We start from the raw sequence: 56,465 nt of genomic DNA, 5'->3' as shown, positions 1-56,465 counted from the left end.
GAAACGGAGGCTGAGCGAAACTTCATAAAGCACTGTGGGGCAGATCGGAAGGCGCGCAACTTTACTCTCTTTTTCTTACAGGTAAAGCTGAAAATATCCCGGCACGCCCGTCCTAGAGCAAGCGCTCGGGACAATCCACAGAAGCTGTGGATAACTCAGTGGACAACCGCCCTTCAACTCGCTCAAAGCCCTGTGGAATGGGGCTCGCAGTCAAACTGACGATTTTTTCACCAGTAAAAAAAAGCGATGTTTTTCATTGACTTAAATTTTGGTTGCAGGCAGCCATTGCGCTTGAACATGAGATGACAGCGGGGTGACAGACCGCGCAACTAATGTGCACAAGTCCCTTTGCGACGGTTATATCGACGCACTTTTTCGGCGCATTTTTTTGTCGTGCCTGGGGATAAGCCCTGGCAAACCCGCTGTTTAGGCGGCTGCGTTGCTACAAACTTCGATGACCGGTGGTCGGATTCTGTTCGAATACAGGGCGTATCAATCGGAGGCCGCGCAGCTTTATGCGCATCTCTAAATGGCAAAACAGCCCGATCAGGCACCTGCCGGGAAATTCTTTTCGCTAACACACTTCCCTTGGCCAGTTCAATCCGTTAGTATCCGCGGCGTTAGTACCAAGCTGAAAGTCAATTCTGGTCGAACAAATCCCCCCGGTCAGCCTTCCCGACGGAAGCCTCCACCGAACAAGCGGGATCGACCACCTCGATGGTTTCCAGGTAAATCCTGCGCCAACACAACCTTTGAATCGAAAGCAAAGGGTGTTGCTCCGCCTGCTTACTCTGCTCGAACCAACCTGCAAATTGATCAGGATCTTCACCCCGGGCCCAGAACCTTTGCCCTCGATGTGTTGCCTGCCCTCCTAAGTACCTACCTGCCAGCCCAAGCGCGCCAATTTGTCAGCGCTTCAAACTGGCTGCTTTGTTCCAGTCGGGTTCTTCGTTCGATCAATGGTGATCGACGTTACTGGAACGTTTTAACGTTGCACGGTTCTTATCCGTGTCATTTGTAGGAACACCCAATAATGTCTACTCAAATCCACACTCAGGATGCCATTCGCACCCTAACCAACGCTTTTGCACCAATGAACTGCCTGATCATGGCCGCTCGCAAAGGCTGCTTCAGCTTCACCCTGGTCAACGAACACGGTATCGCTCGTCACAGCGAACGCCTGTACCCCGATCAATACTCCAGCGCCGAGCCGCTGCAGGCCGTGATCGAGCGTACCCGTCAGGCACTGGTTGCCTGAAACGCCAGAAAGGCTGAAAAACCGAAAGCCCTGCCCAAAAAGCGGGGCTTTTTATTGCCCGATATTTCCCTTTCCTCGAATCACGACTAAGCACGATCCGATATAACGGTTATAACTGATCGCTGGAAATATTTTAAAAACAGGCCTTTACAGCGCGAATATGACACTACACTTCAACTCAAGCGGCTTGACCCGCTTGCGGCGAGCCTGAGTCGATTCACTGCTGCCAAGCCCCCCCCTTCAGGTATCGCCGTCCAACTCAGGCTTCGAGGGTTTTATGGGTATCGCTGCCAGCGAACTGTGCCGCTACGTGATTCGTCCGACCTTGATCTACCTCGGACGCCATAGCGCTACTGCCGAATCCCTGCTACTGGGCATTGCCGCCAGCCAGTCCGCCCTTGGTTCCGCCCTGCATGACCGCCGTGGGCACGGCCTGTACCGCATCGCCGAGCCCCGCCACCAGGCCCTTTGGGACCATTACCTGGCCCTTGATCCGGACCGTGCAAGCCTGGTCCGCGGCTTGGCCAGCCAGCATGCGTTTCTCAGTAGCCCGCACCTCGAATTGACCGTCAACCTGCGTTACGCCACAGCCATCGCCTGGCTGCTGGTGGAAGAACAGAATACCCCCCTCCCCGCCCCTGATGATTTGCTGGGTATGGCCAGAATCTGGCGCCAGACCTTTCAACCCCAAGGGCGTCTGCGTGATTTCACCTGCGCCTGGCAAACCTGTGTTTCACCGCTGAATCAGGTAGCCTGCTGACCCCTCTGGATCCAAAGATCGCGTAACACGTCGCGATTCTGGTCGGATTGTCCTACAAAACCGCTCTAAATCAAGCCATACAGCCTATGGCGCTGGGACGAAAATGTTGGTAATTTTCGCCCCGGTGATCACCAGGAGTTCTAATAATGAAAAAAGTAATGCTCAAAACCACCATCAGTCTCGCCGTTGCCATGGCATCCACCCAGATTTTCGCAAGTGGCTTTGCCGTTAACGAACAAAGCATCAGCGGGATGGGTACGGGTTTTGCCGGGCGATCTTCCTCTGCCGATGACGCAAGTACAATTTTTGGCAACCCTGCCGGCATGTCGCGCATCAAGCGCGAACAAGTCACCGGCGGTGTTGCGATGATCGACGCACACACTGATATCAGCCACGCAAGCTCCCGCCCGAACAGCGGCAGCAACGACGGCGACATGGTTCCGCTCATCGCCGTCCCTATGGGCTACTACGTCAAGCCAATCGACGACAAGTGGGCCTTCGGTGTGGGCGTATACGCACCATTCGGTCTGGTAACCGACTATGAAAACGGCTTTGCCGGTCGCTACTTCGGCAGCAAGAGCGAAGTTAAAATCATCACCCTGCAACCGACTGTCAGCTACGCCTTCAACGACAAGGTTTCCATCGGTTTCGGCCCGACCATCAACCGTATTGACGGCACCCTGGAATCGAACCTGTCGATCACCCAGGCCGCGCCGGACGGCAAGGTCAAGATCACAGGTGACGACACCGCGCTGGGCTACAACATCGGCGTGCTGGTTCAAGCCACCGACAGCACCCGCGTCGGCCTGACCTACCACTCGAAAGTGAAGTACACGCTCGACGGTAACACCAAGGTCAACTACAACGTGCTGGGCCTGATCGGCCAGAACCCAAACCAGAAGTACGACGCTTCGCTGGACCTGACCACACCTGAATCGGTGGACTTCTCAGTCACTCACCAGCTCGACGACAAGTGGACTCTTTACGCAGGCAGCACCTGGACCCGCTGGAGCCGCCTGCAAGACATCACCGTTGAAAACAAAGGCGTTCCAGCCGTTCTGAACGGCCAGTTCGGCACCATCACCGAAGAACAGAACTGGCACGACACCTGGGCTCACGCCATCGGCGCGTCCTACCAGCTGAACAAGCAATGGGTACTGCGTACCGGTCTGTCCGTTGACCAGGCACCGACCAACAACGTCAATCGTTCCCCACGTATCCCGACTGGCGATCGCAAGATTTTCAGCGTAGGCGCCGGCTGGAGCCCGACCGACGACCTGACCATCGACCTGGCGTATTCGTACCTGCGCGAAGAATCGGTCAAGGTCAACAACAGCAACAACCGTGGCCAGAGCTACAACGCCGAGTATGAAAACTACGCGAACGGTTTCGGTCTCGGTGCGACCTACCGCTTCTGATGATTCCCGGCGAGCCTGAACCGCTCGCCCGCTGAAAAAAAAAGCCCCGCTCTCTTGTACAGAGGCGGGGCTTTTTAGTGGGTGCGGATCAAGGTTGTGAAGCCAGGGCTTGCTCCACCGCTGCAATGAACTCGGGATCATCGGGCTTGGTCAGGCTGGAAAAGTTGGCGATCACCTTACCCTTGCGATCGACCACATATTTGTAGAAATTCCATTTTGGCGCACTACTCTGTTCGGCCAGCACCTTGAACAGATGGGTTGCGTCGGCGCCACGTACCGACTGCGGCTCGGTCATAGTGAAGGTCACGCCATAGTTGACGTAACAAACCTTGGCGGTTTCGGCACCGTCCTTGGACTCCTGCTTGAAGTCATTGGACGGAACACCCAGCACTTCCAGCCCCTGCCCTTTGTAACGCTGATTCAGCGCCTCAAGGCTTTTGAACTGCGGGGCGAAACCGCAGAAGCTCGCAGTATTGACCACCACCAGCGGCTTACCTTCATACCGCTGGCACAGGTCGATGGATTCCTTGGCGCGCAGCTTTTGCAGTGATCCTTGCAACAGCTCCGGGCACTCGGCCGCGTAGGCCAGCCCGGTAAACGTCACCAGCAACGCGGGGACTGCAATCCAGCGCATCAGCATGTCGGTGCATCCTTGATAATTCGTCAAAAGCGACGTTACTCGCCCTCGCCGCTCGCTAGCAAGCACCCATGCCCAACTGCATCAGCGCCAATCCGCCCTGATGCCAGCCCCACCACGACAACGCCAGCAATAAGGCGCAGACGGCGGCTAAAGCGATCCGCGACCAAAGACTGTTCATATCGCACTCATTTGTGATTGCAGACGCTCTACCGGCCGCTCACGCACCGGCCAGTTGAGGGCAGCGGCCAACAGGCTCAAGAGAATCGCGACCTGCCAGATCAAGTCATAGCTGCCGGTACGGTCGTACACCACGCCACCCAGCCAGCCGCCCAGGAACGAACCGAGCTGGTGAAACAGGAAAACAATCCCGCCGAGCATGGACAGGTTTCGCACACCAAACAAGGTCGCTACCGTGCCATTGGTCAACGGCACCGTCGACAGCCACAGGAAGCCCATGGCCATGCCGAACAGGTAAGCCGTGGTGGTCGTCACCGGCGCCCACAGGAACAACGCAATGACCACCGCCCGCAGCAAGTACAAACCGGTGAGCAGACGCGGCTTGGACATGCGCCCGCCGAGCCATCCAGCGGTATAGGTGCCGAAGATGTTGAACAGGCCGATCAGCGCCAGCACCGTGGTGCCGACCGTCGCCGGAAGATGTTGATCCACCAGATAGGCCGGCAAGTGCACGCCGATGAACACCACCTGGAATCCGCACACAAAAAAGCCGAACGCCAGCAGCCAGAATCCGGAGTGGGAGCAGGCTTCGCGCAGCGCTTCGCCAAGGGTCTGTTCGTGGCCCAGGACGGGCAGCGGTTTGTCCTTGAGCATGCTCACCAGCGGCACGATCAATGCCACCAGCAAGCCCAGCGCCAGCAGCGCCGCGGACCAGCCAAGCCATCCGATCAAACCGAGTGTGCCGGGCAGCATCGCGAACTGGCCGAACGAACCGGCAGCACTGGCGATCCCCATGCCCATACTGCGTTTTTCCGGCGGCACCGCGCGGCCGACCACCCCCAGAATCACCGAGAACGACGTGCCGGACAGTCCGATGCCGATCAGCAGGCCGGCGCTCAGGGACAAGGTCAGCGCCGAGTCGGAGAGCCCCATGCAGATCAGCCCGGCCGCGTACAGGACACCACCGATCAGCACCACTTTCGCCGCACCGAAGCGGTCGGCCAGGGCGCCGGTGAACGGCTGAGCGAGGCCCCAGATCAGGTTCTGCAGGGCGATGGCGAAGGCAAAGACTTCACGGCCCCAGCCGAACTCGGCGCTCATCGGCGCCAGAAACAACCCGAAGCCGTGGCGAACGCCCAGCGACAACGCAAGGATCAGCGCACTCCCCAACAGGACCCAGCCGCATGTACGCCACATCGATGTCATTGTTGTTCTCCGGTAGCGGGTATATACCCGCTTAAGATCGAAAAAACCGGCATCATGCCAGTTCATCCAGCAGCTTCAGTAAGATTTCGCGCTTCTCGGCCCCCAGGCGATCGATCAAGCGTTGCTGCGCGGCTTCCCAGGCCGGCAAGGCAGCCTTGAGGCGCTCTGCCCCGGCCTCGGTCAGCAGGACGATGCGGTTACGCATGTCCTCGCCCTCGACCAGCGTCACCAGGCCATCACCCTCCAGCACCCGCAAATTGCGCCCCAGGGTGCTGCGATCCAGGCCCATGGCCTCGGCCAGGGCCGAGATGCTCGGCTGATCCAGACGCTGCAGATTGCACAGCAAAGAATACTGCGCAACGTTGATCCCGAAGCCGTCGAGAGCGCCGTCGTAATGCCTGCTGACGCCACGGGCGGCGCGACGCAGGTTGATGCATAAACATTGGGAATCGAGCATGGTGCGTGTATATACCCGCGAGTCGGTTAAATCAAGTGGCATGGGGTTTGTTCAGTGATCAGGTGGTGCACCGAAGATCGCTTTCGCGAGCAGGTCGGATCGCCGCACCGTCGCTCCCACATTGGAATGCGATCAACCGTGGGAGTGAGCCTGCTCGCGATGAGGCCGGAACATTCAACACAACCCGATCAGGCCAGCGCCAAGCCTACCAGCACTGCAACTTCCAGCAACTCCAGCATAGCTCCCGCCGTGTCCCCCGTCGTACCGCCCAGGCGCCGCAACATCACCTGGCGCAGCCAGACAAACCCCAGCGCCGCCAACACCACCGCCAGCGCACCGCTGACGCCTGCGATCAACACACAAGCCAGCGCACTGACCGCCAACACCTGCTTGCCCGCCAAACGCGGGAGATGATCGGCCAATGCCTGGCCCAAACCACCTGCACGCACATAGGGCGTGGTCAGGAACAAACCGAGCAACGCGCTGCGACCGATCAACGGCACGATGATCAATGCCAGCGAATGCGGCTGCTCGATCAGCGCCAGCAGCGCGGTGAACTTAAGCAACAACACCAGCACCAGCGTCACCACGGCGATCGGCCCGCTGCGCGGGTCTTTCATGATGGTCAGCGTGCGCTCGCGGTCGCCAAAACCACCCAGCCAGGCATCGGCGCTGTCCGCCAGGCCATCCAGATGCAAGCCGCCGCTGAGCAGCACCCAAACGCTCAGCAACAGCGCCGCGTGCAACAACGTCGGCGTGCCCAGCAACAGCCAGTTGACTGCCCACAGAATCGCGCCAAACAGCAATCCCACCAGCGGATAAAACAGCAGCGACCGCCCCAGCTCCCGGGGCTCAGGCATACCGGGCAGGCGAATCGGCAGGCTGCTGAGAAATTGCAGGGCGATCCAGAATGGCAGCATGATCAGAGCACTTCCTTCAACAAGCCCGCAGGCCCCACCGTCAGCGAAAACAGCGCGCCATGCCCGACCTCAACGTTGAGCAGTTGCTCACGTGGCAGCCCGCGCGCTTGTGCCAGCAACAGACGCATCACACCGCCATGGCTGATCAGCAGAGTGCGCTCACCGGCACAGGTCGCGTGCAAACGCTCCAGCGCTGCCAGCACCCGTGCCGAAAACTCCGCAACCGGCTCACCCTGAGGCGGCGTGAATGAATAAGGATCGGCCCAGAACAAGCCCAGGGCCTGCGCGTCGGTTTCCATCAACGCTGCCGCGCTCTGCCCTTCCCAGGCGCCGAAATGCAGCTCTTGCAGGTCTTTATCCAGTTGCACCGGCACGCCCAATTGCGCACCGAGCTCCTCGGCAAAGCGTGCACAACGCTGCAACGGCGAACTGACCAGCCGATCCCACGGCCCTTGCCCGACCACGGCGGCGCGCATCTGCGCCCAGCCAAAATCGGTCAACGCGTCATCGATACTGCCGCGCAAGCCGCCGCCAAGTTCGGTTTCACCGTGACGCAACAGATCCAGGTGCAAGGTCATGCCGGACGATCTGCCACGGCGGCTTCGGCGAAGGTCGCCATCTGCCCGTGCAGGTCGCAAGCCAGACGCAGCAGCGGCACTGCCAACGCCGCGCCACTGCCTTCGCCCAGTCGCAGGCCGAGGTCGAGCAAGGGTTGCGCGTCCAGGGTTTCCAGCACATGACGATGCCCCGGCTCGGCGCCGCGATGACCGAACAACAGCCACTGACGACATTCTGGATTCAAGCGCACTGCGACCAGCGCGGCGACGCTGCAAATGAAGCCGTCCACCAGCACCGCGACACCCTCTTGGGCACACGCGAGGTAGGCACCGACCAGCGCGGCGATCTCGAAACCACCGAGGTTGAACAGGGTCTGCAAGGCATCGTCACGCTGTGCGTCATGCAATGCCAGGGCGCGCTCGATCACCTGGGCCTTGTGGCTGACACCTTCGGCATTGAGCCCGGTACCAGGCCCGGTCAAATGCACCACCGGGCAATCGAGCAACGCGCACGCCAGGGCGCTGGCGGCGGTGGTGTTACCGATGCCCATTTCGCCACCGATAAACAACTGCGCACCGCTGGCAATTGCCCGCTGCACGCTGTCACGGCCGGCCTGCAAGGCGAGTTGCCCCTGGGCTTCGGTCATGGCCGGTCCTTGTACAAAATTTGCCGTGCCCGGGCCGACGTTAAGGTGGCGCACGCCCGGCAGGTTCAGCGACGGCGTTACCGTGCCAAGGTCAACCACCTCAAGGGAAGCGCCCAGTTGCCGCGCCAATACGCTGATCGCGGCACCACCGCTGACGAAGTTGAGCAGCATCTGCCCGGTCACTTCCTGGGGAAACGCCGACACGCCCTCGGCGACGACGCCATGGTCGCCGGCAAAAATCGCAATCCACACCTGCTCCAGGCTCGGCTTGACCCGTCCCTGCAATCCCGCCAGTTGCACCGCCACCGCTTCCAGCTGGCCGAGGGAGCCGGCTGGCTTGGTCAGTTGCTGTTGCCGCACCTGCGCCTGTTCGAACACTTGGGTATCGACCGGCTTGCACGGGTTCAGCCACCAGGATTGAGTCATAACGCAGTTCCTTTCAAAGTCAGGGGCAGGCCGGCGACGGTCAGGACGACACGCTGACAACGCTCAGCCAGAGCTTGATGCAGCCAACCGGCTTCATCGACATAGCGGCGAGTCAATTCGCCCAGCGGCACGACACCCATTCCGGTCTCGTTGCTGACAAAAATGATTTCACCCGGCAGCGACGCCAGGCAGTCCAGCAAGGCATCACGCTCGGCTTGCAAGCGCTCGGCATCGTCGAGCATCAGCAGATTGGTCAGCCACAGGGTCAGGCAATCCACCAGCAGGCAGCGCTCGGCACGGGCGGACTCACGCAGCGCCCGGGCCAGTTCCACCGGCTCTTCGATCAATGCCCATTCGGCAGGACGACGGGCGCGGTGATGGGCCACCCGCTCGCTCATTTCGCCATCCAGTGGCTGGCTGGTGGCGATGTAGGTCACGGCCAGGGCGCTGTCGATGGCTAGCTTTTCAGCCAGGCGACTCTTGCCGGAGCGGGCGCCGCCGAGGATCAGTTGGAGCATGGTTACATCCTTTCAAATGGGCGGTGTGGCCACCTCAGATTCCACAGAGTTCCCGCAACAGCCCGGTATCCAGATGCTTCTCCACCAGATCCGCCAGCCGCTCGATATCTCGCTCGCGCAAGGCGTGGTAATCCACGTCCTGCACATCCTGCAACCCAGCCCAGCGCAGCAGCGCACTGCACGCCGCCGGCGATTCGAACAGCCCGTGCAGGTAGGTGCCGAAAATCTGCCCGTCAGCACTTTGCGCACCATCACAGCGGCCGTCATCCAGTTGCACGGCGGCGTTTTCCAGCGCCGGCCCGGTGGTCACGCCGGCATGAATTTCATAACCCGCAACAGGCGCATCTTCCAGCGCCAACCGACCACGCACATTGCGCAACTGCTTCTCTTGTTCGAGTTGAGTCTGGAAGGCCAATAGCCCCAAACCGGCGCTGGAACCCGGCGCACCTTCGAGACCCAGCGGATCATGTACGTGCTCACCGAGCATCTGCAGGCCGCCACAGATCCCCAGCAGTTTCCCGCCGTAACGCAGATGCCGGGCGATGGCAGCCTCCCAGCCGCTGGCTCGCAGGTACGCGAGGTCGCTGCGCACACTTTTCGAGCCAGGAAGAATGATCAGGTCGGCGGGCGGAATCGCCTGGCCGGGGCCGATGAATTGCAGGTCCACTTGCGGATGCAGGCGCAACGGATCGAAATCGGTGTGATTGCTGATGCGCGGCAGCACCGGTACCACCACCTTCAGCACCTGCTCGGCTTTATCGGCCTGGCGTTGATCGATGCCGTCCTCGGCCTCCAGGTGCAGGTCCATCACGTACGGCAGCACGCCGATCACCGGTTTGCCGGTGCGCTTTTCGAGCCAGTCGAGACCGGGTTGCAGCAACGCGATGTCGCCCCGGAAACGATTGATGACGAAGCCTTTGACCCGCGCCTGTTCGCTCGGCGACAGCAGTTCAAGGGTGCCTACCAGGTGGGCGAAAACCCCGCCGCGGTTGATATCGGCGATCAGCAGCACCGGGCAATCCACCGCTTCGGCGAAGCCCATGTTGGCGATGTCGCCGGCCCGCAGATTGATTTCCGCCGGCGAGCCTGCGCCCTCGACCATCACCAGCGGATACGCCGCGCTCAAGCGCTCGTGGGAGGCCAGCACCGCTTGCATGGCGATGGTTTTGTAGTCGTGATAGGCAACGGCATTCATGGTCGTGACAGCACGGCCATGGATGATCACCTGGGCACCGGTGTCACTGTTGGGTTTGAGCAACACCGGGTTCATGTCGGTGTGCGGTTCAAGGTGCGCGGCCTGGGCCTGTACCGCCTGGGCGCGACCGATCTCGCCACCGTCGGCGGTCACCGCACTGTTGAGGGCCATGTTCTGCGGCTTGAACGGCACCACCCTGACGCCTTGGCGGGTGGCCCAACGGCACAGCGCAGTCACCAGCGTGCTTTTACCGGCATCCGATGTGGTGCCCTGCACCATCAGCGTGGTCATTGGTTTTCCTTGGCGAAATCGTCGAACGCCTGCGCCAGTCGTACCCAGGCGATTTCGTCACCGGGCAAGCCGAATCGCAGGCTGCTGTTGTGCGTGAACAACCGCAGGAGAATGCCGCGCCGGGCCATGAACTCATGCAGTGCTTCGGCGCGCTCGGTGATCAGCCACTGGAACAGCGCACAACCGCCCTGAGGCTTGAAGCCGTATTGCTCCAGCAACGACGCCAGGCGCTCGCTGGCTTCTTCGGCGCGCACCCGTTGCGCCGTATGCGCCTCGGTATCGCGCAGGCAGGCCTGGCCCACGACCCGGGTTGCCCCGCTCACGGCCCAGGGCCCCACTTGTTCAGCGAGCAACTTGAGCAACTTGCGCTCGGCCAGCACAAACCCCAGGCGCACACCGGCCAGGCCGAAAAACTTGCCGAAGGAGCGCAAGACGATCAGCCCGACTTGATGGGCAAACGGCGCCAGGCTCAGTTGCGGCGTGTTATCCATGAACGCTTCGTCCACCACCAGCCAGCCACCGCGCTGGGCCAGTCGCGTGTGCCAGTCGAGCAGGCGACTGGGCGTCAGGCTCAGGCCCGTGGGGTTATTCGGGTTGACCACCACCAGCACGTCGAAACTGTCGATAAAGAAGTCGACTTCCTGCTCCAGCACTTCACGCACGATGTAGCCGTTGCGACGCCACGCCTCGGCGTGCTCGGCGTAACACGGCGACAGCACGCCGACCTTACCCGCCCGACGCAATCGCGGCAGCAGTTGAATCGCCATTTGCGAGCCGGCCACCGGCAATGCCTGCAGGGCGCCGTAGTAATCACAGGCAGCCTGCTCCAGATCATCGTCCGCCTCCGGCAAACGGGCCCAGGCCCGTAGCGGAATATCCGGCACCGGAAACGGCCAGGGCGCAAGCCCCGTGGACAGGTCCAGCCAGTCGGCTTCATCTATGCCGTATTCGAGCGCCGCCTTGCGCAGTCGCCCACCGTGTTCAAGCATAAAATTCGGCCCCCAGGCAGAGAATCAGCAGCCATAACCATACCCCGCGCTGGACCAATTGCCAGCCCCGGTCAATGGAGTCGGCATCCGCCGGCACGCCTTCGCCCAACTGCGGACGCTGATGCAGTTCGCCGTGATAAATCGCCGCCCCACCCAATTCGACACCAAGGGCACCCGCCCCTGCCGCCATCACCGGGCCGGCGTTCGGGCTGTCCCAGGTCGGGCCCTGGTTGCGCCAGCACTTCAACGCCAGGCGGGTTTTGCCCAGCAACGCGTAAGTCAGTGCCACCAGGCGCGCAGGAATGTAATTGAGCACATCGTCGACCTTCGCCGCCGCCCAGCCGAACCGTTCGAAGCGCTCATTGCGATAACCCCACATCGCATCCAGCGTATTGCTCAGGCGGTAGAGCACCACGCCCGGCGCACCCGCCACGGCAAACCAGAACAACGCCGCGAATACCGCATCGCTGCCGTTTTCCAGTACCGACTCGGTAGCGGCGCGGGCGACCTCGGTTTCATCCAGTTCGCTGGTCTGGCGACTGACCAGATAGCTCACGCGCGTACGCGCCGCTTCCAGGTCATTACTGCGCAGGGCCTTGGCCACAGGCGTGACGTGCTCACCGAGGCTGCGCATGCCGAGGGCGCAATAGAGCGCGAGAATCTCGACGATCCAGCCGACATAAGGCGCCCAGGAAAATGCCGTGACCAACAGCGTCAGCGGCAACACGGCGATCACCCACGCGGTGACGCCATGGCTGCGCCAGCCGCGACCGCCGCCGTTGAAACGTTGCTCGATGCGCTCGGCAAAACGGCCGAACGCCACCAGCGGATGCCAGCGTTTGGGTTCACCCAGCAGCGCATCCAGCGCGACCGCGGCGACACTCAACAACGCCACACTCATTGACTCACTCCCCAATAATTTTCATACAGCAATTCATGTAGCGGACGCGCCTGCGCCCAGCCTTCGAGCACCAGCATCGGCGCCGGGTAGAACTCCTTCACCGGCCCAAGGCACAGCACCGCCAGCGGCTTGGCTCCCGGTGGCAACCTCAACAAATCGGCCAGGGCTTGCGGTTCGAACAGCGACACCCAGCCCATGCCCAGCCCTTCGGCGCGGGACGCCAGCCACAGGTTCTGGATCGCGCAGGACAACGAAGCCATGTCCATTTCCGGTAAGGTGCGGCGGCCGAAGATATGCTGCTCGCGGTCGTCCATCAGCGCGGCGACCAGTACCTCGGCACAATCGTTGATGCCTTCGACCTTGAGCTTCATGAACTCATCGCTGCGCTCGCCGAGGGCTTCGGCGGTGCGGATGCGTTCTTCTTCCACCAGGGCCTGGATTTGCCCGCGCAAGGTGCGATCAGTGATGCGAATGAAGCGCCAAGGCTGCATCAGGCCGACACTGGGAGCCTGGTGTGCGGCTTCGAGCACGCGCCGCAGCAATTCGGGCTCGACGGTGCCGCCGCTGAAGTGACGCATGTCGCGGCGCTCGGCGATGGCACGATAGACCGCTGCGCGTTCGGCCTCAGAGAATTCGTTGTCGCTCATGACCGCTTCGCGAGCAAGCCCGCTCCCACATTTGAAAGTGAGCTGCCTGAAGAAACGCAATCCCCTGTGGGAGCGGGCTTGCTCGCGAAGGCGGCTTCAAGGTCCGGCGCAAACAGCGCGGCAATCGCCGAAGGGTTCGACGGAAAATAAAAGTGCACATAGGAGGCAGTCATCCGCCCCTCACGGTAAACCGCCTCCGCTCCGCGCCCGCCGTTAGGGCTCAAGCCACGGGCAATCGGCGCCAGTTCAGTGGTGGTCAGCGAATGGTGATAGGTGTGTCCGCGCAGCGAACCTTCCGGCAATTCCACCGCTTGCAACGCCAGTGCTGCCAGACGCTTTTGCATGACCGCATCACCGGCCAGCAAGCCAACCAGCTCGGCGCGAGTGCCCTCGACATCGGTCAGGGAATCGAGCAGATACAGCATGCCACCACACTCGGCAAGCAACGGTTTGCCTGCCCGGTGGTGGGCGCGGATCGCATCGAGCATCGCGGTGTTTTGCGCCAGCGCAACATGGTGCAGTTCCGGGTAACCGCCCGGCAGATACAGGCTGTCCGCCTCCGGCAACCCACTGTCGCGGATCGGCGAGAAGAACGACAACTCGGCGCCCATCGCCCGCAGCAGATCCAGGCTCGCGCCGTAGGTGAACGCAAAGGCTTCATCACGGGCCACGGCAATGCGCACACCGGCCAGCAGCGGTTCGGCCGCGATGACATCGGGGGCGGCGAACTCGACTGCCGGCGGCAATGCGACCTCGCAACTGCTGGCCAGGGCATCGGCGGCCGCATCGAGGCGCATGTCGAGATCGTTCAACTCACTGGCCTGCACCAGCCCCAGGTGCCGGCTCGGCAATTCGATCCCGGTTTCCCGGGACAGCGCGCCGTACCAGCGCAAACCTTCAGTCAGGCTGCCTTCGAGCAGTTGCGCGTGGCGCAGCGTACCGACACGATTGGCCAGTACGCCGGCGAACGGCAAGTCCGGCTGATAACGCGCCAGCCCCAGGGCCAATGCGCCAAAGGTCTGGGCCATGGCGGTGCCATCGATCACCCCCAGCACCGGCACACCGAAATGCCGCGCCAGATCGGCGCTCGACGGCGTACCGTCGAACAGCCCCATGACGCCTTCGATCAGGATCAGGTCCGCTTCAGCGGCGGCTTCCCACAGCAACCGGCGACTCTCCTGCTCGCCGACCATCCACATGTCCAGCTGATACACCGGCGCACCGCTGGCGCGTTCGAGGATCATCGGATCGAGAAAGTCGGGGCCGCACTTGAACACACGGACCTTGCGCCCCTGATTGCGATGCAATCGGGCCAGCGCCGCGGTGACGGTGGTCTTGCCCTGGCCGGAAGCCGGCGCGGCAATCAGTACCGCCGGACAGTGCCGAGGCTGACTCACAATTCGACGCCTTTCTGCGCTTTGATCCCGGCCTGAAAGGCGTGTTTGATCACACCCATTTCGGTGACGGTGTCAGCCATCTCGATCATTTCCGGCTTGGCGGCACGACCGGTGACCACCACGTGTTGCATCGGTGGTCGGGCCTGCAAGTCGCTGAGCACCTGATCGAGATCGAGGTAGCCGTGCTTGAGGGCGATGTTCAGCTCATCCAGCACCACCAGGCCGATGGCCGGATCGCGCAGCAGTTGCTGCGACACCGCCCAGGCGGCTTCGGCGGCGGCGATGTCGCGCTGGCGGTCCTGGGTTTCCCAGGTAAAACCTTCGCCCATCACATGAAAACGCACCTGCTCGGGAAAGCGCCGGAAGAACAACTCCTCCCCCGTGCTGTTGCGGCCCTTGATGAACTGCACCACGCCGCATTGCATGCCGTGCCCCATGGCGCGGGCGAGCATGCCGAAAGCCGAACTGCTCTTGCCCTTGCCATTGCCGGTCAGTACGAGCAGCAGGCCACACTCGTTCGGGGAATTGGCGATGCGCTCGTCGATCACGGCTTTTTTGCGCTGCATGCGCGCCAGATGGCGTTCGTCACGATCGGGGGTATCAGTCATGGGGGAGCTCTCCGTTGAGGCAGGAATAACGGCGGGCAGGCACAAGAATAGAAGGCAAAAAGCCTGGCATCGCCCACCGTGATGCCGCTGGATGAATCAGGCCGGTCTCCGGGCTCATGAGTGGCGCGGGGCCAGACTGTGCGCCTTCCCGCATCAAATCGACACAGTGGCATCACACACAGTTTTCACTCATATACCGTTGCGGGGGCAGCGCCGGAATTGCGGGCCTTCGACCAACAGAAGGACTCACTCACCGGTTTCCCTGTTTCACTCTATCGACCCAAGCCACAGAGCACCTGAAACAAGCCGCGAAGGTTAGAGGGTTGGGGGTGGAGCGTCAATTAAAGCCGGGCGGCCATCGACCGAATAACTGCCATCAATCAATAAACTGACGTCAATCTTGTGCCACGCTCTCAGCAGTGATATCAAAGAGCCACAAACTCACAACACAACAACAAGGGTGAGCCCATGCAAGGCATGATCATCAGCAATCCAAAGATGGAATTCCTGCGCCCGGTGCTCGAGCACTGGTTCGAATGCATCGACCGTTACAACGCTGTCCGCGGTGATGGCGACACACCGTACTGGCACGACGAAAAGGCCAATCTCGGACTGCTGTCTGCCGCCGCCTGGATGGCCGAGATGGTCACGCTGCAACAGACGCCCACCCGCAAGCAGACCGAAGAAGGCGAACGCAACAGCCGCGCCGACCTGCTCCTGGCCTCGCCCGAAACCCGCGCCTACATCCAGACCAGCCAGCGCTGGCCACGGGTCAACAACCTCAATCTGACCCAGGCCTTGCTCGACATCGCCAGCGATGCGAAGCGCCTGAGCCACGCCAGCGACCTGAAACTCGGCTGCCTGTTCGTCGCCCCGCAAAAAGCCCAGCAGGGCGCCACACCGGAAGAACTTCAGGACATGGTCGATGACCTGCAAAAGGAACACAGCTGCGCTGTCGCCTGGTATTTCCCTTATGCCTACCGCAAGTTGCGCAACGAAGCCGGCAACTATCACCCCGGCATTGCGGTGCTGTTCAAGGAAGCACGTGGCTGAGGGTTGAACCATCGGACGACAACGCTTCTCTATGATTAGAACAAGGCATTCATAGGGAAGACCAGCATGCGCACGCCCCCGCTCGTTCTCGTTATCGCGCTCTGCGGAGGGCTCGCCGCTTGTGACGAGACCTCCCGCCTGCAAGTCTCCGACGGTACCGGCCCGTCACCCCAACTACCAGAACCCAACAAGACACTGGTTCCGACCGTGAACATCGCCCCGGCCATCGGCTGGCCACAAGGTGCGAAACCCGTCGCCGCCACGGGCACTCAAGTGACCGCTTTTGCCGAAGACCTGGATCACCCCCGCTGGCTTTATGTGCTGCCCAATGGCGACGTGCTGGTGGCGGAAACCGCCGCGCCACCCAAACCCGAAGACGGCAATGGCATTCGCGGCTGGGTCATGAAGAAAGTCATGGGGCGTGCCGGCTCTACCGTGCCCAGCCCGAACCGCATCACGTTACTGCGGGACAAGGATCACGATGGCTTCGCGGAAACCCGCACAGTGTTTCTGCAAAACCTCAATTCCCCCTTCGGCATGACGCTGGTCGGCAACGACCTGTACGTGGCCGACACTGACAGCCTGCTGCGATTCCATTATGAAAACGGCGATACGCAGATCAAGTCACCAGCCATCAAGGTGATTGACCTGCCGGGCGGCCCTCTGAACCACCACTGGACCAAAAACGTCATTGCCAGCAAGGACGGCAGCAAGCTGTACGTCTCCGTGGGTTCCAACAGCAACGTCGCCGAAAACGGCATGGACAAGGAAGAAGGTCGCGCAGCGATCTGGGAAGTGGACCGTGCCACGGGCCGGCACCGGATCTTCGCCTCCGGTCTGCGCAACCCCAACGGCATGGCCTGGGAACCGCACAGTGGCGCGCTGTGGACCGCGGTCAACGAACGGGATGAAATCGGCGGCGATCTGGTACCTGACTACATCACCTCGGTGAAGGACGGCGCGTTCTATGGCTGGCCGTTCAGTTACTACGGCCAACATGTCGATATTCGCGTTGAACCGCAAAACCCGGACCTGGTGGCCAAGGCTATCGCTCCGGACTACGCCGTCGGCCCGCACACGGCGTCACTGGGCCTGACCTTCGCCGAAAACAGCAAGTTGCCGCCGCCGTTCACCCAAGGGGCATTCATCGGGCAGCACGGCTCATGGAACCGCAACCCCCGCAGTGGCTACAAAGTGATTTTCGTACCGTTCAGCGCAGGCAAACCTGTCGGAAAGCCCGTTGAAGTGCTCACAGGTTTTCTCAACGACAAGGAACAAGCCATGGGCCGCCCGGTGGGCGTGGTGATCGACCGGCAGGGTGACTTGTTGGTGGCCGATGATGTGGGGAACAAGGTGTGGCGGGTGTCGGCAGTAAAATAAATTTCCAACTGCCTACATATTCCCCTGTGGGAGCGGGCTTGCTCGCGAAGGCGATGTATCAGTCAACAGATGTGGCGTCTGACATTGCGCATTCGCGAGCAAGCCCGCTCCCACAGGGTTCAGGGTTCTAGCGTTTGCGACAGAGTGTGAGCCCGTCACCCAGCGGCAACAACGACAGATCCACCCGCACATCGTCCTTCAACGCCAGGTTGAGTGCCTGGATCGCCCGGGTGTCCGCGCTCTCGGGGCTGGCCTCAAGCACGCGCCCACTCCACAGCGTGTTATCGAACACCGCCAGCCCGCCGACCCGCAGCAATCCCAGGGCATGTTCCAGATAAGCCGGGTAGTTGGCCTTGTCGGCATCGATGAACACCAGGTCGTACTGCCCGCCCTGCCCTTGTCGCTCAAGCTCGGCGAGGGTTTCCAGGGCCGGGGCCAGTCGCAGGTCAATCCGCCCGGCGAGCCCCGCTTCTTGCCAGTAGCGCCGTGCGATAGCGTTGTAGTCGCCGGGGATGTCACAGCAAATCAGCGAACCGTCAGCGGGCAATGCCGCCGCCATGCACAGGGCGCTGTAACCGGTAAAGGTGCCGACTTCGAGCAAGCGCCTGGCCCCCGTCAGTTTCACCAGCAAAGCGAGAAACTGCCCCTGCTCAGGCGCCACCTGCCAGCGCGCCATTGGCAGCGCCTGGGTCTCATCGCGCAAGCGCTTGAGCAGTGGTGTTTCGCGCAGGGAAACATCGAGCAGGTATTGGTACAGGGCGTCGTCAAGATTAAGCGTGCGAGCAGTCATGACCAGCAGCTCCGAACGTTACGGGTTGCGCGCCAGATGTTCAGGCTGCAGAACACGCTTGGCGCTCAGATAAGCCTTTTGCCAATAAGCCTTGGACAAGCTGTCGAGCTTCACAGTGCCGCCGGTGGCCGGCGCGTGGACGAAGCGCCCCTCTCCCACGTAGATGCCGGCATGACTGACCTGGGATCCGCCATTGGTGGCGAAGAAAATCAGGTCACCGGTTTGCAGGCCTTCCTTGCCCACATTCGCCGCTTGCATGGAGATCATCTCGCGAGTGGTGCGCGGCAAGGCAATGCCGGCGACATCGCGGTACACGTAAGCGATCAGGCCGCTGCAATCAAACCCGGAATCCGGCGTGTTGCCACCCCAGCGATAAGGTGTACCCACCAGGCCAAGCGCGCGAAACAGCACGTCTTCCGCCTCGGGTGAAAAAGCTTGTGAGGAGCCAAATACGATAGGAGCGCGAACCACCGGTGCAGGAGGCGGTGTGCGGCTGGCGCAGGCACTGAGCAGCGCTGCGAAGAACATGATTGCGAGGCGGGCCGACGTCGTCATAAGCAGAGCATCCTGATCTGGCTGCGGCTTTTTCTGCAGAGAGCGCAGAAAAGAAAACCGCCTGCGTGGGACGCAGGCGGTTTGCCATCATTCGTAGATCAAGATTCTAGCGGCTACGCGACAAACTTCAAGTAAGACTTTAAGTTCGCCTTACAAAATGTCCGCTTATTTACGTGCAGTGACGATTGGCGACGCGTTCGGTGCCATCGCCAGGGCGCGCTTGGCTTCGATGAAGGTCTTGCTCCAGTAGCTGTCGCCCAGGCTATCGATGCGCACACCACCGCTGCGGCGGCTGCTGGAGTGGATGAACTGGTTGTCACCCAGGTAGATCCCGGCGTGACTGACACGACCACGACGGCCGTTGGTTGCAAAGAACAGCAGGTCGCCCGGCTCAAGCTTGCTGCGCGAGACCAGCGGAGCGTCCACGTTGATCATTTCGCGGGTGGAGCGTGGCAGGTTCATGCCAGCTTCTTCGCGGAACAGGTAACCGATGAAACCACTGCAATCGAAGCCGGCTTCAGAAGTACCGCCGAAACGGTAACGGGTACCGATCAGGGACATGCCACGTTCGAGGATGCTGTCGGCCAGGACCGGAAGCTGGTAGGACTTGCCGCCAGCGAAGTCTGCGAGTTCTTTTTCGGTAGCCAGTTCTTCCTGAAAGAGAGCGGAAGACTGAGCGGTAGCAGAGTTTTGAACCTGTTGTTGCGGGGCTTGCTGGGACACCGGAGTGTGGGCAGCGCAACCGAACAACAGGGTGACGAGTGCGAGAGGCACGAGGGGTGCGAAGCGATTTAGCATGGGCACGACCGTGGCTGAAAGTTGTAAAGAAGCCGAGACTATGCCCGCTATCATCCTCATTTGCAAATTCAATCGATCTTTTTGTGACTTATCCGTTTCTCGTTTACATCTAAGCGCTTAAGCCCATTTTAAACATACACGCAGCCTGCAACCTTGCAGGAAAGCGGGGTTTCTGGCGCCTGCAATATGCCGAACTCGCTAAAAGCCCCGGTTTCAGTGGGTTTACCAGCCGAGGGTTTCTTTCAAAAACGGGATTGTCAGCTTGCGCTGAGCCTGGAGGGAGGCCTGATCGAGACGCTCGAGCAGCTCGAACAGCGCACTCATGCTGCGGGTACCGCGAGTCAAAATGAAATGCCCGACTTCATCGGTCAGATGCAGCCCGCGACGGGATGCGCGCAATTGCAGGGCACGCAATTTGTCCTCATCGGACAGCGGGCGCATCTGGAAGATCAAGGCCAGGGTCAGGCGGGATTTGAGATCCGCCAGCTTCACCGGCAACTCCCGAGGGGATGTCGATGCGGCAATCAGCAAGCGTCGACCGCTGTCGCGCAAGCGATTGAACAGATGGAACAGCGCCTCTTCCCAGTCCGCACGCCCGGCAACCACTTGCAAATCATCCAGGCAGACCAGTTCGTACTGTTCGAGGTTGTCGAGGATTTCAATGCCGCGATCGAGCAGCTCGGCCAGCGGCAGATACACCGCCGGCTCGCCCAATTGCTCGAAGCGCAGGCAGGCGGCCTGTAACAGGTGCGTACGCCCTACCCCGTCCTTGCCCCAAAGGTAGATCAGGCTTTCGGTCCAGCCGGCGTCGGCTTCGCACAGCCGCTCGACATAGCCGAGTGCAGCGGCATTGGCGCCTGGGTAGTAGTTGATAAAGGTGGCGTCGTCACGCAGACGCACACCTAGGGGCAGCTGAATCGGTTTCATGCTGACTGAACAGTTCCAAAGGAACCGTTAGTGGCCTCTGTGTAAAGTTTGCGAAGTTTATACCCGTGAAGCGGACCGCACAATGCGACAGACCACAAGCAAAATCAAAGGTTTGCGTTAACGCACCGGTTTTGTGGCAGATTCTCTGGCAGTGCATGTAACTGTCGCATGAAGCAAGCAGGCTGACTTGGCACGAACCCGGGCAGCCTGCCATCACCTATCGACGCCTCTTACACCTGCGGCTCGTCGACACTCCCGTAGATTTCAGAATCCTTATACAAATCATGTACATGCCGCACCAGAACCATGATCACCGCGGCGACCGGCAATGCCAGTAGCACACCGGTAAAGCCAAACAGCTCACCACCGGCCAGAATCGAGAAAATCACCGCCACCGGGTGCAGGCCAATCCGGTCACCGACCAGCAAAGGGGTCAGCACCATACCCTCCATCGCCTGGCCGACCATGAACACCGCGACAATGCCGAGCATCGGGTAAAGATCACCACCGAACTGGAACAGCCCCGCAAGCAGCGCCGCGCCAATGCCGATGATAAACCCCATATACGGCACGATCGCTGCCAAACCCGCAATCAGGCCAATCAGCAAGCCCAATTCCAATCCGACCAGCATCAGGCCTGCTGCGTAGATCACACCCAAGGCCACCATTACCAGCAACTGTCCACGCACGAACGCTCCGAGCACTTCATGGCATTCACCCGCCAGCGATACCGCGCGCGCTTCACGATCACGGGGCAGCAGACTGCGGACCTTGGCCATCATCAGGTCCCAATCCCGCAACAGGTAGAAGCTCACCACCGGAATCAGCACCAGATTCGCCAACCAGCCAATCAACGCCAGCCCCGAAGCAGTGGCATGACTCAGCACCACACCGACAACATCAGTAGTCTGACTCATGTGTTCGCTGATGGCGGCCTTGAGCTTGTCGAACTTCCAGAAACCGTCCGACAGGCCGAACTTCGATTGCGCCCAGGGCAACGCCGTGTGCTGTAGCCAGTCGAGCATCTGCGGAGCCAGCTCATACAAACGAAACAACTGCCTGGCGAGCAACGGCACCAACACCAACAGCAGCGCGGTGAAGATCAATGTAAACAGGGTAAACACCGCCACGACACCCCAGGTTCGAGACAGACCTGCCTTCTCCAGTCGATCCACCAGCGGGTCGAACAGGTAGGCCAACAGCAGCGCCACCAGGAACGGCGTCAGGATCGGATGTAACAACCAGACAAACGCACAAAGCAGGACCACCCCACCGAGCCAGAACCAACGCCGCGTATCGGCCATGAACCACTCCATTGCGTCTATATAAAGAAAGAAAAACTACCAGCGAAAACGCAATTGCGGGGTCGGGGCTGGCGCGGCGGCTGGCACCGAGCCGCCAGTGGCTGGCTGAATTGGCGCTACCGGGGTCGGGGCCTGACCCGCCGGTGCTTCCTGCAGCCTCGCCAGCGACAGTTGTGCACGCAGTTGATCGGCGCTGCCATTGACCCGATAGAGAATCCGGTCGCCCTCGACACTTTGCACACGCCCGCCAAATGGCTCCAGCAAACGCCCGAGCGCCGCGTAGTGCTCAAGATTCATGCCTTGCACTTCCAGCAGTTGCTCGCTCGAAGCACCGGGTTTGGCGACAAACCGCGGCGCCAGGCGCTCGTTGACCGCCAGCATCACCGCATCAGCCACGGCAGCCTGATCGACGCCCTGCACGGTGCCGGCCTCTTTCTGATCGCCCAGCCACAGGCGCCACTTGGCTTGCCACTGCCCGCCCTCTTCCTGGGCGTGTACCGCGAGCAAGGCGTCGGCGTTGTAACGTTCCGATGCGGCATGCAATGGGGCGGGATCTGCGCCTTCCAGATTCGGCGCGGTCGCGACGATCTGTTCGTTCAGGTCCGCCAACGGCAAACGCAATGGCAAGCCACGGTGCTGGGCAGCCCGACGCAGCGGCGCCGCGCTGGCCTGGCCGTCGCCCACCAGGCTTGAACCTTCGGTGGAATCATTCAACCACCAGCCGAGGATCGACGGCCGATTGGGCCCCCACATGGCCAGGCCGGCACGGCGCAAGGCCTGCTCGGTGGTACCCGGGTCGAAATCGACTTTCAGGACTTCCGGCGGCCCGGCCTCAAAGCCGTATTGGCTGATGATCTGTTGCGGGTCTTTGCGAATCGCTGCCAACCCGGGACTTTGAGCAGCCTTGGGGTCGCCGGTCAGGCGCAACACCAAGGTGTCCAACGCACGCTGAGTCGCCTGGTCGCGCTCCTCGGGCGACTGGCCATTCACCGGCTCGCGCACCTGGTAAAGGCCTTTGACGGTTTCGGCGTGACTGACCAGGCTGACCACTGACAAACAACTCACAAGCAAGAATTTACAAAAACGCATGGAAGCATCCTGACGACAAGAGCGGCTGGAACAGACCGCATGAAGACGATCGAGCAAGACTGTGACCCTTGCCCGACGCAAAACATTCACACGTCCCGGGTAAGTTTTCGCACTGTCATAACGATAGACGGTTAATCGCGATACCTTATACAGCCATGCAGGATGCCACCGACACCGCACATTAACGGTTTTTTTTGAACGGATATGGCCCTGCTGTCGGCCTGAGGATGGCCGCTGCGGCTCAAGCCTGATAAAATCGCGCGCCTTCGCAGACCGGCAACAGCCGGGTAGTGTCCGAATAGCGCGCATGGTTCTCGCCTACGCAGTTTCGGCGCTCCCGACGGACTCGGTCGTTACCCAGAAATCCCCCCCCTAAAGGCCTGGATCATGAGCAAGCAACCCTCCCTGAGCTACAAGGACGCCGGTGTAGACATCGACGCCGGTGAAGCATTGGTCGAACGCATCAAGAGCGTCGCCAAGCGCACTGCGCGCCCGGAAGTCATGGGCGGCCTGGGCGGTTTCGGCGCCCTCTGCGAAATCCCGGCCGGCTACAAGCAGCCCGTGCTGGTTTCCGGTACTGACGGCGTCGGCACCAAGCTGCGCCTGGCACTGAACCTGAACAAGCACGACAGCATCGGCATCGACCTGGTTGCCATGTGCGTCAACGACCTGGTGGTGTGCGGCGCCGAGCCGCTGTTCTTCCTCGACTACTATGCAACTGGCAAACTGAACGTCGACACCGCTGCCCAGGTTGTGACCGGCATCGGCGCTGGCTGCGAACTGTCGGGCTGCTCGCTGGTTGGCGGCGAAACCGCTGAAATGCCGGGCATGTACGAAGGCGAAGACTACGACCTGGCCGGTTTCTGCGTCGGCGTCGTGGAAAAATCCGAAATCATCGACGGTTCCAAAGTCGCTGCCGGCGATGCCCTGCTCGCCCTGCCGTCTTCCGGCCCGCACTCCAACGGCTACTCGCTGATCCGCAAGATCATCGAAGTGTCCGGCGCCGACATCGAAAACACCCAGCTCGACGGCAAGCCGCTGACCGACCTGCTGATGGCCCCGACCCGTATCTACGTGAAGCCGCTGCTCAAGCTGATCAAGGAAACCGGCGCGGTCAAAGCCATGGCCCACATCACCGGTGGCGGCCTGCTGGACAACATCCCGCGCGTGCTGCCAAAAGGCGCGCAAGCCGTGATTGACGTGGCCAGCTGGAACCGTCCTGCAGTGTTCGACTGGCTGCAAGAGAAAGGCAACGTTGACGAGAACGAAATGCACCGCGTGCTGAACTGCGGCGTGGGCATGGTCATCTGCGTGGCTCAGGAGCACGTTGAAACCGCCCTGAACGTCCTGCGCGAAGCTGGCGAGCAGCCTTGGGTCATCGGCCAGATCTCCACCGCTGCCGAAGGCGCGGCTTCGGTTGTACTGAACAACCTCAAGGCACACTAATGCAAGAGCGGATGTCTCAGACCTGTGATGTGGTGGTGCTGTTGTCCGGCACCGGCAGTAACTTGCAGGCCCTGATCGACAGCACGCGGACCGGCGACAGCCCGGTCCGCATCGCTGCGGTGATCTCCAACCGCGCCGACGCCTACGGCCTGCAACGCGCCAGGGACGCGGGTATCGACACCCGCTCTCTGGATCACAAGGCTTTCGAAGGTCGCGAGGCCTTCGACGCCGCGCTGATCGAACTGATCGACGCCTTCAATCCCAAACTCGTGGTACTGGCCGGATTCATGCGCATTCTCAGCGCTGGCTTCGTACGCCACTATCAGGGCCGCCTGCTCAATATCCATCCCTCGCTGCTACCCAAATACAAAGGGTTACACACTCATGAGCGCGCGCTGGAGGCTGGCGACACCGAGCACGGCTGCTCCGTGCACTTCGTCACCGAGGAACTCGATGGCGGACCACTGGTCGTACAGGCTGTAATACCGGTAGAGTTACAAGATTCGCCGCAGAGTCTGGCGCAGCGGGTCCATGTTCAGGAACACCTGATCTACCCGATGGCCGTACGCTGGTTTGCCGAAGGTCGTCTGGCCCTCGGCGAGCAAGGTGCTTTACTGGATGGACAGTTACTCGCGGCCAGCGGCCACTTGATTCGAAACTAGGAGATTTTATGCGTCGCGCCCTGCTCTTCGCTTGCGCTCTGCTCGCCTTGCCCTTCGCCCAGGCGGCAGACCTTCAACCTTTCTCCGCCAGCTACACCGCCGACTGGAAACAGCTGCCCATGAGCGGCACTGCCGAGCGCAGCCTCGAAAAAACCAGCGACGGCAAATGGAAACTGAGTTTCAAGGCGTCGATGATGATCGCCAGCCTGTCCGAGGAAAGCACGCTGACCCCGGACAAGGACACGCTTCTTCCAGAGTCCTACCACTTTGAACGTGGCGGTTTGGGCAAGGCCAAGAAATCGGATCTGGATTTCGACTGGAACACCAAAGTGATCACCGGCACCGATCGTGGCGACGCGGTCAAGGTTCCGCTGAACCGCGGCATGCTCGACAAATCCACCTACCAACTGGCCTTGCAGCACGACGTTGCCGCCGGCAAGAAAAGCATGAGTTATCAGGTGGTCGATGGCAATGATGTAGACACCTATGACTTCCGCGTGCTGGGCTCGGAAAAGGTCGACACCAAGGCCGGCAAGATCGATGCAATCAAGGTTGAACGTGTACGCGACCCGACACAGAACAAACGCATTACCGTGATGTGGTTCGCCAAGGATTGGGATTACCTGCTGGTTCGCCTGCAACAAGTCGAAACTGACGGCAAGGAGTACAACATCATGCTCCTGAACGGCACGGTCAACGGCAAGGAAGTCAAAGGCAGCTGATTCGGATCGATACCATGAAGCCCCGCCATTGCGAGGCTTTTTTGTGAGTTCGAAAATTGGAACACCCGACAAGCGCGATGGCTCTATACCTTCAAGGTCTTTTTTGATCGAATGAGTTTTCCTGTCGCCTGCGAGGTTTGCCATGTCTGTTACCGTCAATACCGTCTCCGCCGAAGGTTTTCGCCACAGCGTCCAGATCGATGACCATGAACTCTTCGCTGACGTGCCCGTCACGGCGGGCGGAGAGGGCTCGGCGCCAGAACCGCACGATTATTTCGATGCCGCGCTGGGTGCCTGCAAAGCCCTGACCCTGAAACTGTATGCCAGGAAGAAAGACATCCCGTTGACCGGTGTCGGCGTCGAGGTCAAGCGCGACAACAGCCAGGAACAGAAAGGCCAGTACGCGCTGCACGTCAAACTGACCCTCAAGGGTGTACTCACCGACGCCCAGCGCGATGAGCTGCACCGCGTGGCCGATCGCTGCCCGATCCACAAGCTGATGACCACGTCTGAAATCAGCATCGAAACGCATTTGTCCGAAGGCGCGTTCAGCCAATAGCGGCAAGGGCTGCGCAAGCGGGTTATGCTCGAATGCATCACCCGCTCAGCTTGGAACGCACCATGAACACTCCGCTCGTGATCCGCCCCCGCACCGAAGATGTCGAAGGCCAGCCGATCCTCCGCCCGCTGCCATCCGCCAAGTGCCGCAGCGTCGGGCCATTCGTGTTTTTCGACCACATGCTGGAAACCCGTTATCCACCGGGCAAAGGCATGAACATCCGCCAACATCCGCACATTGGCCTGTCCACCCTCACCTACTTGTTCCAGGGGCAGATCCAGCACAAGGACAGCCTCGGTTCCGATCAAGTGGTCGGGACTGGCGACGTCAGCTGGATGACAGCCGGCAGTGCCATTGCCCACGTTGAACGCACGCCCGAGGCCCTGAGAGAAAGCGGCTTCACGATGCACGGCTTGCAGATCTGGCTGGCTTCGCCCAAGGATAAAGAACAAGGTCCGGGGCATTACAGCCACCATCCGGCGTCCACCTTGCCGGTCAGCGAAAACCTGGGGGTGAAGATTCGCATGATTGCCGGGTCAGGCTTTTGCCTGGAATCGCCAGTGCCGGTGCTTTCTCCTACGCTGTACGCGGAATTGCACCTGCAAACGGCGACGACATTGCTCATCCCCACCGAGCATGAAGAACGTGCGCTGTATGTGTTGAGCGGCGAGGTGCAGCTGGATGGCGAGCCGATAGAGCCGTACTCGCTGGTGGTACTGCCTGCCGGGGAAGAGATGACCCTGTTTGCTGAAAGCGACAGTCACGCCGTTTTGTTCGGCGGTGCTCCGCTGGACGGGCCACGGCGGATCAACTGGAATTTTGTCGCGAGCGATCCGGCAGCGATTGATGAAGCACGCCGGCGTTGGGCGGCCGGGGACTGGCCGACAGTGCCGGGGGAAGTTGAGCGGATCGAATTGCCCTGAGATTTTAGTTGCCCGTGAAACCGCCTTCGCGAGCAAGCCCGCTCCCACATTTGATCGGGTTGATCACAAGATTTGCAAACAATGCAAATCCCTGTGGGAGCGGCGGTGCGACGATTCGACTTGCTCGCGAAGAGGCCGGTTCAGACACTGACAAAGTCGGTGCCTGACACCAGATCAACCCTTGAACACTTCATCCAGCAAGTTATGCATCGACGTGAAGGCCCGGGCAGCCACCTTGGCGTCATACATCATCATGCCCGGCACCTTGGCGTGCGGGTCGGTGAACGAGTGGAATGCACCGCCGTAGCTCAGCAACTGCCAATCCACACCCGCCGCGTTCATTTCATCTTCGAACGCCGGCAACTGCTCCCTCGGCACCAGTGGATCGGAGGCGCCGTGCAATACCAACACCTTACCCTTGATGCTTATCGCATCGGCCGGATTCGGTGTGTCCAGCGTGCCGTGGAACGACACCGCGGCCTTCACCGGCGCGCCGGTACGGGCAAACTCCAGGGCGCAGCAACCGCCGAAGCAGAAACCGAAAGTGGCCAGTTTCGCAGTATCGACAGCCACTTCACCCTGGCTTTGCAGCTGTTCGAACGCCACCTGCATGCGCTTGCGCAGCAATGGGCGGTCATTCTTCAACGGCATCATGGCCGCGCCGGCCTCGTCATTGTTCGTCGGACGAACCGATTGACCGTAAAGGTCTGCGATCAGCACCACATAACCCTTGGCGGCCACCGACCTGGCGATCTCCTCGGCACCGGCGCTGACGCCCATCCAGTTCGGCGCCATCAACAAACCCGGGCGCGGGCCTTTGTGGTCGGCATCGAAGGCCAGACGGCTTTCGTAAGCCTGGCCGTCAATCTGATAGGCAACGGAACGTACAGTGATTTGGCTCATTTCTGACTCCTAATGTTTTAGCACCGGAATGAAAAAACCCGCCGAAGCGGGCTTTTCTACAACACAGTCAGGCCGATAGCTCGACCAACAGCTTGTTCAGACGGCGCACATAGGCCGCCGGATCTTTCAAGCTGTCGCCGGCCGCCAGGGCCGCCTGATCGAAGAGGATGTGCGACAGGTCGCCGAAGCGCTCGTCGCTCTGCTCGTTGTCGAGCTTCTCGATCAGCGGGTGAGCCGGGTTGAATTCGAAGATCGGCTTCGAATCCGGAACCTTCTGACCGCTGGCTTCCAGGATCTGGCGCATCTGCAAGCCCAGGTCCTGCTCGCCGATGGCCAGGATTGCCGGCGAATCGGTCAGGCGATGGGACACCCGAACTTCCGCAACGGATTCGCCCAGCGCGGTCTTCAGACGCTCGACCAGACCTTCTTTGGCCTTGGCGACTACTTCCGCGGCTTTCTTGTCCTCTTCCGAGTCCAGGTTACCCAGGTCCAGGTCACCGCGCGCCACGTCGACGAAGCTCTTGCCGTCGAAGTCGCTGAGGTAGCTCATCAGCCACTCGTCGATGCGGTCGGTCAACAGCAGCACTTCGATGCCTTTCTTGCGGAAGACTTCCAGGTGCGGGCTGTTTTTGACCTGGGCATAGGTTTCGCCGGTCAGGTAGTAGATCTTGTCCTGACCTTCCTTGGCGCGCGCCAGGTACTCGGCCAGGCCAACAACCTGCTCGCCATCGTCGCCATGGGTCGATGCGAAACGCAGCAGGCCGGCGATTTTTTCCTTGTTGGCGAAATCTTCTGCCGGGCCTTCTTTCATGACCTGACCGAAGTTTTTCCAGAAGCCCTTGTATTGCTCAGGCTCGTTCTTCGCCAGTTTTTCCAGCATGTCCAGGACGCGCTTGGTCAGCGCCGACTTCATCGAGTCGATGATCGGGTCTTTCTGCAGGATTTCCCGCGACACGTTCAGCGACAGGTCGTTGGAGTCGACCACGCCCTTGATGAAGCGCAGGTACAGCGGCAGGAAGGACTCGGCCTGATCCATGACGAACACGCGCTGCACGTACAGCTTCAGGCCTTTCGGCGCTTCACGCTGGTACAGGTCGAACGGCGCACGGCTCGGCACGTACAGCAGCGAGCTGTATTCGAGCTTGCCTTCGACCTTGTTGTGGCTCCAGCTCAGCGGGTTTTCGAAATCGTGAGCGATGTGTTTGTAGAACTCCTGGTATTCCTCGTCCTTGATCTCGGTACGCGGACGGGTCCACAGGGCGCTGGCGCGGTTGACGGTTTCCCATTCAACGGCCGGTTGCTCTTCGCCTTCGGCGGCTGCCACTTCTTTCGGCAACTCGATCGGCAAGGCGATGTGGTCGGAGTACTTCTTGATGATGTTGCGCAGGCGCCAGCCATCAGCGAACTCGTCTTCACCGGATTTCAGGTGCAGGACGATGCGAGTGCCACGCTCGGCCTTGTCGATGGTCGCAACTTCGAAATCGCCTTCGCCCTTGGACGACCAGTGCACGCCTTCGCTGGCAGCGCTGCCGGCACGACGGCTGTACACATCGACTTTGTCAGCGACGATGAATGCGGAGTAGAAACCGACACCGAACTGGCCGATCAGGTGCGAGTCTTTCTTCTGGTCGCCGCTCAGGTGCTTCATGAAATCGGCGGTGCCGGACTTGGCGATGGTACCCAGGTGGGTGATCGCGTCTTCGCGGCTCATGCCGATACCGTTGTCTTCGAGGGTGACGGTTTTAGCGTCCTTGTCGAAGCTCACACGGATTTTCAGTTCGGCGCCACCTTCCAGAAGCTCTGGCTTGGCCAGGGCTTCGAAACGTAATTTGTCGACAGCGTCAGAGGCGTTCGAGATCAATTCGCGAAGGAAAATTTCCTTGTTGGAATACAGCGAATGGATCATGAGATGCAGCAGCTGCTTCACCTCGGTCTGGAAGCCCAGGGTTTCCTTTTGAGTTTCCACACTCATGGTCATCAAACTCCAATCAGATGGCATAAGCCGCGACCTTGAGGGTCGACGGCGGGTTGTCCTCAGAGTTTGGGGCACCGTTCAGGATTTCAAGGGCTCTTCGAGTTTGAAATGTGCACGGGCCGTGGCAATGGGCTCGGCTTCGGTGCTTTGCCAGGCGGTAATCGCCACATTGGCGACCCGGCGACCCTGGCGCCAAACCTGGCATCGGGCCCAGGTATCGCGAAATTGCCCGGCACGCAGGTAATCCAGGGAGAAGTCGATGATCTTCGGCACCCCGGGCGATCCGGTAAACACCAACAGGTGCAGCGCCGCGGCCAACTCCATGAACCCGGCGATCACACCGCCATGAATCGCCGGCAACAAAGGGTTACCAATGTTGTCCTTGTTCGCTGGCAGTTTGAACAGCAACTCATCTCCCACCCGTGAACATTCGACGCCAATCAGCCGGGCGTAGGGAATCAAATCCAGCAGCGAGGCGTAATCGCCCTGCTCGTGGGCCTTTTGCAATTGCTCCTTCAGAGACTCGCTCATTGCGCACCTCCGGCAACCGCGCCACCAAAGCCCTTGGTGCCTTTGATGCCCTTGCCCATGCGCATGAAAGTGCCCATCACATGGGCAATGGGTTGCCCGGGGTCATCCTGATAGGCGAAGCCACGGGCAAAAATCACGTCGGTGGTGACCCGATAGCACTGGGCAAAGCCATAGACATCCTTATGCGGCTCGGCGGCGTGCATGTAGTCGATGCGCAGGTCGAGGGTCGGGCAGACCTCGAATTCCGGGAGCACGCAGAGGGTCGCCATGCCACAGGCGGTGTCCATCAGCGAGGTCAGCGCCCCGCCATGAATCACGCCGGTTTCAGGATTGCCGACGATCTGCGGGCTGTACGGCAGCACAATCGTCAGCCCTTCGCTGCTGGCGCTGTGAACGCTTAGTCCAAGTACCTGGCAATGTCGCAGCGCCGACAGAAAGCGCATCGCACGCTCAAAAACGGGGTTTTCAGCCATTTGATAAAAACTCTTGTTTATGTCCGTACAGTGCAGTGGCGGTACAGGTAAAAGTTCCGCACTAGAACAAACTTATATATCTGAAAGAATTAAGGAACTTAACCCTGATGCCTGGGCTCTTAATGCCAGTAGATGCTTTTCATCAGGAGAAACACCCCATGCGTAAGACTTTAGCTATTGCCTTGATGTTGACCGCTTCCCTCGGTCTCGCTGCCTGCGATAAAAAATCCGAGGACAAAGCTCAAGATGCTAACCAACATGCTGAGCAAGCCCAGCAAAAAATGAACGAAGCTCAGGATAAAGTGAACGACGCGGCGAAAGAAAACGCCGAAGCCGCCAAAGATCAGGCTGCTCCGGCCGCTCCGGCCGCTCCGGCCGCTCCGGCCGCTCCGGAAGCACCTAAGTACTAATACGGTTTTTAGAGTGGCAAAAGAAAACCCGCCAAGTGCGGGTTTTCTTTTGCCTTGAAAAAAGTGGTTAGAGCAAAATCGTTCGAAAGGTCGGACTAATCATCAACAACAGCGAACAGATTAATCCCACCAGCCAAACCAGACTGAGTTGCCGAGCCAGATCCTTCCAGTAACACACTGGATAGTCAGTGCGCGGGTACCCGATCAGGCTGCCTCTTTATTCATCTCGGGCAATGGCGCCTCTGTTGGGGTATAGACCATCACATCGAGAACGTCGGAGTGAAACTCACGGCGATACAATACGAACACCACACCGGCACTCATCAACATGAACAGCCATGGGCTGACGAACCAGGCCAGCATGGTCATGCCGAAGTAATAAGAGCGCAGGCCAAAGTTGAACTGGTTGGCGGCCATCGAGATGACACGGGCTGCACGGGCGGCAAAGGCCTTGCGCTCCTGCTCGGACACATGGCGTTCACCGACCATCGGCGCCGAGCCGACCAGAATGGCGGCGAAGTTGTACTGGCGCATGCACCAACTGAACGTGAAGAACGCATAGACAAACACCAGCGCCAGGCACAGCAACTTGATTTCCGACATGCCCTGGGACGCCTGTTGCACCATCGGGATATCCGCCAGCAACGATACCGCCCGTTCCGAAGCCCCCAATACCGTGAGAATACCCGCCAGGATAATCAACGTACTCGAGGCGAAGAACGAAGCATTGCGCTCGAGGTTGCCGATCACGCTGGCATCGGCGATGCGATTGTCGCGCAGCAGCATGCGGCGCATCCAGTCCTCACGATACAGGTGCAGCACACTGGCCAGACACGCGGTGTCACGGCCTTTCCAGGTGGCATAGCGGGTGTACCCGCCCCAGCAGATAACGAACCAGATGGCGGCAAGAATGTGGATCAGGTTGGCTTGGATGAACGACATGCAGGTCCTTGTGATGTAAATGCGGGTTACACAGACCCTTTGTGGGAGCTAGCTTGCTCCCACAAAGGGTGTTGCAGTGCTTCGACGTTAGCTCAACGGAAAAGACACCGCATCCCTCACAAAAAAATGCCCCGTATCGATTGATACGGGGCATTTCTGTTTCTGCTCAAGACCCGCTTGTGGCGGGCCGTGAAGCGACTTAAGCCAAGGCTTCGGCGCGCTTGCCCAGCAGACGATCGCAAACCACCGCGACCACCAGTGTCATCACCGATGGCACCAGCCAGGCCAGGCCCTGCTCGCTCAGCGGCAGGTGGGCCATTTGCGTCGGCATCCAGTCCGCCAGGCCTGCACCCTTGAGGGCGTCGATCAGGCCGAAGATGAACGACACCAGCATGACCGGGCCGAGGATACGACCCTGCTCATGCCAGAAGTCCTTGCAGAAGCTCAACGCCACCAGAACGATGCACGGTGGGTAGATCGCGGTGAGCACCGGGATCGAGAACGCAATCAGCTTGGTCAGGCCCAGGTTCGACACCAGTAGCGAGAATGCAGCGAGAATGATCACCAGCGTCTTGTAAGACAGCGGCACCACACGGCTGAAGTATTCGGCGCAGGCACAGGTCAGGCCGACCGCAGTCACCAGGCACGCCAGGGAGATCAGCACGGCAAGGAAGCCGCTGCCCAGCGAACCGAAGGTGTGCTGCACATAAGCGTGCAATACCGCCGCGCCATTGGCAGCGCCAGCGGCCACTTCATGGCTGCCCGAACCGAGACGGAACAGGCTGACGTAAACCAGCGCCAGGCCCACGCCGGCAATGAGCCCGGCGATGATCGCGTAGCGGGTGATCAGTGCCGGCGACTCGACGCCGCGGGAACGGATGGCGTTGACGATGACGATGCCGAACACCAGGGCGCCCAGGGTATCCATGGTCAGGTAACCATTGATGAAGCCTTGGGAAAACGGCGCCGCCACGTATTCAGGCGTGGCTTGACCAATGTCACCGGCCGGCAAGGCGAATGCTGCAATGCCCAGCACGGCCAGGGCGATGATCTTAAGCGGCGCGAGGAAGCGCCCTACGGTATCCAGCAAACGGCCCGGATACAGCGAGATGAAGAACACCAGCAGGAAGTACACCGAACTGTAGAGGAACAACGCCAGCGGGCTCTCGCCGGTCAGCGGCGCCAGGCCCACTTCGAAGGATACCGTCGCGGTACGTGGCGTCGCGAACAGCGGGCCAACAGCGAGGTAGCACGCAGCCGCCAGCAGGCCACCGGCGACTTTACCGATCGGGCTGCTCAAGGCATCCATTGCACCGCCGACCTTGGCCAGCGCTACAACGGTGATCACCGGTAGACCGACCGCGGTGACCAGGAAGCCCAGCGCCGCCATCCAGACATTGGGCCCGGACTGCAAACCGACGATAGGCGGGAAGATGATGTTGCCAGCCCCGACGAACAGGGCAAACGTCATAAAACCAAGTGCCAGGATGTCCTGGCCTTTCAACACTTTCATTAAGGAAATACCACACTACTGAATCGGAATTTAGAGAGGGATTTCCCTATGGGTGAGGGAAATGCTGTCAGTCCTATAAGACCGACCCTTTTAGCGCGTTGTCGCCTTGTGGGCCGCAGACGCAAAAATGGCGAGTAGCCTAACGAATTTGGTCGATAAACGCACTGTTAGAGGGCAAACTATCCGATATACGACATCTTTGTGTCGTGTTTACATATCTAATTTCCACTACAAGTCCCTGTGGCGAGGGAGCTTGCTCCCGCTCGGCTGCGTAGCAGTCGCAAGTCAGGCGAATGCGATCTACCTGATGTAACTCAATCTCAGGATTTGGGGTTGCTTCGCAACCCAGCGGGAGCAAGCTCCCTCGCCACAAAAATCCCGACACATATCGGATGCCGGAAACGACAAAGGCCACCCGAAGGTGGCCTTTGTTTGGTGAAGCGTCAGCTAAGCGCGAGGCTTATTTGACAGCCCAACCAGTCAGCTCGGCCAGGGCCTTGCCGATGTCTGCCAGCGAACGCACGGTTTTAACGCCTGCGTCTTGCAGAGCAGCGAATTTCTCGTCTGCAGTGCCTTTGCCGCCAGAGATGATTGCGCCAGCATGGCCCATGCGCTTGCCCGGAGGAGCAGTCACACCAGCGATGTAGGAAACAACTGGCTTGGTCACGTGTGCCTTGATGTAGGCAGCCGCTTCTTCTTCAGCCGAACCGCCGATCTCACCGATCATCACGATCGCTTCGGTCTTCGGGTCTTCCTGGAACAGCTTCAGGATGTCGATGAAGTTCGAACCCGGGATCGGGTCACCACCGATGCCGACGCAAGTCGACTGACCGAAACCGGCGTCAGTAGTCTGCTTCACAGCTTCGTAGGTCAGGGTGCCGGAACGGGAAACGATACCGACCTTGCCTGGCAAGTGAATGTGACCTGGCATGATGCCGATCTTGCATTCGCCTGGGGTGATCACGCCTGGGCAGTTAGGGCCGATCAGGATAACACCCAACTCGTCGCACTTAACTTTAGCGTCCAGCATGTCCAGGGTAGGAATGCCTTCGGTGATGCACACGATCAGCTTGATGCCGCCGAAAGCAGCTTCCAGGATCGAGTCCTTGCAGAAAGGAGCCGGAACGTAGATCACGCTGGCGGTGGCGCCAGTGGCAGCTACAGCGTCTTTCACGGTGTTGAACACTGGCAGGCCCAGGTGCTCGGTGCCGCCTTTGCCTGGAGTTACGCCACCAACCATCTTGGTGCCGTATTCGATGGCTTGCTGGGTGTGGAAACTACCTTGCGAACCGGTAATACCCTGGCAGATAACTTTGGTGTCTTTATTGATCAGGACGCTCATTATTTGCCCTCCGCAGCTTTGACAACTTGTTGAGCAGCGTCGGTCAGGCTGGTAGCAGCGATGATGTTCAAACCGCTTTCTGCCAGTACTTTAGCGCCCAGCTCAGCGTTGTTGCCTTCAAGGCGAACAACAACCGGGATTTTCACGCCGACTTCTTTCACAGCGCCGATGATGCCTTCGGCAATCATGTCGCAACGAACGATGCCGCCGAAGATGTTGACCAGTACTGCAGCGACGTTAGTGTCGGACAGGATGATCTTGAACGCTTCGGTAACGCGTTCCTTGGTAGCACCGCCGCCCACGTCGAGGAAGTTGGCTGGCTTGCCGCCATGCAGGTTGACGATGTCCATGGTACCCATGGCCAGGCCAGCACCGTTGACCATGCAACCGATGTTGCCTTCCAGCGCTACGTAGTTCAGTTCGAACTTGGCAGCGTGCGCTTCGCGCGGATCGTCTTGCGACGGATCGTGGAAAGTCTTCAGCTTAGGCTGACGGTACATGGCGTTGGCGTCGATGTTGATCTTGGCGTCCAGGCAATGCAGATCGCCGTCAGCCTTGATCACCAGCGGGTTCACTTCCAGCAGGGCCAGGTCGTGATCCTTGAACAGTTTGGCCAGACCTACGAAGATCTTGGCGAACTGGGCAACTTGCTTGCCTTCCAGACCCAACTGGAATGCCAGTTCGCGACCCTGGAATGGCTGAGCGCCAACCAGTGGATCGATAGTGGCTTTGAGAATTTTTTCTGGAGTGTCGTGAGCGATTTTCTCGATGTCCACGCCACCTTCGGTGGAAGCCATGAACACGATACGACGGCTCGAACGGTCAACGACAGCGCCCAGGTACAGCTCTTTAGCGATATCAGTGCACGATTCAACCAGGATCTTGGTGACTGGCTGGCCATTGGCGTCAGTCTGGTAAGTCACCAGACGCTTGCCCAGCCACTGCTGTGCGAAGGCTTTGGCGTCTTCTTTGCTGCGAACCAGCTTTACGCCGCCCGCTTTACCGCGACCACCGGCGTGGACCTGGGCTTTGACAACCCACTCGCTGCCGCCGATTTTATCGCAAGCTTCTGCTGCTGCTTCCGGGGTGTCTACCGCGTAACCGGTGGAAACTGGCAGGCCGTATTCAGCGAACAGCTGCTTACCCTGATACTCGTGAAGATTCATGCTTATTACCGTCTTCGTTAGGTACTGCGCATTCGGTGCTGCACTCATTCAAGTGCCGCACCACCTGTGACTGCTGCTTGCATAGCCTTTCCGGATACCCGGTGCAGCTATGCAAGACTGCGTCCAGCGGATATTCCGCGGTGAGTCTTGCATGCAAGGCTCACGACGGGCCATACCGCCGTGGTTTCTTATTATCTCTTTCGAACATGTGAAAACTGCTGCGCTAGGAAATACTGCGTTAAAAACAGGCTCGAAATGCTCATTGACTAACGTCAACTCCGCTTCCTCACCTGTTTTTGCCTTGTCTTTCCGTCGCTCGCTACGTTTTCACAAAGCCCTCAACGCTTCTTGCGGTTGGCGATGTGGATGGCGCCGCCATTCACTGCCAGAGCAGCTTCGTGCAAGGCTTCAGACAGGGTCGGATGGGAGAAAACCATCATGCCCAGGTCTTCAGCGCTGGTGCCGAATTCCATACCGATCGCGCCCTGCTGAACCAGTTCGGCAGCGCTTGGGCCAATCACGTGAACGCCCAGTACGCGGTCTGTCTTGGCATCTGCGATGACCTTGACGAAACCACCGGTGTCGTTGGCAGCCATGGCACGGCCAGAGGCTGCGAACGGGAAGGTGCCGACGTTAACTTCAACGCCTTCAGCTTTCAAGGCCTGCTCGGTTTTACCAACCCATGCGATTTCCGGGTGAGTATAAATAACCGACGGGATCAGATCATAGTTCATCTGGGCCTTGTGGCCCTTGATGCGCTCGACAACCATGATGCCTTCTTCCGACGCCTTGTGCGCCAGCATCATGCCGCGAACCACGTCGCCGATGGCGTAGACGCCCGGTACGGTGGTGGCGCAGTGATCGTCAACGTGCACGAAACCGCGCTCGTCCAGGGTCACGCCGCAGTCGGCAGCCAGCAGATCAGTGGTCACCGGACGGCGACCAACGGCTACGATCAGCTTATCGAAAGTGATGTTCTGTTCGCCTTTGGCATCGGTGTAGTTCACCACGACTTCGTCGCCGTTCACTTTGGAACCGGTCACGCGAGCGCCCAGCTTGATGTCCAGACCCTGTTTGGTCAGGGTTTTCAGCGCTTCCTTGGAAACAGCGGCGTCCGCTGCCATCAGGAAGGTGTCCAGGGCTTCCAGGACAGTCACTTCTGCACCCAGACGCGACCAGACCGAACCCAGCTCCAGACCGATCACGCCAGCGCCGATCACGCCCAGACGCTTAGGCACGGATTGGAATTCCAGCGCGCCAGTCGAATCGACGATCACATTCTGGTCAACCGGAGCTGGCGGAATGTCGATCGGACGCGAACCTGGAGCCAGGATGACGTTTTCGGCTTCGATGATTTCTACCGAGCCATCAGGCTTGGTGACTTCGACTTTCTTGCCGGCCAGCAGCTTGCCGTGACCCTGGATGGAGGTCACACCGTTGGCTTTGAACAGGGTCGCAACGCCGGAGGTCAGGCCTTTGACAATGTTGGCCTTGCGGCCGACCATCGCTGGCACGTCCATGGTCACGCCAGCGTGATTGATACCGTGGATCGCGAAACCGTCCTGGGCTTCGTGGAATTTCCACGAGCTGTCCAGCAGGGCCTTGGATGGAATGCAGCCGACGTTCAGGCAAGTACCGCCCAGAGCCAGTTTGCCTTCCTTGTCGGTGTACTTCTCGATGCAGGCAGTGCTGAGGCCCAGTTGGGCGGCCTTGATGGCAGCTACATAGCCGCCAGGGCCCGCGCCGATCACTACTACGTCAAATTTCTGAGTCATAAAAGGTTCCCTTTTAGCAACAAGCTACAAGCCGCAAGCTACAAGCTTGAAGCCCACTCGCTCGCTTTGAGCTTGGGGCTTGCAGCTTGCAGCTTGCCGCTGCTTTTTAGATATCCAGAAGAAGACGAGCCGGATCTTCCAGCAGGTTCTTGATGGTCACCAGGAAGGTCACAGCTTCTTTGCCATCGATCAGACGGTGATCGTAGGACAGTGCCAGGTACATCATCGGACGGATAACGACCTGACCGTTGATGGCCATCGGACGCTGGATGATGTTGTGCATGCCCAGGATGGCGGCTTGTGGCGGGTTGACGATCGGGGTCGACATCATCGAACCGAAAGTACCACCGTTGGTGATGGTGAAAGTACCACCGGTCATTTCGTCCATCGACAGTTTGCCGTCGCGGGCTTTCTTGCCGAAGGTGGCGATGCCGCCTTCGATTTCAGCCAGGCTCATCAGTTCGGCGTTACGCAGAACCGGTACAACCAGGCCGCGATCGCTGGAAACTGCAACGCCGACGTCAGCGTAGCCGTGGTAAACGATGTCGCCACCGTCGATCGACGCGTTAACAGCCGGGAAGCGTTTCAGCGCTTCGGTAGCTGCTTTCACGAAGAACGACATGAAGCCCAGGCGCACGCCGTTGTGGGACTTCTCGAACAGATCCTTGTACTTCGAACGCAGCGCCATGACTTCGGTCATGTCGACTTCGTTGAAAGTGGTCAGCATCGCCATGTTCGACTGAGCTTCAACCAGACGCTTGGCCACGGTTGCACGCACACGAGTCATCGGTACGCGCTTCTCGATGCGCTCGCCAGCAGCGAATACCGGAGCAGCGGCGGCAGGCGCAGCAGCCTTGGCAGGCGCGGCAGCCGGAGCGGCTTTCTTGGCAGCAACGGCTGCAACCACGTCTTCCTTGGTCACGCGACCGCCTTTACCGGTGCCGGCTACGGAAGCGATGTTGATGCCGTTTTCTTCAGCCAGCTTGCGAGCAGCCGGTGCAGCAACAGGATCGTCTTCGCCTTCGGCAGCTGGAGCAGCAGCTTGTGCAGCAGCTTGTGCAGCGGCCGGAGCAGCAGCGGCTGGAGCAGCGGCAGCAGCGCCGCCTTCAACGATGGAGCCCAGGACTTCGTCGGACAGAACGGTTTCGCCTTCGTTCTTGACGATAGCGCCCAGCACGCCGTCAGCGGTAGCCAGCACTTCCAGCACGACTTTGTCGGTTTCGATGTCGACGATCAGTTCGTCGCGCTTGACCGCGTCGCCCGGTTGTTTATGCCAGGTGGCAACGGTGCCATCGGCAACCGATTCCGGGAAAGTGGGGGCTTTGATCTCGATAGCCATTGTCTGTGGTTCCTTAAATTCGGTTTCAGGTGCGCGAAGGCGTTAAACAGTAAAGGCGTCTTGCAGCAGTTGTTCCTGCTGCTCGGCGTGCATCGATGCGTAACCGCATGCAGGTGCAGCAGAAGCCTCACGGCCCGCGTACTCGAGTACGAGAGACTTGTTGAGGTTTCCGACGCTGCGACGCAAGTGGTGTTGGCTGCAGTACCAGGCACCCTGGTTCATCGGCTCTTCCTGACACCAAACGATATGTTTGAGGTTGGTGTAAGGAGCCAGGACTTCATTCAAGTCGTCCTCAGGGAATGGGTACAGCTGCTCGATACGCACGACGGCGATGTCGTCACGACCTTCGGCACGGCGTTTTTCCAGCAGGTCGTAGTAGACCTTGCCGCTACACAGAACAATGCGCTCGACCTTTTTCGGGTCTTGGGCATCGATTTCCGGGATAACGGTCTGGAACGAACCTTCGGCCAGATCTTCCAGCGTCGAGATGGCCAGCTTGTGGCGCAGCAGCGACTTCGGAGTCAGGACTACCAGTGGTTTGCGCAGCGGACGAATGACCTGACGGCGCAGCAAGTGGTAGATCTGAGCCGGCGTCGTCGGCATGCACACCTGAATGTTGTGCTCGGCGCACAGCTGCAGGTAACGCTCCAGACGAGCCGAGGAGTGCTCCGGCCCCTGCCCCTCATAACCGTGCGGCAGCAGCATGGTCAGACCGCACAGACGGCCCCACTTGTGCTCGCCACTGGTGATGAACTGGTCGATAACCACCTGGGCACCGTTGGCGAAGTCGCCGAACTGGGCTTCCCAGATCACCAGCGCATCAGGCGTGGTGGTCGAGTAACCGTATTCGAACGCCAGTACGGCTTCTTCGGACAGGAACGAATCGTACAGGTCGAAACGTGGCTGGCCGTTGTACAGGTTCTGCAACGGGATGTAGGTGCCCGCGTCTTTCTGGTTGTGCAAGACAGCATGACGGTGCGAGAACGTACCGCGGCCGATGTCCTGGCCGGTCATGCGGATCGGGTGACCTTCGAACGCCAGGGTCGCGTACGCCATGGTTTCGGCGTAACCCCAGTTGATCGGCAGGCCGCCGGCTTGCATCTTCTGACGGTCTTCGTAGATTTTCGCGACCTGGCGCTGAACCACGAAGCCTTCCGGGATTTCCAGCAGCTTGGCGGACAGTTCCTGCAAGGTCTTGAGGTCGAAGCGAGTGTCGTGACGTGCGGTCCAGGCGTGGCCCAGATACGGACGCCAGTCCACGAACAGCTCTTTGTTCGGCTCTTTGACCAGGCTTTTCACTACGTGCAGACCGTTGTCCAGCGCGTTGCGGTATTCGTCGACTTTCGCCTGAACACGCTCTGCGTCCAGCACACCGCCCTGGGTCAGACGATCGGCATACAGCTCACGGGTGGTGCGCTGTTTGGTGATCTGCTGATACATGATCGGCTGGGTGCCGCTTGGCTCGTCGGCCTCGTTGTGGCCGCGACGACGGTAGCAGACCAGGTCGATCACCACGTCACGCTTGAACTGCATGCGGTAGTCGATGGCCAGCTGGGTCACGAACAATACGGCTTCCGGATCATCACCATTCACATGGAGGATCGGCGCCTGGATCATTTTCGCAACGTCGGTCGCGTACTCGGTGGAACGCGAGTCCAGCGGGTTGCTGATGGTGAAACCGACCTGATTGTTGATCACGATGTGCACGGTACCGCCGGTCTTGAAACCGCGGGTCTGCGACATCTGGAAGGTTTCCATGACCACGCCCTGACCTGCGAATGCAGCGTCACCGTGGATGGAGATCGGCAGAACCTTCTCGCCGGTTGGATCGTTACGACGGTCCTGACGGGCGCGAACCGAACCCTCGACCACCGGGGAAACGATTTCCAGGTGGGACGGGTTGAACGCCATGGCCAGGTGAACTTCACCGCCGGAGGTCATCACGTTGGACGAGAAGCCCTGGTGGTATTTCACGTCACCGGAACCCAGCTCGACCTTCTTCTTGCCTTCGAACTCGTCGAACAGCTCGCGCGGGTTCTTGCCGAAGGTGTTGACCAGCACGTTCAGACGGCCACGGTGGGCCATGCCGATGACGATTTCCTTGGTGCCGTAGGAACCGGAACGCTGGATCAGCTCGTCGAGCATCGGAATCAGGCTTTCGCCGCCTTCCAGACCGAAACGCTTGGTACCCGGGTATTTGGTGCCCAGGTATTTTTCCAGGCCTTCACCGGCGGTCACGCGCTCGAGCAGGTGGCTCTTGATGTCGGCGGAGTAGGTCGGACGACCGCGCACGCTTTCCAGACGCTGCTGGAACCACTGGCGCTGCTCGGAATCGGTGATGTGCGTGAACTCAGCGCCGATGGTGCGGCAATATGTCTGCTGCAACGCTTCGTGTATTTCGCGTAGGCTCGCTTCCTCTTTGCCGATGAACAGGTCGCCGGCACGGAAGGTCGTATCAAGATCGGCATTGGTCAAGCCGTAATGATTGATCGACAGGTCTGCAGGTGCAGGACGCTGCCACAGTCCCAGCGGGTCAAGCTGGGCTGCCTGGTGGCCACGCATACGGTAGGCCTGGATCAATCGCAGCACTTCAACTTGCTTCTTCTCGTGCTCACTGCTCACGCTGCCGGCGGAAACCGGTTGGGCGCGGCGCTGGTTCTTTGCCAGCAGGACGAAATGATCGCGAATTGTGGAGTGCGAAACATCGGTGGCAGTGTTGCCGTCAGCAGGCAACTTCTGGAAGTAGGTGCGCCACTCTTCTGGCACAGCGTTAGGGTCGTGCAGGTAGAGCTCGTAGAGCTCTTCCACATAGGCAGCGTTACTACCGGATAGGTAGGCGCTGTTCCACATGCGCTGCATCACGCTTTCTTGCATGCTTGGTCACCCTCGGTTAGGGGAACACCATCGGTGTCGACACCGAGCAAACTTGCAGAAGTCCGAATGCAGCGACCAAAACAAGCCACTAGGATCACACTGATAGTCCGGGTACCAGCCCGGATGCCCCTGCTTGTCTCATTTCTTCAAAATAAGAGCCGCAGCCTTTTAAGCTGCTGCTCAGGTTAAAACTACGGCGCCGGTTGAAGCCTGCGCCGTAGCATCTACGGGTACAGCGGTCCTACGGGTACAGCAGCTGAATCACACGCCGCTCGAGAGCAACATGTTACGGATGTGACCGATGGCCTTAGTCGGGTTCAGGCCTTTCGGACATACGCTGACGCAGTTCATGATCCCGCGGCAGCGGAATACGCTGAACGGGTCATCCAGCGAAGCCAGACGCTCGGACGTCTTGGTATCACGGCTGTCTGCCAGGAAGCGGTACGCTTGCAGCAGAGCAGCTGGACCCAGGAACTTGTCCGGGTTCCACCAGAAGGACGGGCAGGAAGTCGAGCAGCAAGCGCACAGGATGCACTCGTACAGACCGTCCAGCTTTTCACGCTCTTCAGGGGACTGCAGACGCTCGATGGCCGGAGCCGGCGTGTCGTTCTGCAGGTATGGCTTAACCTTTTCGTATTGCTTGTAGAAGATGCTCATATCGACGACCAGGTCACGGATAACCGGCAAACCTGGCAGAGGGCGAACGATCAACTTGTTACCTTTTACGACAGCAGACAGCGGCGTGACGCACGCCAGGCCGTTTTTGCCGTTGATGTTCATGCCGTCGGAACCGCAAACACCTTCACGGCAAGAGCGACGATAGGAGAAACCCTCGTCCTGCTCTTTGATCAGGGCCAGCACGTCCAGCACCATCAGGTCTTTACCACCGGTATCAACCTGGAATTCCTGCATGAACGGCGCGGCGTCCTGATCAGGGTTGTAACGATAAACGCTGACTTGCAACATGGCGGCCACCCTTAATAAGTCCGAATCTTAGGTTCAAAAGTCGGAACAGTCTTCGGCGAGAAGTTCACGGCACGCTTGGTCACGCGCTTGTCACCCGGGAAGTACAGGGTGTGGCACAGCCAGTTTTCGTCGTCACGGTCTTCGAAGTCTTCACGGGCGTGAGCACCACGGGACTCTTTACGTACTTCTGCAGCGATGGCGGTGGCTTCGGCCACTTCCAGCAGGTTCTGCAGTTCCAGAGCTTCGATACGCGCAGTGTTGAACGCCTGCGACTTATCGTTGATCTTCACGTTGGCGATGCGCTTGCGCAGGTCAGCCAGCTGGGCAATACCCTTCTGCATGTATTCGCCGGTACGGAATACACCGAAGTAGTTCTGCATGCAGTTTTGCAGCTCGCGACGCAGGGTAGCCACGTCTTCGCCTTCGGTACGCTCATTCAGAGCGGACAGGCGCGCCAGGGCAGCCTGGATGTCGGCGTCGGTGGCGTCGTCGTATTCGATACCGTCGGTCAGCGCCTTTTCCAGGTGCAGGCCGGCAGCACGGCCGAAGACCACCAGGTCGAGCAGCGAGTTGCCGCCCAGACGGTTGGCACCGTGAACCGATACGCAAGCCACTTCACCCACTGCGAACAGACCAGGGATGATTTCATCGACGCCTTCGCCGTTCTGGGTGATTGCCTGACCGTGAATGTTGGTCGGAACACCGCCCATCATGTAGTGGCAGGTTGGAACAACCGGAACCGGAGCAACAACCGGGTCAACGTGCGCGAAAGTCTTCGACAGTTCGCAGATGCCTGGCAGGCGGCTGTGCAACACTTCCTCGCCCAGGTGGTCGAGCTTGAGCATTACGTGGTCGCCATTCGGACCGCAACCGTTGCCGGCGATGATCTCTTTAACCATCGAACGGGCAACAACGTCACGACCGGCAAGGTCTTTGGCGTTCGGAGCATAACGCTCCATGAAACGCTCGCCGTGCTTGTTGATCAGGTATCCACCTTCACCACGGCAACCTTCAGTAACCAGTACACCAGCGCCGGCGATACCGGTCGGGTGGAACTGCCACATTTCAATGTCTTGTACCGGCACGCCGGCACGCAGCGCCATGCCAACGCCGTCACCGGTGTTGATCAGGGCGTTGGTGGTCGAAGCGTAGATACGACCTGCACCGCCGGTAGCCAGTACGGTGGCCTTGGCACGGATGTAGGTGGTTTCGCCGGTTTCGATGCAGATGGCGATCACGCCGACGAACTCGCCTTCGCCGTTCTTCACCAGATCGACAGCGTAGTACTCGTTCAGGAACACGGTACCGGCTTTCAGGTTGCCCTGATAAAGGGTGTGCAGCAGAGCGTGACCGGTACGGTCGGACGCAGCGCAAGTACGCGCAGCCTGGCCGCCTTTACCGTAGTCCTTGGACTGACCGCCGAATGGACGCTGGTAGATACGACCTTGCTCGGTACGCGAGAATGGCATACCCATGTGGTCCAGCTCGTAAACGGCAGCCGGGCCTTCCTGACACATGTATTCGATAGCGTCCTGGTCGCCGATATAGTCGGAACCCTTGACGGTATCGTACATGTGCCAGCGCCAGTCATCGTTCGGGTCAGCGGACGCGATTGCGCAGGTGATGCCGCCCTGGGCGGATACAGTGTGCGAACGGGTCGGGAAAACCTTGGTGATCACGGCAGTCTTGTGACCGCCCTGTGCCAGTTGCAGCGCTGCGCGCATGCCGGCACCGCCACCACCAATAATGATGGCGTCGAAAGAAATCGTTGGAATGTTAGCCATGACTCAGATACCCCAGAGAATCTGCACGCCCCAGACGAAGTAAGCGAACATCGCAACGCCGCATACTGCCTGGAAAAGGAAACGTATAGCCGTCGCGGACTTGCCGAACGCCATTGGCGTCAGGTAGTCGGTCGCGATGGTCCACATGCCGACCCAGGCGTGAGCGCCGAGGGCAACGAGGGCCAGGAGGCTGAAGATACGCATTCCGTTGTGGGCGAACAGTTCATGCCACTGGGCGTACTCGAGGCCGGGATGGGCCACGATGTATCCGATCAGGAAGATGAAGTAAGCCGCGAGAACGACCGCAGACACACGTTGCGCCATCCAGTCATAGAGGCCCGAACGCGACAGGTTCGTGACGTTAGTTACCATATCCAAACTCCTGCCAGAACGATTACCACCACGGAAACGGCGATAACGATTTTCGAGCCCAGCTTGCCGCCTTCCAGCGTCTCACCGATGCCCATGTCCATGATCAAATGGCGCACACCGGCTACCAGGTGATAAAGCAGAGCGGACAGGATGCCCCATGTCACTAGCTTGGCTAGCGGACTGGTCAGACACGCTTTCACCTGACCGAAGCCTTCCTCGGAACTCAGCGACTTGTCCAATGCGTAAAGCATGATGGCAAGGCACACGAAGAGGATGACACCGGAGATTCGGTGAAGGATGGACGTGTAAGCAGTGACTGGGAGTTTGATGGTCCTTAGGTCTAGGTTTACAGGTCGTTGGCTTTTCACGGCTTTTTTTTCACACTGAAGAGCCCCTAACAATCAGGGCAAAGTTGTTGGGGAGTGCACTGGTCAGGTAACCACCACCCAGGGATGCGACCCCCAATGAAAGCAAGCCCAAAAGCCCTTGGCGGTCGGTGGCCGAGTATAGACAGTTAGGCTACTAATGACAACGCAAACACCTAACCCAAACAGCTGATTGCGCAACTGACATAAAAGGCGTAAATGGCAGCCAATTTCGAGAAAAAAGTCCGGTTAAAGCCTTCTGGAGCAAGACTTTAGGCAAATTGACATTCGAATTTATCTCACTATAGTGGTGCGGGCCCTGCGTGGGGGGTCTGTCTGATGATTTCAAGCATAAATAGGAGGCCACATGGCTGACAAAAAAGCGCAGTTGATCATCGAGGGCGCAGCCCCCGTCGAGCTGCCCATTTTAACCGGCACCGTTGGTCCCGATGTTATCGACGTTCGGGGCCTGACGGCCACGGGCCGTTTCACCTTTGACCCTGGCTTCATGTCGACCGCCTCGTGCGAGTCGAAGATCACCTATATCGACGGCGACAACGGCATCCTGCTGCACCGCGGCTACCCGATCGAACAGCTGGCTGAAAAGTCGGACTATCTGGAAACCTGCTATCTGCTGCTCAACGGCGAACTGCCGACCGCAGAACAGAAGGCCCAGTTCGTCAGCACCGTGAAGAACCACACCATGGTTCACGAGCAGCTGAAGACCTTCTTCAACGGCTTCCGTCGCGACGCCCACCCGATGGCCGTCATGTGCGGCGTAGTCGGCGCCCTCTCGGCGTTCTACCACGACTCCCTGGACATCAATAACCCGCAGCATCGCGAAATCTCCGCGATCCGCCTGGTTGCCAAGATGCCGACCCTGGCCGCGATGGTTTACAAGTACTCCATGGGCCAACCCATGATGTACCCGCGCAACGACCTGTCGTACGCGGAAAACTTCCTGCACATGATGTTCAACACCCCGTGCGAGATCAAACCGATCAGCCCGGTACTCGCCAAGGCCATGGACCGGATCTTCATCCTCCATGCCGACCACGAGCAGAACGCTTCGACCTCCACCGTACGCCTGGCCGGCTCTTCGGGTGCCAACCCGTTCGCCTGTATCGCCGCCGGTATCGCTGCACTGTGGGGCCCTGCCCACGGCGGTGCCAACGAAGCCGTACTGACCATGCTCGATGAAATCGGCGATGTTTCGAACATCGACAAGTTCATCGCCAAGGCCAAGGACAAGAACGATCCGTTCAAACTGATGGGCTTCGGTCACCGCGTTTACAAAAACCGCGACCCACGCGCCACGGTAATGAAGCAGACCTGCGACGAAGTGTTGAAGGAACTGGGCATCCAGAACGATCCGCAACTCGAACTGGCCATGCGCCTGGAAGAGATCGCCCTGACCGACCCGTACTTCATCGAGCGCTCGCTGTACCCGAACGTCGACTTCTACTCGGGGATCATCCTCAAGGCGATCGGCATTCCGACCAGCATGTTCACCGTGATCTTCGCCCTGGCGCGGACCGTCGGCTGGATCTCCCACTGGAAGGAAATGCTCTCCAGCCCGTACAAGATCGGCCGTCCGCGCCAGTTGTACACCGGCTACGAGTCGCGTGACATCACCAAGCTGGAAGACCGCAAGTAAGCGCTGTCTTGCTGTAGGTTGTTGAGTTGTACCGGGAACGGCCTCTGCTTTTTATATAAAGAGCAGGAGGCCGTTTTTGTTTGTGCGTTTTGTCGCGACTGGCTTTGGTCGGGTACATATCCGTTTTTTCTGTAACGACCACTTAGGGTTCCGCCCTTACGGCGGGTCACTTTCGAAGAGCGCGAAAGTAACCAAAGCGCTCTGCCCCTTACGTTCGGTGCCTCGCCCAGGCTCGGCATACCCTCGCTCCGGTCCTGCTCCGTGGGCCCGCCGCCATCGGCCATCCATGGCCGGCGGCGGCTAACCCGGCATCCATGCCGGGTTGCCCACTGCGCAGAACCTCCACTCGGCCTCTCGAGGGGGCAAGAAGATCAAGATCAAAAGCCAAAGCGAGGCGGCCTACCGGCCGGCCTGCTTGCTGGTTGAGCTCGCTGCAGAATTTCGGTCGGCGAGCAGGCTCGCTCCTACATAAGAGCAATGGCAGAGCGGCGTACACCTACTGCTCCTCACCACTCATCAGGCCGAGCGTTAGCTCGCCTGCAGCTCTTGATCTTGATCCACCCGCCCCCTCGGCAGGCTGAGTGGAGGCGTTCATCCGGGGGTGGGCGCGCAGCGCCGTTCGGCGAAGCCGAACACATCGAGAGGAGGTCGAGCGAAGCCGACCGGAGGCGATGCCCCCGGATGAATGCCGGAGCGAAGGAACCCCGAGCCTTAGCGAGGGGCCGCACGTTCGGGGCGAGCGTTTTTTGGGTTACTTTTTTTAGGCGCTTGTAAAAAAAGTGACTCGCCGTAAGGGCGAAACCATAAGCCGCCGTTACCGCAGGAATGGATATGTACGCGGCCAACAAAAGACAGGTCGGCTGCCAGGCCGCCTTCGCGAGCAAGCCCGCTCCCACAGTAAATCGGGTACATCCACGAAATTCCGGTCGACTACCGCCCAATAAAAAAATGCCCCGATCTCTCGACCAGGGCATTTCCATTCAACACAACTTAAACAGTCAAACCCAAACGCTTAGTGCGAAACAGCACCACTTGCACCCAGGCCAGTCTGCGAACGAACAAACTGCGGGAAGAACAGCGCCCGCTCATTGTCAGCCGCAGTGGACTTGTCGGTAACTGAGAAGAACCAGATCCCGACAAAGGCAATCATCATCGAGAACAACGCCGGGTACTCATACGGGAAGATGGCCTTCTCGTGATGCAGGATCTGCACCCAGATGGTCGGACCAAGCACCATCAGGCCCACGGCACTGATCAGCCCCATCCAGCCGCCGATCATCGCACCGCGAGTGGTCAGCTTTTTCCAGTACATGGAAAGCAACAGTACCGGGAAGTTGCAGCTCGCCGCGATGGAGAACGCCAGGCCCACCATGAACGCAATGTTCTGGCTCTCGAACAGGATACCCAGACCAATTGCCAGCACCGCCAACGCGATAGTGGTGATTTTCGAGACGCGGATCTCATCCTTCTCGTTGGCCTTGCCCTTCTTGATCACGCTGGCGTACAGGTCGTGGGACACCGCCGAAGCACCGGCCAGGGTCAGACCGGCAACCACTGCCAGAATGGTCGCGAACGCCACCGCCGAGATGAAGCCCAGGAAAATGCTGCCACCGACCGCGTTGGCCAGGTGCACCGCCGCCATGTTGTTACCACCCAGCAACGCGCCAGCAGCGTCTTTGAAGGCGGGGTTGGTGCTGACCAGCAGGATCGCGCCGAAGCCAATGATGAAGGTCAGGATGTAGAAGTAACCAATGAAACCGGTTGCGTACAACACGCTCTTGCGAGCTTCTTTTGCGTCGCTCACGGTGAAGAAGCGCATCAGGATGTGCGGCAGGCCAGCGGTACCGAACATCAGCGCCAGACCGAGGGAGAACGCCGAGACCGGATCTTTCACCAGGCCGCCCGGGCTCATGATCGCTTCAGCTTTCGGGTGAACCTTGATCGCCTCGGAGAACAGCATGTTGAAGTCGAAGTTGACGTGCTTCATCACCATCAGTGCCATGAAGGAAGCACCGGACAGCAGCAAGACTGCCTTGATGATCTGCACCCAGGTGGTCGCCAGCATGCCGCCGAACAACACGTACAGGCACATCAGAATACCGACCATGATCACCGCAACGTGGTAATCGAGACCGAACAGCAACTGGATCAGCTTGCCGGCACCGACCATTTGCGCGATCAGGTAGAACGCCACCACCACCAGCGAACCGCAAGCGGACAGCGAGCGGATCTGGGTTTGCCCCAGGCGATAGGACGCCACGTCGGCAAAGGTGTATTTACCCAGGTTACGCAGGCGCTCGGCGATCAGGAACAGAATGATCGGCCAGCCCACCAGGAAGCCGATCGAATAGATCAGGCCGTCGTAGCCGGAGGTGAACACCAGCGCGGAAATACCCAGGAAGGACGCTGCCGACATGTAGTCACCGGCAATCGCCAGACCGTTCTGGAAACCGGTGATCTTGCCGCCAGCGGCGTAGTAGTCGGCCGCCGAATTATTACGCTTGGAAGCCCAGTAGGTGATGCACAGGGTGGCACCGACGAAGGCGACAAACATCAAGATCGCCGACACATTAAGCGGTTGCTTCTGCACGGCACCGGTCAGGGCGTCAGCCGCCCAGGCGCCAGGCGCGAAAGCTGCGATGCTCAAAAGAGCCATTAGACGGCGGATCATTGCTGAGCCTCCTTGAGAATCGCATTGTTCAGGTCGTCGAATTCGCCGTTGGCGCGTCGCACGTAAATACCGGTCAGGACGAAAGCCGAGACAATCAGCCCGACACCGATCGGTATGCCCCAGGTAATCGAGGACTCAGGGCTGATTTTCGCCCCCAGCACCTGCGGCCCATAGGCAATCAGAAGAATGAATCCGGAGTAAAGCCCTAGCATGATCGCCGAAAGAATCCAGGCGAATCGTTCCCTCTTGCTAACCAGCTCCTTGAAGCGCGGGCTGTTTTGAATCGAGAGGTAAATGCTGTCGTTCATTGTTTTTATCCTCGCAGCACAGATTTAGTTGGAACGGTATCCACTCTATGCGGCTGCGGGGCAGGTTCCAGACGACCTTAGTCTTAGAACCACATGACGGATTCGCCAAATTCCAGCACGCCATAAACAAGTGTGGGAGCGGGCTTGCTCGCGAAGGGGCCATAACATTCAACATTATTGTTGACTGTTACACCGCTTTCGCGAGCAAGCCCGCTCCCACAAGTTAAAGCGAGGTGCCTGTTATTTGGTCCAGACAGCCACACGCTCAGGGTGCTTGGCGACCCAGTCCTTTGCGGCAGCTTCAGGCTTGGCACCGTCCTGAATCGCCAGCATCACCTGGCCAATTTCATCCTTGGATTCCCACTGGAAGTTCTTCAGGAACTTGGCCACTTCCGGCGCCTTGGCCTCCAGGCCCTTGCTGCCGATGCTGTTCACGGTTTCAGCCGCGCCATACACGCCTTTCGGGTCTTCGAGGAAGCGCAGTTTCCACTTGGCGAACATCCAGTGCGGCACCCAACCGGTCACGGCAATGGATTCGTTTTTCTTCTCGGCACGGGTCAGCTCGGCGATCATGCCGGCGCCGGAACTGGCCTTGAGTTGATAGCCGGTCAGGTCGTAGTCCTTGATCGCCTGGTCGGTCTTGAGCATCACGCCTGAACCGGCGTCGATGCCGACAATGCGGTTCTTGAAGGTGTCGTCGGTCTTGAGGTCGTCAATGGACTTGGCCTTGACGTACTCCGGCACGATCAGGCCGATTTTCGCGTCCTTGAAGTTCGGGCCGTAGTCGACGACCTGATCCTTGTTCTTCGTCCAGTACTCACCGTGTGTCACCGGCAGCCAGGCCGACAGCATGGCGTCGAGTTTACCTGTGGCCACGCCCTGCCACATGATCCCGGTGGCAACGGCTTGCAGCTTCACGTCATAACCGAGTTTCTGCCTGATCACCTCGGCAGCCACGTTCGTCGTGGCAACACTGTCCGACCAGCCGTCGACATAACCGATCGTCACTTCCTTCCCGGCGGCACTGGCCACGGTAGAACTGATCGCCAGCACCAAAGCGGCACCTGCGCCCAAGAGTCGTCGCATCTTCATCGTTACTTCCCCGAAAGTGCTGCGCTCGACGGATGCCGAGTCGCTTAAACGTATTGTTATGGTGCACAGCGCCCCCTTCACGCCTCACAGCAAACTCGTCCGAACATCAGCGGAGTACTGACACGCCGATCATCAACCTCAAGCCCATGGCGACCTGCTCTGCCAGCGACCTCAAGCCATCGAGAAACGACATCAGAAAGCCATTAATCTTCAGCGCAACACCCCTCCCTGCCAATCCGCCCGAACTTTGCATGTCAAAATCATGCAGGCCACCAAGCACGCGGTAAATGCAGGTAACATGCGCCGCTTTGCTCCCACACGGCCTGACCATGTCCGCGACATCCCGCTTCCCTTTTGCTGCTTATCTATTCGCTTGCCTGCTCGGGCTGTTTGCCCTCGGTGGCTTCTGGTACGGCATCGGCAAACCGGTGATCCTGCCGGATGTCGCCAGCGCGACGCACAAGCTGCAATGCGCCTCTTACACGCCATTCGACAAAGACCAATCGCCGTTTGACGTGCCATTCAACTTGCGCCCCGAGCGTATGGATGCCGACCTCGCGCTGCTGTCCAAAAGCTTCGAATGCATCCGCACCTATTCCATGACCGGCCTCGAAGCCCTGCCGGACCTTGCGCGCAAGCATGGCTTGAAGCTGATGATCGGCGCCTGGGTCAACAGCAACCCGGTGGACACCGAGAAAGAAGTCAACCTGCTGATCGCCTCGGCCAACGCCAACCCGGATGTGGTGAGCGCGGTGATCGTCGGCAACGAAACCCTGCTGCGCAAGGAAGTCACCGGCGCGCAATTGGCGACGTTGATCAACAAGGTCAAGAGCCAGGTCAAACAGCCTGTCACCTACGCCGACGTCTGGGAGTTCTGGCTCAAGCATCCGGAAATCGCCCCAGCCGTGGACTTCCTGACCATCCACTTGCTGCCGTATTGGGAAGATGATCCGTCGAACATCGACGCCGCCCTGCAACATGTGGCCGAAGTACGCCAGGTGTTCGGCAACAAGTTCGCACCCAAGGATGTGCTGATCGGCGAAACCGGCTGGCCAAGCGAAGGTCGCCAGCGCGAAACCGCCCTGCCGAGCCGGGTCAACGAAGCCAGATTCATTCGCGGCTTTGTCGCCATGGCCGAGCAACAGGGCTGGCACTACAACCTGATCGAAGCCTTCGACCAGCCATGGAAACGCGCCAGTGAAGGTGCGGTCGGCGGTTACTGGGGGCTGTTCGATGCCGATCGCCAGGACAAGGGCGTGCTGGCCGGGCCAGTGACAAACGTACCGTACTGGTCGCAATGGCTGGCGGTGGGCGGCTTGATCTTCATCGGCACGTTGCTGCTCGGTGGACGGCTCCGCACGACGCGCTCGGCACTGGTGCTGCCGCTGCTCGGTGCATTGGCTGCGTGTTCGATTGGCGCCTTTGGCGACCTGGCACGGGTTACCACGCGTTTTACCAGTGAGTGGTTGTGGGTCGGATTGCTGACCGCTCTGAATCTGCTGGTGCTGGCCCATGCCGCACTGACACTGAGTCCGCGTAGCGGCTGGCGCGGACGGGCTTTCAATTTACTGGAGGGTCGTGCTGGGTGGCTGGTGGCAATGGCAGGTTTCGCGGCGGCCGTAATGATGCTGGAACTGGTGTTCGATCCGCGTTATCGCAGCTTCCCGAGTGTCGCGTTCATCGTGCCTGCGCTGGTTTATCTGTGCCGCCCGGTGAACGTGCCGCGGCGCGAGATTGCGTTGCTGACCTTCATCATCGGTGCCGGCATTGCGCCGCAGCTGTTTCGTGAAGGTTTGCAGAATCAGCAGGCCTGGGGCTGGGCGCTGGTGAGTGTGTTGATGGCGGCTGCGTTGTGGCGCTGCCTACGGGTTCGCAAGGCTTGACTCTTTAGCGACTTAACCGGCCTCTTCGCGGGCAAGCCCGCTCCCACAGTAGACCTTCAGTGAACACAAAATTTGTGTGCGACAAAGATCAATTGTGGGAGCGGCGGTGCGGCGATCCGACTTGCTCGCGAAGACGGACTTTTAAACGCCGCGAGAAACCCTGACCAACCGCAACCCGGCAATCACCACCGCAAACACCGCCAACGTCGTGTTGTACAAAGCCAGCGCCGGAAACCCGAACACCAGCGCCAGCACCGCCAGCCACCAGCCTGCCCGCCCCGGCACGACAAAGCCGATGATCGCCGCGCCCAGCGCAGCCCAGCCCAGCACCCCGAAATGGATCATCAGCCCCAGGTTCGATCGCACCTGGCATTCCCAGCGATTCGCTTCATCCACGCAAATGCCGACCCACTGCGCATCCTCCATGAAGCCATAACGCGCGCCATAACTGGCGGCCAGCCATACAGGCAGTAAAACAAGCAGCAGAATCACGGGCAGGCGGCGAGACATGAAACACTCCAATTGGCGAAAAACGGCGGCCAGCTTAATCGTCCGAAAGCGTTTCGCAAGCGATAACAACTGTTAACTGGTCATTCAATCGCTGCAAAGTGTATCGTCCAGCTACTATTACTTCGAAATTAAGCCTGTTTGGTGCCGATGGTTGGCACTTTGGCGCAGATCCGGTGGTCATAGCCTGCGAAATTCATTCGGCACCTTCTTCTAAGGGATTTAGTCATGTTCCGTTCCTTGCGCTTCGCCGCCTTGTTTGGCGGCCTTATATTGAGTGCGTCCGCACTGGCGGTCGATATTGACGCCGCCAGTTACGGCTACCCCCTGACCAATCCGTTCGAGGCGACCATCGCGACCACGCCGCCGGACTTGCGTCCGGAGTTACCCCTGGACGATGACATCGATCAGACAGTGCGCAGCGTCACCTTGCGTCCGGAACGGGCGTTCGAATTGCCGGACAATTTCTGGGCGGTCAAGAAACTCGACTACCGCATTGCCACGCAGGATCACGCCGCGCCGCTGATATTCCTGATCGCCGGCACCGGTGCACGTTATGACAGCAGCCTGAACGAATACCTGAAGAAGCTCTACTACAAGGCCGGTTACCACGTGGTGCAGCTGTCATCGCCCACCAGCTACGACTTCATGAGTTCCGCTTCACGCTTCGCCACGCCGGGTGTTTCCAAGGAAGACGCCGAAGACATGTACCGGGTGATGCAGGCAGTGCGGGCACAGAACCCGAAAGTGCCGGTCACCGATTACTACCTGACCGGGTACAGCCTCGGTGCACTGGACGCCGCTTTCGTCGCGCACCTGGACGAAACCCGCCGCAGCTTCAACTTCAAGAAAGTCCTGTTGCTCAACCCGCCGGTCAACCTCTACACCTCGATCACCAACCTCGACAAGCTGGTTCAGACCGAGGTCAAGGGCATCAACAACAGCACCACGTTCTATGAACTGGTACTGAACAAGCTGACCCGCTATTTCCAGCAAAAGGGCTACATCGACCTCAACGACGCCCTGCTCTACGACTTCCAGCAGTCCAAACAGCACCTGACCAACGAACAGATGGCCATGCTGATCGGCACCTCGTTCCGCTTTTCGGCGGCCGACATTGCCTTCACTTCGGACCTGATCAACCGTCGCGGCCTGATCACCCCACCCAAGTTCCCGATCACCGAGGGCACCAGCCTCACGCCATTCCTCAAGCGTGCACTGCAATGCGACTTCGACTGCTACATCACCGAACAAGTGATCCCGATGTGGCGCGCCCGCACCGACGGCGGCAGCCTGCTGCAACTGATTGACCAGGTGAGCCTGTATGCGCTGAAGGACTATCTGCACGAAAGCCCGAAAATCGCGGTCATGCACAACGCCGATGACGTGATCCTCGGCCCTGGCGACCTGGGCTTCCTGCGCAGGACCTTCGGTGATCGCCTGACCGTTTACCCGTACGGCGGCCACTGCGGCAACATTAACTACCGCGTCAACAGCGACGCCATGCTGGAGTTCTTCCGTGGCTAAATATCTCCTGCTTTTCGCAGCGTTACTCTGTGCAGGCGTCGCCAATGCAGACAACAGCAAAGCCAACGCCCCCGTGGTCGTCGACAGTGACGGCTTCAAGGAACCGCTGAGCAAACTCAAATTCAACCCGGGCCTGGACCAACGCGAGTTCGAGCGCTCGACGCTCAGCGCACTGGCTGTCTACGATCCGCTGGAAGAGTGGAACCGGCGCGTCTATCACTTCAACTACCGCTTCGACCAATGGGTGTTCCTGCCGGTGGTCAATGGCTACCGCTACGTCACCCCGAGCTTCCTGCGTACCGGTGTCAGCAACTTCTTCAACAACCTCGGCGACGTGCCAAACCTGTTGAACAGCCTGCTGCAACTCAAGGGCCAGCGCTCGCTGGAAACCACCGGACGCTTGCTGCTCAACACCACCATCGGCATCGCCGGCCTGTGGGACCCGGCCACCGCCATGGGCCTGCCGCGCCAAAGCGAAGACTTCGGCCAGACCCTGGGCTTCTACGGCGTACCGGCCGGCGCTTACTTCATGCTGCCGATCCTCGGTCCGTCGAACCTGCGTGACACCGGCGGCCTGGCGGTGGATTACACAGCCGAGAGTGCGATCAACTTCCTCAACGTCGCCGAAGTCAGCTCCAACCATCCGGAAGTGTGGATCCTGCGCGGCATCGACAAGCGCCACCAGACCAACTTCCGCTATGGCCAGATGAACTCGCCGTTCGAGTACGAGAAAGTGCGTTACGTGTACACCGAAGCGCGCAAGTTGCAGATCGCCGAGTAATTCCGGCAGCTGTAAATCAATGTGGGAGCGGGCTTGCTCGCGAATAGGGTGTGTCATTCGACATCATTGTGTCTGACACACCCTATTCG

55 protein-coding genes, 1 pseudogene and 1 riboswitch (1 of these 57 running past the window's edge) are annotated in these 56,465 nt (G+C 59.6%); of the genes and pseudogenes, 15 read left to right on the top strand and 41 right to left on the bottom strand.

Annotation, left to right across the window (positions count from 1 at the left end; translation table 11 throughout):
• Positions 1-26, bottom strand: partial view of a hypothetical protein gene (locus KGA85_RS16870; protein WP_080925238.1) — the beginning only. The gene continues 298 nt to the left of window position 1, outside the view; only the first 26 of its 324 coding nucleotides appear in the window; it begins with the start codon at positions 24-26; the stop codon falls past the left edge of the window.
• 1,007 nt (positions 27-1,033) lie between these two features.
• On the opposite strand from KGA85_RS16870, the gene KGA85_RS16865 reads away from it, so the two are divergent.
• The 3 genes from KGA85_RS16865 (at position 1,034) to KGA85_RS16855 (ending at position 3,436) form a co-directional block, all read left to right on the top strand.
• On the top strand, positions 1,034-1,258 hold the full coding sequence (locus KGA85_RS16865) for a hypothetical protein (protein WP_007898912.1): 225 nt from the start codon (positions 1,034-1,036) through the stop codon (positions 1,256-1,258).
• A gap of 277 nt (positions 1,259-1,535) precedes the next feature.
• On the top strand, positions 1,536-2,018 hold the full coding sequence (locus tag KGA85_RS16860) for a hypothetical protein (protein ID WP_223455928.1): 483 nt from the start codon (positions 1,536-1,538) through the stop codon (positions 2,016-2,018).
• A gap of 146 nt (positions 2,019-2,164) precedes the next feature.
• Positions 2,165-3,436 (top strand): OmpP1/FadL family transporter, encoded by a 1,272-nt coding sequence (locus KGA85_RS16855; protein ID WP_223455929.1) that lies wholly within the window; start codon positions 2,165-2,167, stop codon positions 3,434-3,436.
• A gap of 88 nt (positions 3,437-3,524) precedes the next feature.
• Here the strand turns inward: KGA85_RS16855 and KGA85_RS16850 are convergent, their stop codons facing one another.
• The 14 genes from KGA85_RS16850 to cobO form a co-directional block, all read right to left on the bottom strand.
• Positions 3,525-4,076, bottom strand: coding sequence for a glutathione peroxidase (locus KGA85_RS16850; protein ID WP_223533800.1), 552 nt, complete (start codon positions 4,074-4,076; stop codon positions 3,525-3,527).
• 55 nt (positions 4,077-4,131) lie between these two features.
• Positions 4,132-4,254 (bottom strand): hypothetical protein, encoded by a 123-nt coding sequence (locus KGA85_RS31165; RefSeq protein ID WP_263287484.1) that lies wholly within the window; start codon positions 4,252-4,254, stop codon positions 4,132-4,134.
• A complete protein-coding gene (locus tag KGA85_RS16845) occupies positions 4,251-5,459 on the bottom strand; it encodes an MFS transporter (RefSeq protein WP_151213332.1) in 1,209 nt (402 codons plus the stop codon). Before KGA85_RS16845 ends, KGA85_RS31165 begins: the two co-directional genes overlap by 4 nt.
• Positions 5,460-5,511: 52 nt before the next feature.
• Entirely contained in the window at positions 5,512-5,916 is a 405-nt protein-coding gene (locus KGA85_RS16840; protein WP_223455967.1) for a MarR family winged helix-turn-helix transcriptional regulator, read from the bottom strand.
• A 188-nt stretch (positions 5,917-6,104) separates the two neighbouring features.
• Positions 6,105-6,836 (bottom strand): adenosylcobinamide-GDP ribazoletransferase, encoded by a 732-nt coding sequence (locus KGA85_RS16835; protein WP_223536517.1) that lies wholly within the window; start codon positions 6,834-6,836, stop codon positions 6,105-6,107.
• Positions 6,837-6,838: 2 nt separating this feature from the next.
• A complete protein-coding gene (cobC, locus tag KGA85_RS16830) occupies positions 6,839-7,414 on the bottom strand; it encodes an alpha-ribazole phosphatase family protein (RefSeq protein WP_223455932.1) in 576 nt (191 codons plus the stop codon).
• Complete coding sequence (gene cobT, locus KGA85_RS16825; RefSeq protein ID WP_223455933.1) at positions 7,411-8,466, bottom strand: nicotinate-nucleotide--dimethylbenzimidazole phosphoribosyltransferase; 1,056 nt, start codon at positions 8,464-8,466, stop codon at positions 7,411-7,413. Before cobT ends, cobC begins: the two co-directional genes overlap by 4 nt.
• Complete coding sequence (gene cobU / locus KGA85_RS16820; RefSeq protein WP_223455934.1) at positions 8,463-8,984, bottom strand: bifunctional adenosylcobinamide kinase/adenosylcobinamide-phosphate guanylyltransferase; 522 nt, start codon at positions 8,982-8,984, stop codon at positions 8,463-8,465. The genes cobT and cobU overlap by 4 nt, the downstream gene beginning before the upstream one ends.
• Before the next feature lie 34 nt (positions 8,985-9,018).
• A complete protein-coding gene (locus KGA85_RS16815) occupies positions 9,019-10,470 on the bottom strand; it encodes a cobyric acid synthase (RefSeq protein ID WP_223533803.1) in 1,452 nt (483 codons plus the stop codon).
• Positions 10,467-11,459, bottom strand: coding sequence for a threonine-phosphate decarboxylase CobD (cobD, locus tag KGA85_RS16810; RefSeq protein ID WP_223455936.1), 993 nt, complete (start codon positions 11,457-11,459; stop codon positions 10,467-10,469). Before cobD ends, KGA85_RS16815 begins: the two co-directional genes overlap by 4 nt.
• Positions 11,452-12,360, bottom strand: a complete 909-nt coding sequence (gene cbiB / locus KGA85_RS16805) for an adenosylcobinamide-phosphate synthase CbiB (protein WP_223455937.1) — start codon at positions 12,358-12,360, stop codon at positions 11,452-11,454. The genes cobD and cbiB overlap by 8 nt, the downstream gene beginning before the upstream one ends.
• Positions 12,357-13,007 (bottom strand): 5,6-dimethylbenzimidazole synthase, encoded by a 651-nt coding sequence (bluB, locus tag KGA85_RS16800; protein WP_223455938.1) that lies wholly within the window; start codon positions 13,005-13,007, stop codon positions 12,357-12,359. Before bluB ends, cbiB begins: the two co-directional genes overlap by 4 nt.
• A complete protein-coding gene (locus KGA85_RS16795) occupies positions 13,004-14,404 on the bottom strand; it encodes a cobyrinate a,c-diamide synthase (RefSeq protein WP_223455939.1) in 1,401 nt (466 codons plus the stop codon). Before KGA85_RS16795 ends, bluB begins: the two co-directional genes overlap by 4 nt.
• Entirely contained in the window at positions 14,401-15,012 is a 612-nt protein-coding gene (gene cobO, locus KGA85_RS16790) for a cob(I)yrinic acid a,c-diamide adenosyltransferase (protein ID WP_223455940.1), read from the bottom strand. The genes KGA85_RS16795 and cobO overlap by 4 nt, the downstream gene beginning before the upstream one ends.
• Positions 15,013-15,093: 81 nt before the next feature.
• Positions 15,094-15,327, bottom strand: a riboswitch (cobalamin riboswitch).
• A 153-nt stretch (positions 15,328-15,480) separates the two neighbouring features.
• On the opposite strand from cobO, the gene KGA85_RS16785 reads away from it, so the two are divergent.
• Positions 15,481-16,065: a hypothetical protein gene (locus KGA85_RS16785; RefSeq protein WP_223455941.1), complete on the top strand. Its 585-nt coding sequence runs from the start codon at positions 15,481-15,483 to the stop codon at positions 16,063-16,065.
• Between the two features lie 66 nt (positions 16,066-16,131).
• A complete protein-coding gene (locus tag KGA85_RS16780) occupies positions 16,132-17,445 on the top strand; it encodes a PQQ-dependent sugar dehydrogenase (RefSeq protein ID WP_223543249.1) in 1,314 nt (437 codons plus the stop codon).
• A gap of 127 nt (positions 17,446-17,572) precedes the next feature.
• On the opposite strand, the gene KGA85_RS16775 is transcribed toward KGA85_RS16780, so the two are convergent.
• The 6 genes from KGA85_RS16775 to KGA85_RS16750 all read right to left on the bottom strand — a co-directional run bounded on the left by KGA85_RS16775 (position 17,573) and on the right by KGA85_RS16750 (position 22,908).
• On the bottom strand, positions 17,573-18,235 hold the full coding sequence (locus KGA85_RS16775; RefSeq protein ID WP_223455943.1) for a class I SAM-dependent methyltransferase: 663 nt from the start codon (positions 18,233-18,235) through the stop codon (positions 17,573-17,575).
• 18 nt (positions 18,236-18,253) lie between these two features.
• Positions 18,254-18,790 carry a C40 family peptidase gene (locus KGA85_RS16770; protein WP_223447824.1) on the bottom strand — a complete coding sequence of 179 codons (537 nt, stop codon included), beginning with the start codon at positions 18,788-18,790 and terminating at the stop codon, positions 18,254-18,256.
• Positions 18,791-18,955: 165 nt separating this feature from the next.
• Positions 18,956-19,588, bottom strand: a complete 633-nt coding sequence (locus tag KGA85_RS16765; RefSeq protein ID WP_223533584.1) for a C40 family peptidase — start codon at positions 19,586-19,588, stop codon at positions 18,956-18,958.
• A gap of 222 nt (positions 19,589-19,810) precedes the next feature.
• Entirely contained in the window at positions 19,811-20,515 is a 705-nt protein-coding gene (gene hda / locus KGA85_RS16760) for a DnaA regulatory inactivator Hda (RefSeq protein WP_007984552.1), read from the bottom strand.
• A gap of 230 nt (positions 20,516-20,745) precedes the next feature.
• On the bottom strand, positions 20,746-21,819 hold the full coding sequence (locus tag KGA85_RS16755; protein ID WP_223455945.1) for an AI-2E family transporter: 1,074 nt from the start codon (positions 21,817-21,819) through the stop codon (positions 20,746-20,748).
• Between the two features lie 36 nt (positions 21,820-21,855).
• Positions 21,856-22,908, bottom strand: coding sequence for a DUF2066 domain-containing protein (locus KGA85_RS16750; protein WP_223455946.1), 1,053 nt, complete (start codon positions 22,906-22,908; stop codon positions 21,856-21,858).
• Positions 22,909-23,295: 387 nt separating this feature from the next.
• On the opposite strand from KGA85_RS16750, the gene purM reads away from it, so the two are divergent.
• The 5 genes from purM to KGA85_RS16725 all read left to right on the top strand — a co-directional run bounded on the left by purM (position 23,296) and on the right by KGA85_RS16725 (position 27,220).
• The gene (gene purM / locus KGA85_RS16745) at positions 23,296-24,354 is read left to right on the top strand and encodes a phosphoribosylformylglycinamidine cyclo-ligase (RefSeq protein WP_223543248.1); all 1,059 of its coding nucleotides are present in this window, start codon (positions 23,296-23,298) and stop codon (positions 24,352-24,354) included.
• Positions 24,355-24,365: 11 nt separating this feature from the next.
• Complete coding sequence (gene purN, locus KGA85_RS16740; RefSeq protein ID WP_223447827.1) at positions 24,366-25,016, top strand: phosphoribosylglycinamide formyltransferase; 651 nt, start codon at positions 24,366-24,368, stop codon at positions 25,014-25,016.
• A gap of 8 nt (positions 25,017-25,024) precedes the next feature.
• A complete protein-coding gene (locus tag KGA85_RS16735; protein WP_223455948.1) occupies positions 25,025-25,738 on the top strand; it encodes a DUF3108 domain-containing protein in 714 nt (237 codons plus the stop codon).
• A gap of 142 nt (positions 25,739-25,880) precedes the next feature.
• Positions 25,881-26,297 carry an OsmC family protein gene (locus KGA85_RS16730; protein ID WP_223533585.1) on the top strand — a complete coding sequence of 139 codons (417 nt, stop codon included), beginning with the start codon at positions 25,881-25,883 and terminating at the stop codon, positions 26,295-26,297.
• A gap of 62 nt (positions 26,298-26,359) precedes the next feature.
• On the top strand, positions 26,360-27,220 hold the full coding sequence (locus KGA85_RS16725; RefSeq protein ID WP_150814883.1) for a pirin family protein: 861 nt from the start codon (positions 26,360-26,362) through the stop codon (positions 27,218-27,220).
• 174 nt (positions 27,221-27,394) lie between these two features.
• Here the strand turns inward: KGA85_RS16725 and KGA85_RS16720 are convergent, their stop codons facing one another.
• From KGA85_RS16720 to KGA85_RS16705, 4 genes are all read right to left on the bottom strand, one after another.
• On the bottom strand, positions 27,395-28,123 hold the full coding sequence (locus tag KGA85_RS16720; protein ID WP_223455950.1) for a dienelactone hydrolase family protein: 729 nt from the start codon (positions 28,121-28,123) through the stop codon (positions 27,395-27,397).
• Positions 28,124-28,190: 67 nt separating this feature from the next.
• Positions 28,191-30,095, bottom strand: coding sequence for a molecular chaperone HtpG (htpG, locus tag KGA85_RS16715; RefSeq protein WP_223455951.1), 1,905 nt, complete (start codon positions 30,093-30,095; stop codon positions 28,191-28,193).
• An 81-nt stretch (positions 30,096-30,176) separates the two neighbouring features.
• The gene (locus KGA85_RS16710) at positions 30,177-30,629 is read right to left on the bottom strand and encodes a PaaI family thioesterase (RefSeq protein ID WP_046037644.1); all 453 of its coding nucleotides are present in this window, start codon (positions 30,627-30,629) and stop codon (positions 30,177-30,179) included.
• A complete protein-coding gene (locus KGA85_RS16705; protein ID WP_223455952.1) occupies positions 30,626-31,102 on the bottom strand; it encodes a PaaI family thioesterase in 477 nt (158 codons plus the stop codon). Before KGA85_RS16705 ends, KGA85_RS16710 begins: the two co-directional genes overlap by 4 nt.
• 158 nt (positions 31,103-31,260) lie before the next feature.
• Between KGA85_RS16705 and KGA85_RS16700 the strand changes: the two genes are divergently transcribed.
• A complete protein-coding gene (locus tag KGA85_RS16700) occupies positions 31,261-31,512 on the top strand; it encodes a hypothetical protein (RefSeq protein WP_223543247.1) in 252 nt (83 codons plus the stop codon).
• Between the two features lie 67 nt (positions 31,513-31,579).
• Here the strand turns inward: KGA85_RS16700 and KGA85_RS16695 are convergent.
• The 12 genes and pseudogenes from KGA85_RS16695 to sdhC form a co-directional block, all read right to left on the bottom strand.
• Positions 31,580-31,705, bottom strand: a pseudogene (locus tag KGA85_RS16695) (MAPEG family protein); the annotation flags it as partial.
• A gap of 11 nt (positions 31,706-31,716) precedes the next feature.
• The gene (locus KGA85_RS16690; protein ID WP_223455954.1) at positions 31,717-32,454 is read right to left on the bottom strand and encodes a DUF599 domain-containing protein; all 738 of its coding nucleotides are present in this window, start codon (positions 32,452-32,454) and stop codon (positions 31,717-31,719) included.
• A gap of 199 nt (positions 32,455-32,653) precedes the next feature.
• Entirely contained in the window at positions 32,654-33,967 is a 1,314-nt protein-coding gene (brnQ, locus tag KGA85_RS16685) for a branched-chain amino acid transport system II carrier protein (protein ID WP_223455955.1), read from the bottom strand.
• 460 nt (positions 33,968-34,427) lie between these two features.
• Complete coding sequence (gene sucD, locus KGA85_RS16680; protein WP_017127973.1) at positions 34,428-35,309, bottom strand: succinate--CoA ligase subunit alpha; 882 nt, start codon at positions 35,307-35,309, stop codon at positions 34,428-34,430.
• Positions 35,309-36,475, bottom strand: coding sequence for an ADP-forming succinate--CoA ligase subunit beta (sucC, locus tag KGA85_RS16675; protein ID WP_007919879.1), 1,167 nt, complete (start codon positions 36,473-36,475; stop codon positions 35,309-35,311). Before sucC ends, sucD begins: the two co-directional genes overlap by 1 nt.
• A gap of 338 nt (positions 36,476-36,813) precedes the next feature.
• The gene (gene lpdA, locus KGA85_RS16670) at positions 36,814-38,250 is read right to left on the bottom strand and encodes a dihydrolipoyl dehydrogenase (RefSeq protein ID WP_223455956.1); all 1,437 of its coding nucleotides are present in this window, start codon (positions 38,248-38,250) and stop codon (positions 36,814-36,816) included.
• Between the two features lie 106 nt (positions 38,251-38,356).
• Positions 38,357-39,589 carry a 2-oxoglutarate dehydrogenase complex dihydrolipoyllysine-residue succinyltransferase gene (gene odhB / locus KGA85_RS16665; RefSeq protein WP_223543246.1) on the bottom strand — a complete coding sequence of 411 codons (1,233 nt, stop codon included), beginning with the start codon at positions 39,587-39,589 and terminating at the stop codon, positions 38,357-38,359.
• A 42-nt stretch (positions 39,590-39,631) separates the two neighbouring features.
• Positions 39,632-42,463: a 2-oxoglutarate dehydrogenase E1 component gene (locus KGA85_RS16660; RefSeq protein WP_223455958.1), complete on the bottom strand. Its 2,832-nt coding sequence runs from the start codon at positions 42,461-42,463 to the stop codon at positions 39,632-39,634.
• 261 nt (positions 42,464-42,724) lie between these two features.
• The gene (locus KGA85_RS16655; RefSeq protein WP_095944019.1) at positions 42,725-43,429 is read right to left on the bottom strand and encodes a succinate dehydrogenase iron-sulfur subunit; all 705 of its coding nucleotides are present in this window, start codon (positions 43,427-43,429) and stop codon (positions 42,725-42,727) included.
• Between the two features lie 11 nt (positions 43,430-43,440).
• Positions 43,441-45,213 carry a succinate dehydrogenase flavoprotein subunit gene (sdhA, locus tag KGA85_RS16650; protein WP_223533590.1) on the bottom strand — a complete coding sequence of 591 codons (1,773 nt, stop codon included), beginning with the start codon at positions 45,211-45,213 and terminating at the stop codon, positions 43,441-43,443.
• Between the two features lie 3 nt (positions 45,214-45,216).
• Positions 45,217-45,585, bottom strand: a complete 369-nt coding sequence (gene sdhD / locus KGA85_RS16645; RefSeq protein ID WP_046037653.1) for a succinate dehydrogenase, hydrophobic membrane anchor protein — start codon at positions 45,583-45,585, stop codon at positions 45,217-45,219.
• Positions 45,579-45,953 carry a succinate dehydrogenase, cytochrome b556 subunit gene (sdhC, locus tag KGA85_RS16640; protein ID WP_032829628.1) on the bottom strand — a complete coding sequence of 125 codons (375 nt, stop codon included), beginning with the start codon at positions 45,951-45,953 and terminating at the stop codon, positions 45,579-45,581. Before sdhC ends, sdhD begins: the two co-directional genes overlap by 7 nt.
• Positions 45,954-46,317: 364 nt before the next feature.
• Between sdhC and gltA the strand changes: the two genes are divergently transcribed.
• Positions 46,318-47,607, top strand: coding sequence for a citrate synthase (gltA, locus tag KGA85_RS16635; RefSeq protein WP_007977501.1), 1,290 nt, complete (start codon positions 46,318-46,320; stop codon positions 47,605-47,607).
• Positions 47,608-48,619: 1,012 nt separating this feature from the next.
• Here the strand turns inward: gltA and KGA85_RS16630 are convergent.
• The 3 genes from KGA85_RS16630 to KGA85_RS16620 all read right to left on the bottom strand — a co-directional run bounded on the left by KGA85_RS16630 (position 48,620) and on the right by KGA85_RS16620 (position 51,678).
• Positions 48,620-50,278 (bottom strand): cation acetate symporter, encoded by a 1,659-nt coding sequence (locus tag KGA85_RS16630; RefSeq protein WP_223455960.1) that lies wholly within the window; start codon positions 50,276-50,278, stop codon positions 48,620-48,622.
• Positions 50,275-50,586 (bottom strand): DUF485 domain-containing protein, encoded by a 312-nt coding sequence (locus tag KGA85_RS16625; protein WP_110746318.1) that lies wholly within the window; start codon positions 50,584-50,586, stop codon positions 50,275-50,277. Before KGA85_RS16625 ends, KGA85_RS16630 begins: the two co-directional genes overlap by 4 nt.
• A gap of 240 nt (positions 50,587-50,826) precedes the next feature.
• Entirely contained in the window at positions 50,827-51,678 is an 852-nt protein-coding gene (locus KGA85_RS16620) for a glycine betaine ABC transporter substrate-binding protein (protein ID WP_223543245.1), read from the bottom strand.
• A 287-nt stretch (positions 51,679-51,965) separates the two neighbouring features.
• Between KGA85_RS16620 and KGA85_RS16615 the strand changes: the two genes are divergently transcribed.
• A complete protein-coding gene (locus KGA85_RS16615) occupies positions 51,966-53,561 on the top strand; it encodes a beta (1-6) glucans synthase (protein WP_223543244.1) in 1,596 nt (531 codons plus the stop codon).
• A gap of 141 nt (positions 53,562-53,702) precedes the next feature.
• Here the strand turns inward: KGA85_RS16615 and KGA85_RS16610 are convergent, their stop codons facing one another.
• Complete coding sequence (locus KGA85_RS16610; RefSeq protein WP_223455963.1) at positions 53,703-54,071, bottom strand: hypothetical protein; 369 nt, start codon at positions 54,069-54,071, stop codon at positions 53,703-53,705.
• Between the two features lie 225 nt (positions 54,072-54,296).
• Here KGA85_RS16610 and KGA85_RS16605 point away from each other — a divergent pair, with 225 nt between their 5' ends.
• Positions 54,297-55,595, top strand: a complete 1,299-nt coding sequence (locus KGA85_RS16605; RefSeq protein ID WP_223455964.1) for a serine/threonine protein kinase — start codon at positions 54,297-54,299, stop codon at positions 55,593-55,595.
• Positions 55,588-56,376: a VacJ family lipoprotein gene (locus KGA85_RS16600; protein ID WP_223455965.1), complete on the top strand. Its 789-nt coding sequence runs from the start codon at positions 55,588-55,590 to the stop codon at positions 56,374-56,376. Before KGA85_RS16605 ends, KGA85_RS16600 begins: the two co-directional genes overlap by 8 nt.
• Positions 56,377-56,465: the final 89 nt, after the last annotated feature.

The organism is Pseudomonas sp. GL-B-12 (assembly GCF_019955895.1).
Lineage (GTDB): Bacteria > Pseudomonadota > Gammaproteobacteria > Pseudomonadales > Pseudomonadaceae > Aquipseudomonas.
This window is presented reverse-complemented; position numbering and strand designations above follow the sequence as displayed.

Bases quoted from the DNA above. Each gene is read 5' to 3' on its own strand.
- KGA85_RS16865 (WP_007898912.1), top strand. From the start codon at position 1,034: ATGTCTACTCAAATCCACACTCAGGATGCCATTCGCACCCTAACCAAC.
- KGA85_RS16860 (WP_223455928.1), top strand. From the start codon at position 1,536: ATGGGTATCGCTGCCAGCGAACTGTGCCGCTACGTGATTCGTCCGACC.
- KGA85_RS16855 (WP_223455929.1), top strand. From the start codon at position 2,165: ATGAAAAAAGTAATGCTCAAAACCACCATCAGTCTCGCCGTTGCCATG.
- KGA85_RS16850 (WP_223533800.1), bottom strand. From the start codon at position 4,076: ATGCTGATGCGCTGGATTGCAGTCCCCGCGTTGCTGGTGACGTTTACC.
- KGA85_RS31165 (WP_263287484.1), bottom strand. From the start codon at position 4,254: ATGAACAGTCTTTGGTCGCGGATCGCTTTAGCCGCCGTCTGCGCCTTA.
- KGA85_RS16845 (WP_151213332.1), bottom strand. From the start codon at position 5,459: ATGACATCGATGTGGCGTACATGCGGCTGGGTCCTGTTGGGGAGTGCG.
- KGA85_RS16840 (WP_223455967.1), bottom strand. From the start codon at position 5,916: ATGCTCGATTCCCAATGTTTATGCATCAACCTGCGTCGCGCCGCCCGT.
- KGA85_RS16835 (WP_223536517.1), bottom strand. From the start codon at position 6,836: ATGCTGCCATTCTGGATCGCCCTGCAATTTCTCAGCAGCCTGCCGATT.
- cobC (WP_223455932.1), bottom strand. From the start codon at position 7,414: ATGACCTTGCACCTGGATCTGTTGCGTCACGGTGAAACCGAACTTGGC.
- cobT (WP_223455933.1), bottom strand. From the start codon at position 8,466: ATGACTCAATCCTGGTGGCTGAACCCGTGCAAGCCGGTCGATACCCAA.
- cobU (WP_223455934.1), bottom strand. From the start codon at position 8,984: ATGCTCCAACTGATCCTCGGCGGCGCCCGCTCCGGCAAGAGTCGCCTG.
- KGA85_RS16815 (WP_223533803.1), bottom strand. From the start codon at position 10,470: ATGACCACGCTGATGGTGCAGGGCACCACATCGGATGCCGGTAAAAGC.
- cobD (WP_223455936.1), bottom strand. From the start codon at position 11,459: ATGCTTGAACACGGTGGGCGACTGCGCAAGGCGGCGCTCGAATACGGC.
- cbiB (WP_223455937.1), bottom strand. From the start codon at position 12,360: ATGAGTGTGGCGTTGTTGAGTGTCGCCGCGGTCGCGCTGGATGCGCTG.
- bluB (WP_223455938.1), bottom strand. From the start codon at position 13,007: ATGAGCGACAACGAATTCTCTGAGGCCGAACGCGCAGCGGTCTATCGT.
- cobO (WP_223455940.1), bottom strand. From the start codon at position 15,012: ATGACTGATACCCCCGATCGTGACGAACGCCATCTGGCGCGCATGCAG.
- KGA85_RS16785 (WP_223455941.1), top strand. From the start codon at position 15,481: ATGCAAGGCATGATCATCAGCAATCCAAAGATGGAATTCCTGCGCCCG.
- KGA85_RS16780 (WP_223543249.1), top strand. From the start codon at position 16,132: ATGCGCACGCCCCCGCTCGTTCTCGTTATCGCGCTCTGCGGAGGGCTC.
- KGA85_RS16775 (WP_223455943.1), bottom strand. From the start codon at position 18,235: ATGACTGCTCGCACGCTTAATCTTGACGACGCCCTGTACCAATACCTG.
- KGA85_RS16770 (WP_223447824.1), bottom strand. From the start codon at position 18,790: ATGACGACGTCGGCCCGCCTCGCAATCATGTTCTTCGCAGCGCTGCTC.
- KGA85_RS16765 (WP_223533584.1), bottom strand. From the start codon at position 19,588: ATGCTAAATCGCTTCGCACCCCTCGTGCCTCTCGCACTCGTCACCCTG.
- hda (WP_007984552.1), bottom strand. From the start codon at position 20,515: ATGAAACCGATTCAGCTGCCCCTAGGTGTGCGTCTGCGTGACGACGCC.
- KGA85_RS16755 (WP_223455945.1), bottom strand. From the start codon at position 21,819: ATGGCCGATACGCGGCGTTGGTTCTGGCTCGGTGGGGTGGTCCTGCTT.
- KGA85_RS16750 (WP_223455946.1), bottom strand. From the start codon at position 22,908: ATGCGTTTTTGTAAATTCTTGCTTGTGAGTTGTTTGTCAGTGGTCAGC.
- purM (WP_223543248.1), top strand. From the start codon at position 23,296: ATGAGCAAGCAACCCTCCCTGAGCTACAAGGACGCCGGTGTAGACATC.
- purN (WP_223447827.1), top strand. From the start codon at position 24,366: ATGTCTCAGACCTGTGATGTGGTGGTGCTGTTGTCCGGCACCGGCAGT.
- KGA85_RS16735 (WP_223455948.1), top strand. From the start codon at position 25,025: ATGCGTCGCGCCCTGCTCTTCGCTTGCGCTCTGCTCGCCTTGCCCTTC.
- KGA85_RS16730 (WP_223533585.1), top strand. From the start codon at position 25,881: ATGTCTGTTACCGTCAATACCGTCTCCGCCGAAGGTTTTCGCCACAGC.
- KGA85_RS16725 (WP_150814883.1), top strand. From the start codon at position 26,360: ATGAACACTCCGCTCGTGATCCGCCCCCGCACCGAAGATGTCGAAGGC.
- KGA85_RS16720 (WP_223455950.1), bottom strand. From the start codon at position 28,123: ATGAGCCAAATCACTGTACGTTCCGTTGCCTATCAGATTGACGGCCAG.
- htpG (WP_223455951.1), bottom strand. From the start codon at position 30,095: ATGAGTGTGGAAACTCAAAAGGAAACCCTGGGCTTCCAGACCGAGGTG.
- KGA85_RS16710 (WP_046037644.1), bottom strand. From the start codon at position 30,629: ATGAGCGAGTCTCTGAAGGAGCAATTGCAAAAGGCCCACGAGCAGGGC.
- KGA85_RS16705 (WP_223455952.1), bottom strand. From the start codon at position 31,102: ATGGCTGAAAACCCCGTTTTTGAGCGTGCGATGCGCTTTCTGTCGGCG.
- KGA85_RS16700 (WP_223543247.1), top strand. From the start codon at position 31,261: ATGCGTAAGACTTTAGCTATTGCCTTGATGTTGACCGCTTCCCTCGGT.
- KGA85_RS16690 (WP_223455954.1), bottom strand. From the start codon at position 32,454: ATGTCGTTCATCCAAGCCAACCTGATCCACATTCTTGCCGCCATCTGG.
- brnQ (WP_223455955.1), bottom strand. From the start codon at position 33,967: ATGAAAGTGTTGAAAGGCCAGGACATCCTGGCACTTGGTTTTATGACG.
- sucD (WP_017127973.1), bottom strand. From the start codon at position 35,309: ATGAGCGTCCTGATCAATAAAGACACCAAAGTTATCTGCCAGGGTATT.
- sucC (WP_007919879.1), bottom strand. From the start codon at position 36,475: ATGAATCTTCACGAGTATCAGGGTAAGCAGCTGTTCGCTGAATACGGC.
- lpdA (WP_223455956.1), bottom strand. From the start codon at position 38,250: ATGACTCAGAAATTTGACGTAGTAGTGATCGGCGCGGGCCCTGGCGGC.
- odhB (WP_223543246.1), bottom strand. From the start codon at position 39,589: ATGGCTATCGAGATCAAAGCCCCCACTTTCCCGGAATCGGTTGCCGAT.
- KGA85_RS16660 (WP_223455958.1), bottom strand. From the start codon at position 42,463: ATGCAAGAAAGCGTGATGCAGCGCATGTGGAACAGCGCCTACCTATCC.
- KGA85_RS16655 (WP_095944019.1), bottom strand. From the start codon at position 43,429: ATGTTGCAAGTCAGCGTTTATCGTTACAACCCTGATCAGGACGCCGCG.
- sdhA (WP_223533590.1), bottom strand. From the start codon at position 45,213: ATGGCTAACATTCCAACGATTTCTTTCGACGCCATCATTATTGGTGGT.
- sdhD (WP_046037653.1), bottom strand. From the start codon at position 45,585: ATGGTAACTAACGTCACGAACCTGTCGCGTTCGGGCCTCTATGACTGG.
- gltA (WP_007977501.1), top strand. From the start codon at position 46,318: ATGGCTGACAAAAAAGCGCAGTTGATCATCGAGGGCGCAGCCCCCGTC.
- KGA85_RS16630 (WP_223455960.1), bottom strand. From the start codon at position 50,278: ATGATCCGCCGTCTAATGGCTCTTTTGAGCATCGCAGCTTTCGCGCCT.
- KGA85_RS16625 (WP_110746318.1), bottom strand. From the start codon at position 50,586: ATGAACGACAGCATTTACCTCTCGATTCAAAACAGCCCGCGCTTCAAG.
- KGA85_RS16620 (WP_223543245.1), bottom strand. From the start codon at position 51,678: ATGAAGATGCGACGACTCTTGGGCGCAGGTGCCGCTTTGGTGCTGGCG.
- KGA85_RS16615 (WP_223543244.1), top strand. From the start codon at position 51,966: ATGCAGGTAACATGCGCCGCTTTGCTCCCACACGGCCTGACCATGTCC.
- KGA85_RS16610 (WP_223455963.1), bottom strand. From the start codon at position 54,071: ATGTCTCGCCGCCTGCCCGTGATTCTGCTGCTTGTTTTACTGCCTGTA.
- KGA85_RS16605 (WP_223455964.1), top strand. From the start codon at position 54,297: ATGTTCCGTTCCTTGCGCTTCGCCGCCTTGTTTGGCGGCCTTATATTG.